Source organism: Maridesulfovibrio salinus (assembly GCF_055394525.1).
Genome location: NZ_AP042461.1, coordinates 1,193,015 through 1,250,685, shown reverse-complemented (window position 1 = coordinate 1,250,685; position 57,671 = coordinate 1,193,015). Strand labels below are relative to the sequence as shown.

At 47.5% G+C, this 57,671-nt stretch carries 49 protein-coding genes and 2 tRNA genes (1 of these 51 cut by a window edge); 27 read left to right on the top strand and 24 right to left on the bottom strand.

Annotation, left to right across the window (positions count from 1 at the left end):
• The first annotated feature begins 2 nt into the window (after positions 1–2).
• The 3 genes from ACZ5PW_RS05520 (at position 3) to ACZ5PW_RS05510 (ending at position 3,357) form a co-directional block, all read left to right on the top strand.
• Positions 3–587 (top strand): hypothetical protein, encoded by a 585-nt coding sequence (locus tag ACZ5PW_RS05520; RefSeq protein WP_464558737.1) that lies wholly within the window; start codon positions 3–5, stop codon positions 585–587.
• Between the two features lie 43 nt (positions 588–630).
• Positions 631–1,119, top strand: a complete 489-nt coding sequence (locus tag ACZ5PW_RS05515) for a hypothetical protein (protein ID WP_464558735.1) — start codon at positions 631–633, stop codon at positions 1,117–1,119.
• An 87-nt stretch (positions 1,120–1,206) separates the two neighbouring features.
• Positions 1,207–3,357 carry a Tex family protein gene (locus ACZ5PW_RS05510; protein WP_464558733.1) on the top strand — a complete coding sequence of 717 codons (2,151 nt, stop codon included), beginning with the start codon at positions 1,207–1,209 and terminating at the stop codon, positions 3,355–3,357.
• A 373-nt stretch (positions 3,358–3,730) separates the two neighbouring features.
• Here the strand turns inward: ACZ5PW_RS05510 and ACZ5PW_RS05505 are convergent, their stop codons facing one another.
• The gene (locus tag ACZ5PW_RS05505; protein WP_464558731.1) at positions 3,731–4,744 is read right to left on the bottom strand and encodes an asparaginase; all 1,014 of its coding nucleotides are present in this window, start codon (positions 4,742–4,744) and stop codon (positions 3,731–3,733) included.
• A 178-nt stretch (positions 4,745–4,922) separates the two neighbouring features.
• Here ACZ5PW_RS05505 and ACZ5PW_RS05500 point away from each other — a divergent pair, with 178 nt between their 5' ends.
• A complete protein-coding gene (locus tag ACZ5PW_RS05500; protein ID WP_464558729.1) occupies positions 4,923–6,908 on the top strand; it encodes a PAS domain-containing sensor histidine kinase in 1,986 nt (661 codons plus the stop codon).
• Between the two features lie 3 nt (positions 6,909–6,911).
• Here the strand turns inward: ACZ5PW_RS05500 and ACZ5PW_RS05495 are convergent, their stop codons facing one another.
• The 3 genes from ACZ5PW_RS05495 to thyX all read right to left on the bottom strand — a co-directional run bounded on the left by ACZ5PW_RS05495 (position 6,912) and on the right by thyX (position 10,885).
• On the bottom strand, positions 6,912–7,610 hold the full coding sequence (locus ACZ5PW_RS05495) for a DnaA N-terminal domain-containing protein (RefSeq protein WP_464558727.1): 699 nt from the start codon (positions 7,608–7,610) through the stop codon (positions 6,912–6,914).
• Between the two features lie 229 nt (positions 7,611–7,839).
• Positions 7,840–9,189, bottom strand: a complete 1,350-nt coding sequence (locus ACZ5PW_RS05490) for a chromosomal replication initiator protein DnaA (RefSeq protein ID WP_464558725.1) — start codon at positions 9,187–9,189, stop codon at positions 7,840–7,842.
• A gap of 952 nt (positions 9,190–10,141) precedes the next feature.
• Complete coding sequence (gene thyX / locus ACZ5PW_RS05485) at positions 10,142–10,885, bottom strand: FAD-dependent thymidylate synthase (RefSeq protein ID WP_464558723.1); 744 nt, start codon at positions 10,883–10,885, stop codon at positions 10,142–10,144.
• A gap of 284 nt (positions 10,886–11,169) precedes the next feature.
• Between thyX and typA the strand changes: the two genes are divergently transcribed.
• Entirely contained in the window at positions 11,170–13,017 is a 1,848-nt protein-coding gene (typA, locus tag ACZ5PW_RS05480; RefSeq protein WP_464558721.1) for a translational GTPase TypA, read from the top strand.
• A 163-nt stretch (positions 13,018–13,180) separates the two neighbouring features.
• Here typA and ACZ5PW_RS05475 read toward each other — a convergent pair whose 3' ends face one another.
• On the bottom strand, positions 13,181–14,101 hold the full coding sequence (locus ACZ5PW_RS05475; protein WP_464558719.1) for a 4Fe-4S binding protein: 921 nt from the start codon (positions 14,099–14,101) through the stop codon (positions 13,181–13,183).
• Positions 14,102–14,247: 146 nt separating this feature from the next.
• Between ACZ5PW_RS05475 and ACZ5PW_RS05470 the strand changes: the two genes are divergently transcribed.
• The 3 genes from ACZ5PW_RS05470 (at position 14,248) to ACZ5PW_RS05460 (ending at position 18,564) form a co-directional block, all read left to right on the top strand.
• Positions 14,248–15,750 carry an STAS domain-containing protein gene (locus tag ACZ5PW_RS05470; protein ID WP_464558717.1) on the top strand — a complete coding sequence of 501 codons (1,503 nt, stop codon included), beginning with the start codon at positions 14,248–14,250 and terminating at the stop codon, positions 15,748–15,750.
• A gap of 109 nt (positions 15,751–15,859) precedes the next feature.
• On the top strand, positions 15,860–16,990 hold the full coding sequence (locus ACZ5PW_RS05465) for an ABC transporter substrate-binding protein (RefSeq protein WP_464558715.1): 1,131 nt from the start codon (positions 15,860–15,862) through the stop codon (positions 16,988–16,990).
• Positions 16,991–17,058: 68 nt separating this feature from the next.
• Positions 17,059–18,564 carry a leucyl aminopeptidase gene (locus tag ACZ5PW_RS05460; RefSeq protein ID WP_464558713.1) on the top strand — a complete coding sequence of 502 codons (1,506 nt, stop codon included), beginning with the start codon at positions 17,059–17,061 and terminating at the stop codon, positions 18,562–18,564.
• 80 nt (positions 18,565–18,644) lie between these two features.
• On the opposite strand, the gene ACZ5PW_RS05455 is transcribed toward ACZ5PW_RS05460, so the two are convergent.
• The 3 genes from ACZ5PW_RS05455 to ACZ5PW_RS05445 are packed head-to-tail and all read right to left on the bottom strand — an operon-like array spanning position 18,645 to position 21,450.
• Positions 18,645–19,982 carry a TRAP transporter large permease gene (locus tag ACZ5PW_RS05455; RefSeq protein ID WP_464558711.1) on the bottom strand — a complete coding sequence of 446 codons (1,338 nt, stop codon included), beginning with the start codon at positions 19,980–19,982 and terminating at the stop codon, positions 18,645–18,647.
• Positions 19,972–20,469 carry a TRAP transporter small permease subunit gene (locus ACZ5PW_RS05450; RefSeq protein WP_464558709.1) on the bottom strand — a complete coding sequence of 166 codons (498 nt, stop codon included), beginning with the start codon at positions 20,467–20,469 and terminating at the stop codon, positions 19,972–19,974. The genes ACZ5PW_RS05455 and ACZ5PW_RS05450 overlap by 11 nt, the downstream gene beginning before the upstream one ends.
• Before the next feature lie 6 nt (positions 20,470–20,475).
• Positions 20,476–21,450: a TRAP transporter substrate-binding protein gene (locus ACZ5PW_RS05445; protein WP_464558707.1), complete on the bottom strand. Its 975-nt coding sequence runs from the start codon at positions 21,448–21,450 to the stop codon at positions 20,476–20,478.
• Between the two features lie 331 nt (positions 21,451–21,781).
• Here ACZ5PW_RS05445 and ACZ5PW_RS05440 point away from each other — a divergent pair, with 331 nt between their 5' ends.
• Positions 21,782–23,752, top strand: a complete 1,971-nt coding sequence (locus ACZ5PW_RS05440; RefSeq protein ID WP_464558705.1) for a hydantoinase/oxoprolinase family protein — start codon at positions 21,782–21,784, stop codon at positions 23,750–23,752.
• A 17-nt stretch (positions 23,753–23,769) separates the two neighbouring features.
• Entirely contained in the window at positions 23,770–25,332 is a 1,563-nt protein-coding gene (locus tag ACZ5PW_RS05435; RefSeq protein WP_464558703.1) for a hydantoinase B/oxoprolinase family protein, read from the top strand.
• 282 nt (positions 25,333–25,614) lie between these two features.
• Here ACZ5PW_RS05435 and ACZ5PW_RS05430 read toward each other — a convergent pair whose 3' ends face one another.
• From ACZ5PW_RS05430 to ACZ5PW_RS05420, 3 genes are all read right to left on the bottom strand, one after another.
• Complete coding sequence (locus ACZ5PW_RS05430; protein ID WP_464558701.1) at positions 25,615–26,169, bottom strand: HDIG domain-containing metalloprotein; 555 nt, start codon at positions 26,167–26,169, stop codon at positions 25,615–25,617.
• A gap of 152 nt (positions 26,170–26,321) precedes the next feature.
• Complete coding sequence (locus ACZ5PW_RS05425) at positions 26,322–26,645, bottom strand: AzlD domain-containing protein (RefSeq protein ID WP_464558699.1); 324 nt, start codon at positions 26,643–26,645, stop codon at positions 26,322–26,324.
• Positions 26,630–27,340 carry an AzlC family ABC transporter permease gene (locus ACZ5PW_RS05420; protein WP_464558697.1) on the bottom strand — a complete coding sequence of 237 codons (711 nt, stop codon included), beginning with the start codon at positions 27,338–27,340 and terminating at the stop codon, positions 26,630–26,632. The genes ACZ5PW_RS05425 and ACZ5PW_RS05420 overlap by 16 nt, the downstream gene beginning before the upstream one ends.
• Positions 27,341–27,473: 133 nt before the next feature.
• On the opposite strand from ACZ5PW_RS05420, the gene ACZ5PW_RS05415 reads away from it, so the two are divergent.
• Positions 27,474–28,904: an aminotransferase-like domain-containing protein gene (locus ACZ5PW_RS05415; protein ID WP_464558695.1), complete on the top strand. Its 1,431-nt coding sequence runs from the start codon at positions 27,474–27,476 to the stop codon at positions 28,902–28,904.
• Positions 28,905–28,918: 14 nt separating this feature from the next.
• On the opposite strand, the gene ACZ5PW_RS05410 is transcribed toward ACZ5PW_RS05415, so the two are convergent.
• From ACZ5PW_RS05410 to ACZ5PW_RS05385, 6 genes are all read right to left on the bottom strand, one after another.
• The gene (locus tag ACZ5PW_RS05410; RefSeq protein ID WP_464558693.1) at positions 28,919–29,731 is read right to left on the bottom strand and encodes a sugar phosphate isomerase/epimerase family protein; all 813 of its coding nucleotides are present in this window, start codon (positions 29,729–29,731) and stop codon (positions 28,919–28,921) included.
• A gap of 46 nt (positions 29,732–29,777) precedes the next feature.
• A complete protein-coding gene (locus ACZ5PW_RS05405) occupies positions 29,778–31,478 on the bottom strand; it encodes a M99 family carboxypeptidase catalytic domain-containing protein (RefSeq protein WP_464558691.1) in 1,701 nt (566 codons plus the stop codon).
• Positions 31,479–31,482: 4 nt separating this feature from the next.
• Positions 31,483–32,190, bottom strand: coding sequence for a hypothetical protein (locus tag ACZ5PW_RS05400; RefSeq protein WP_464558689.1), 708 nt, complete (start codon positions 32,188–32,190; stop codon positions 31,483–31,485).
• Positions 32,190–33,458, bottom strand: coding sequence for a L,D-transpeptidase family protein (locus ACZ5PW_RS05395; protein ID WP_464558687.1), 1,269 nt, complete (start codon positions 33,456–33,458; stop codon positions 32,190–32,192). Before ACZ5PW_RS05395 ends, ACZ5PW_RS05400 begins: the two co-directional genes overlap by 1 nt.
• A gap of 294 nt (positions 33,459–33,752) precedes the next feature.
• On the bottom strand, positions 33,753–35,048 hold the full coding sequence (gene purB / locus ACZ5PW_RS05390) for an adenylosuccinate lyase (RefSeq protein ID WP_464558685.1): 1,296 nt from the start codon (positions 35,046–35,048) through the stop codon (positions 33,753–33,755).
• A 171-nt stretch (positions 35,049–35,219) separates the two neighbouring features.
• The gene (locus ACZ5PW_RS05385) at positions 35,220–35,528 is read right to left on the bottom strand and encodes an FmdB family zinc ribbon protein (protein ID WP_464558683.1); all 309 of its coding nucleotides are present in this window, start codon (positions 35,526–35,528) and stop codon (positions 35,220–35,222) included.
• A 557-nt stretch (positions 35,529–36,085) separates the two neighbouring features.
• On the opposite strand from ACZ5PW_RS05385, the gene ACZ5PW_RS05380 reads away from it, so the two are divergent.
• Entirely contained in the window at positions 36,086–36,604 is a 519-nt protein-coding gene (locus ACZ5PW_RS05380; RefSeq protein WP_464558681.1) for a hypothetical protein, read from the top strand.
• Between the two features lie 55 nt (positions 36,605–36,659).
• Here the strand turns inward: ACZ5PW_RS05380 and ACZ5PW_RS05375 are convergent, their stop codons facing one another.
• Positions 36,660–37,178, bottom strand: coding sequence for a C40 family peptidase (locus ACZ5PW_RS05375; protein WP_464558680.1), 519 nt, complete (start codon positions 37,176–37,178; stop codon positions 36,660–36,662).
• A gap of 297 nt (positions 37,179–37,475) precedes the next feature.
• Here ACZ5PW_RS05375 and ACZ5PW_RS05370 point away from each other — a divergent pair, with 297 nt between their 5' ends.
• From ACZ5PW_RS05370 to ACZ5PW_RS05345, 6 genes are read left to right on the top strand one after another with little or no spacing between them, the layout of a single operon-like run.
• Positions 37,476–39,380, top strand: a complete 1,905-nt coding sequence (locus tag ACZ5PW_RS05370; protein WP_464558678.1) for an NADH-quinone oxidoreductase subunit 5 family protein — start codon at positions 37,476–37,478, stop codon at positions 39,378–39,380.
• Positions 39,380–40,228, top strand: a complete 849-nt coding sequence (locus ACZ5PW_RS05365) for a respiratory chain complex I subunit 1 family protein (protein WP_464558676.1) — start codon at positions 39,380–39,382, stop codon at positions 40,226–40,228. The genes ACZ5PW_RS05370 and ACZ5PW_RS05365 overlap by 1 nt, the downstream gene beginning before the upstream one ends.
• 4 nt (positions 40,229–40,232) lie before the next feature.
• A complete protein-coding gene (locus ACZ5PW_RS05360; protein WP_464558674.1) occupies positions 40,233–40,670 on the top strand; it encodes an NADH-quinone oxidoreductase subunit B family protein in 438 nt (145 codons plus the stop codon).
• 15 nt (positions 40,671–40,685) lie between these two features.
• Positions 40,686–41,057, top strand: a complete 372-nt coding sequence (locus ACZ5PW_RS05355) for an NADH-quinone oxidoreductase subunit C (protein WP_464558672.1) — start codon at positions 40,686–40,688, stop codon at positions 41,055–41,057.
• 49 nt (positions 41,058–41,106) lie between these two features.
• Positions 41,107–42,183, top strand: a complete 1,077-nt coding sequence (locus ACZ5PW_RS05350) for a hydrogenase large subunit (protein WP_464558670.1) — start codon at positions 41,107–41,109, stop codon at positions 42,181–42,183.
• A gap of 11 nt (positions 42,184–42,194) precedes the next feature.
• Positions 42,195–42,569 carry a 4Fe-4S dicluster domain-containing protein gene (locus tag ACZ5PW_RS05345; protein WP_464558668.1) on the top strand — a complete coding sequence of 125 codons (375 nt, stop codon included), beginning with the start codon at positions 42,195–42,197 and terminating at the stop codon, positions 42,567–42,569.
• Between the two features lie 119 nt (positions 42,570–42,688).
• Here the strand turns inward: ACZ5PW_RS05345 and ACZ5PW_RS05340 are convergent, their stop codons facing one another.
• The 5 genes from ACZ5PW_RS05340 to ACZ5PW_RS05320 all read right to left on the bottom strand — a co-directional run bounded on the left by ACZ5PW_RS05340 (position 42,689) and on the right by ACZ5PW_RS05320 (position 48,403).
• Positions 42,689–43,558, bottom strand: a complete 870-nt coding sequence (locus ACZ5PW_RS05340) for an RluA family pseudouridine synthase (RefSeq protein ID WP_464558666.1) — start codon at positions 43,556–43,558, stop codon at positions 42,689–42,691.
• Between the two features lie 157 nt (positions 43,559–43,715).
• Positions 43,716–45,017 carry a TRAP transporter large permease gene (locus ACZ5PW_RS05335; protein WP_464558664.1) on the bottom strand — a complete coding sequence of 434 codons (1,302 nt, stop codon included), beginning with the start codon at positions 45,015–45,017 and terminating at the stop codon, positions 43,716–43,718.
• Between the two features lie 18 nt (positions 45,018–45,035).
• Positions 45,036–45,533 carry a TRAP transporter small permease gene (locus ACZ5PW_RS05330; RefSeq protein ID WP_464558662.1) on the bottom strand — a complete coding sequence of 166 codons (498 nt, stop codon included), beginning with the start codon at positions 45,531–45,533 and terminating at the stop codon, positions 45,036–45,038.
• A gap of 69 nt (positions 45,534–45,602) precedes the next feature.
• Positions 45,603–46,628, bottom strand: coding sequence for a TRAP transporter substrate-binding protein (locus ACZ5PW_RS05325; protein ID WP_464558660.1), 1,026 nt, complete (start codon positions 46,626–46,628; stop codon positions 45,603–45,605).
• A gap of 125 nt (positions 46,629–46,753) precedes the next feature.
• On the bottom strand, positions 46,754–48,403 hold the full coding sequence (locus tag ACZ5PW_RS05320) for an FG-GAP-like repeat-containing protein (RefSeq protein ID WP_464558658.1): 1,650 nt from the start codon (positions 48,401–48,403) through the stop codon (positions 46,754–46,756).
• Positions 48,404–48,784: 381 nt separating this feature from the next.
• Here ACZ5PW_RS05320 and ACZ5PW_RS05315 point away from each other — a divergent pair, with 381 nt between their 5' ends.
• From ACZ5PW_RS05315 to ACZ5PW_RS05280, 8 genes are all read left to right on the top strand, one after another.
• Positions 48,785–50,041: an RsmB/NOP family class I SAM-dependent RNA methyltransferase gene (locus tag ACZ5PW_RS05315; protein WP_464558656.1), complete on the top strand. Its 1,257-nt coding sequence runs from the start codon at positions 48,785–48,787 to the stop codon at positions 50,039–50,041.
• Positions 50,042–50,056: 15 nt separating this feature from the next.
• A complete protein-coding gene (locus ACZ5PW_RS05310; protein WP_464558654.1) occupies positions 50,057–50,833 on the top strand; it encodes a class I fructose-bisphosphate aldolase in 777 nt (258 codons plus the stop codon).
• A gap of 139 nt (positions 50,834–50,972) precedes the next feature.
• Positions 50,973–51,048 (top strand) — tRNA-Val (locus ACZ5PW_RS05305).
• A gap of 43 nt (positions 51,049–51,091) precedes the next feature.
• Positions 51,092–51,168: transfer RNA gene (locus ACZ5PW_RS05300), tRNA-Asp, on the top strand.
• A 407-nt stretch (positions 51,169–51,575) separates the two neighbouring features.
• Entirely contained in the window at positions 51,576–52,751 is a 1,176-nt protein-coding gene (locus ACZ5PW_RS05295; RefSeq protein WP_464558652.1) for a CDP-glycerol glycerophosphotransferase family protein, read from the top strand.
• A gap of 388 nt (positions 52,752–53,139) precedes the next feature.
• Entirely contained in the window at positions 53,140–53,445 is a 306-nt protein-coding gene (locus tag ACZ5PW_RS05290) for a hypothetical protein (RefSeq protein ID WP_464558650.1), read from the top strand.
• Positions 53,446–53,683: 238 nt separating this feature from the next.
• A complete protein-coding gene (locus ACZ5PW_RS05285) occupies positions 53,684–54,019 on the top strand; it encodes a zinc ribbon domain-containing protein YjdM (RefSeq protein ID WP_464558648.1) in 336 nt (111 codons plus the stop codon).
• A gap of 403 nt (positions 54,020–54,422) precedes the next feature.
• The gene (locus tag ACZ5PW_RS05280) at positions 54,423–55,373 is read left to right on the top strand and encodes an L-lactate dehydrogenase (RefSeq protein WP_464558646.1); all 951 of its coding nucleotides are present in this window, start codon (positions 54,423–54,425) and stop codon (positions 55,371–55,373) included.
• Positions 55,374–55,539: 166 nt separating this feature from the next.
• On the opposite strand, the gene ACZ5PW_RS05275 is transcribed toward ACZ5PW_RS05280, so the two are convergent.
• Positions 55,540–55,998: a chemotaxis protein CheX gene (locus tag ACZ5PW_RS05275; protein WP_464558644.1), complete on the bottom strand. Its 459-nt coding sequence runs from the start codon at positions 55,996–55,998 to the stop codon at positions 55,540–55,542.
• A 454-nt stretch (positions 55,999–56,452) separates the two neighbouring features.
• Here ACZ5PW_RS05275 and ACZ5PW_RS05270 point away from each other — a divergent pair, with 454 nt between their 5' ends.
• Positions 56,453–57,671: the 5' portion of a glutamine--tRNA ligase/YqeY domain fusion protein gene (locus tag ACZ5PW_RS05270; protein WP_464558642.1), read on the top strand. 482 nt of this gene lie beyond the right edge of the window; the window shows 1,219 of its 1,701 coding nt (coding positions 1–1,219); it begins with the start codon at positions 56,453–56,455; its stop codon lies beyond the right edge, outside the window.

Here is a 57,671-nt window from a genome sequence, read left to right as displayed (position 1 = left end):
CCATGAAAAAAGCCATCCTGATCCTCATAATCCTCTCGGTAGCTGCAGGCTGTACCAGAGCAACCGGTTACCGGACACCCTTTGAAACCGGCGGCGAAACATACCGACTTGCCCTCCTCCCATGGAAATCTTCTTCAATGTCATTTGACTTCAAATACAGGTGGACAATGACTCAGGCCCTTGCGGATGCCTGTAGGCAGTCAGGCGCTTTCAAATTCGACTGGTCCGCCTACCCCGTTAACGGTGGTGATGTTGAACTGCTTGAGGCCAAAGGAGACGACGGAATATGGAAGCGTGGGGAATATGGCAAATACTATCCTGATGTGGAAGCAGTCCGTTCGGCAACCAGCAACATAGAAGCCGACCTTGCTGCGCTTTACGTTGTCTCAGCGGACAATTCTGCTGCAACAGCAGACGACTCCATGAACTACAAAGATGACTATGTAAGACTTTTTCTGGTGGATCTGAACACCGGGAATATAACAACTGAATTCATAAGAACCGACTTTTTGCGCAAACGGGCCTTTGGAGATATAAAAAGAGTAACTTTGAGGGCTTTTAATAAGTGGCTCATGGAAAATAAGTGACTATTATCCTTAAGAACCAAACCTTAATCCAAGGAGATTATAAGTGTCTAAAAGATTCTGTTTGAAATCAGTCATCATGCTCTGCCTTGTCCTCATCCTTTCAAGCTTTTCATTTGCAGCACAGATCAACACCAAAGGATGGGAAAAAGACAGTAAATATGACCGCCTTTATGACAACACGGACCGTGATGTTTTCAAGGGAACACTGATTGACATAGAAACAATTACTCCCCTGGACGGCATGGCTGAAGGCATCGGAATTATAGTCAAGGATAAGGAAGACGGAGAAAAAGTCATGGTCCACCTCGGGCCTAAGGATTTTGTTGCCCCCAGAATCAAGGATCTGCGCTCAGGAATCAGCGTAAAAGTATACGGAGTTCTGGTTGAAATTGACGGAGAATATGAATACATTTGCGCAAAGCTTAAAGCAGGCGAAGAACGAAAATACAAATTCCGTCTGACAAAGGATGGGACCCCCTTCTGGTCGCTTTCGCCTGAGGAACTGAAAAAAGAAGAAGCGGATATTGAATAAACAGATACGCAACTTAGCATATAAATCCGGCCTCTCCGAATCTGCAGGAAGGCCGGATTTTCCTTTCAACACCAAAAAAGAAACAGAATGAACCCAGATAATATTTCCCGCATATCCAATGAACTCAGTGTCCCGGTAAAAAGCGTCCGCGCTGTTGTCTCCCTTCTTGATGAAGGAGCGACCATTCCTTTTATCTCCCGCTACCGGAAAGAAGCGACAGGCAGTCTTGACGAAGTAAAAGTTGCAGCGGTCAGCGATCTTTTCGATAAACTCAAAGAACTTGATAAACGCCGCGACACCGTTCTCAAGTCCATTGACGAACAGGGGCTGATGGATGCGGCCCTCAAAAGCAAAATACTTTCTGCTGACACAATGCGGGAACTTGAAGATCTATATCTTCCATACAAACCCAAAAGAACAACCCGTGGACAGAAAGCTATTGAAAAAGGGCTTCAGCCTTTGGCCCTGAAAATTTTCGCCCAGAAATGCGATCCTGAAAATGAGGCCCGCCAATTCATCAATAGCGAAAAAGGCATTGAAAACACCGAAGAGGCTCTTGCCGGAGCCAGAGATATTATTGCGGAAAAAATAGCTGAAAACACCAACACCCGTCAGACAGTCAGATCGTTATTTGAACGCAGGGCGGTGATCCAGTCAAAACCGACAAAATCGGCTCTTACTGATGAAAACAGGGAAAAAGCATCCAAGTACAGAGATTGGTTTGAATGGCAGGAACCGGCCAAACGCGCTGCCGGCCACCGTATTCTGGCACTTTTCAGAGGCGAGAGAGACAAATTTCTCAAAGTATCCATACGTCCGGATGAAAAAGAAGGGCTCGACTTACTGCACCGTAAACTGGTCCGCTCGAACTCCCCTGCTTCCATGGAAGTGGAAAAGGCCGCGACAGACAGCTATAAAAGAATGCTGGCTCCGCAGATGGAAACGGAACTGCGTTCGCAACTTCTTGAGAAAGCCGAAACAGAGGCAATAAATGTATTCGCTTCCAATTTACGGGAAATACTTCTGGCTCCGCCTCTGGGAGGAAAGAGTATCCTTGCGCTCGACCCGGGCTTTCGGACCGGGGCCAAACTGGTCTGCCTCGACAGGCAGGGAACTCTGCTTTTCAACGATACAATTTACCCGGTGACCTCTGAAGGCAAAAAGGAACAGGCGGCGAAAACCGTTCGCAGACTTATTGCAGAGTATGAAATCGAGGCTGTCGCCATTGGAAACGGAACCGCCGGACGCGAGACCGAACAATTCATTAAGGAACTGGGCCTTGATAAATCTGTCCTTGTTATCATGGTCAATGAATCTGGAGCTTCGGTCTATTCCGCCTCTGATATAGCAAGGGAAGAATTTCCAGAACATGATATTACTGTGCGCGGCGCAGTCTCCATAGGTCGCAGGTTGATGGACCCACTGGCTGAACTGGTAAAAATTGATCCCAAATCAATCGGGGTAGGCCAGTACCAGCACGATGTAGACCAGAAAGCACTGGCAGACAGACTGAACAGAGTGGTGGAATCATGCGTAAACATGGTTGGTGTAGAGCTTAATACCGCCAGCGCCCGCCTGCTGCAGTCCGTCTCAGGTCTGGGGCCGGTTCTGGCTAAAAACATTATCAAATACAGAGAGGAAAACGGACCTTTCAAAGCCCGTAAAGATCTTCTCAAAGTCCCACGTCTTGGCCCCAAGGCCTTTGAACAATGTGCCGGATTCCTGCGTATCAGAAATGCGCTGAACCCTCTTGATTCAACGGCGGTCCACCCGGAGCGTTACAAAACCGTATCCCGTATGGCCGCAGATCTGAACTCAAGCATAGCAGAACTGATTGAATCCAAAGAACTCCGTGATCAAATTGAACTGAACAATTACATAACCGAGGACATGGGCCTCCCGACTCTCATGGATATAATGAAAGAACTTGAAAAGCCCGGACGTGATCCGCGAGACAAGTTTGAAGCCGTGAGTTTTGATGATTCAGTAAAAGAGATGACCGACCTCCGTCAGGATATGATCCTCAACGGGATAGTGACCAACGTCACGGCTTTTGGAGCCTTTGTGGATGTAGGAGTACATCAGGACGGGCTTGTGCACATCAGCCGTATGGCGGATAACTTTGTCAGTGACCCGGCGGAGGTTGCCCATCCCGGTCAAAAAGTAAGGGTAAAAGTTCTGGAAGTGGACCTTGAGCGGAAAAGAATATCCCTGTCCATGAAACCGTCAGAAATATAGGCAGGCCTGAAGCTTTCGGCTAATGGCTTGATATTCTATATTTGCTGCAACTCCCCTGAGTACCGCAAAAAGAAATGATCTTAAAAACTGAACCCAGTTGTAATCAAACATCCACAGGTGAGTTTGATGGCAACTGGGTTCAGTATTTTTTATACATCAGCCCTTATTTATAAAACCTGAGCTGTAAAAGTTCAGATTCGATCTGACATTTCATCTTTAAGCAGAAAAGGCCCTATTAGGCTGTACTCAAACCATCAGACTGGCCTCATCCCAAAAAGAAGCACATGTCAGATTCCCACAAAGTATCATACCCATAAGGCAAGTCCACGTAATCAGGCTGATAACTCCGGTAACATCCTAGAGCAGTGCATACTTATACGCTTTCTTCGGCAAATATTTTTTTCATCTCATCCTGTGAACAACCGCTTCCGATTAAAATCTGCAGTAGAAGAGTCGCCTTGAGAGCAGACAAAGCACCTGCGATAATGACACCCTTCTGCTTGAGGTTGGCAGCCCCGCCCGGATATGCGTAAATGGGCCAGACTCCCCCTTCGACACAACGGGTACAAAGCACAACCGGAATCCCGGCCGCCAGACATCTTTCAACTCCCTCAACAACACCCGGAGGAGTATTTCCCGCGCCGAATCCCTCCAGAACAATCCCCTTCGCGCCGGACTCAAGCAGCTTATCAAGCATGGTGGAGTCCATTCCCGGATGACATCCGACCAAATGAACATTTCCAGCCGGCTCATTAACCCGGAACGGAAGCCTTGGGCGCCTTCCCGGTTTTGCGCGGGTAAGTATCACAGACTCCCCGGCAATGAAGCCGATACGCCCGGTGTTCTGGCCGATAAAAGGATCTACATTCAGGGAACTGGACTTGATGGCATTTCTGGCCGCGAAAAGCTTATCAGCCATCTGGATTATTACATCCGTTCCCTCTGGTGGCGGAAGCAGGCAGACACGGACCGCGTCAACAAGATTCCGTATCCCGTCATACCCGGATTCATTGAAATAACGCATTGCACCGGTCAGTATCACAGGTTTAGGGGAATTAACCGTCAGATCAAGCACATAAGCAGTTTCAGCCATAAGGTCGGTACCATGCAGGATAACTGCGCCCAGTACCTGCTCTTCGGCCAGCATGTCATCAACATCGCGGGCCAGATCAAGCATGCGCTCAGGAGACATATGCGGGCTGGGAATATCCGACCATAACACAGGACGGATACTTATATTCTCACCATCGGGAGTAACTTCCTTGATGAGGCTGGAAAAATTATCATCAGGAACAACTCCCCCGGCATCATGGTTTTCACTCATGCCGATAGTGCCCCCGGTAAAAATGAGGATTACCTCACCTGAAAGATTATCCTTAATGCCCATTTGATTCTCCTGATTAATTTAAGTCTGGAAAAAATCTGGTAACGCAGGGAGCGTTGATTGGCAATAACTCCTGGACTTTTATCCAAAGTTGCCACGGATATTTTTTCCATGTTAATCTGGTCCGGATGTGCTAATGTCTAGGCAAGTATTTATTCAACATTCGGCAAGGATTCAGGATGTGCCAGTATTAGACAGAGAAGTTCTACAGACAGTCGAGTTTTTATCCCATGATTATCAAGGGGTAGTTCTGGTTATTAATGAAGAGCGGAGAATAGTATTTGTAGGCGGTAATGAAGTCCGGGCACTTTCCGGACTGGTCAACACGGGTGAATATATAAATTCCTCAGAACTGGGAAGCAGAACCAGACTTAACAGATTTGTGGAAGAGTTATCATGCTCAGAATTTTCCTCCAATGAGTATTATGAAACCAGAACCAGAGAAAATGGCGATATTCTCTGGCATGGGGACTGTCTGGAGTCAGGGATGGTCCTACTCAAAGGCAGAGTTGTGAACCAAAGCGGGGCCACCTTCTGTGAGCCGGATAACGAACTTGAGTCGTTGCGCGCAAAGGAAAGAATACTTTCCACACTGCTCGGGAATCTGCCCGGGATGGCATACCGGTGCAGAAATGATGTGGACTGGACAATGGAATTCGTGAGTGAAGGATGCTTCGAGCTTACCGGATACAAATCAGCTTCCCTGCTCGGCAATCGCGATATTTCATACGCCGACCTGATCCTGCCTGAATACAGAGCCCATGTATGGGAATGTGTTCAGGAGGCAATACAGGAGCATCAGCCTTTCGAGATAATTTATAAGATACGTACTGCCGATAATAAGACAAAATGGGTTTGGGAAAAAGGGACGGACGTGATTGAAGAAGGAGAACTGGTAGCTCTTGAAGGATTTATCAACGACGTCACCCCGCTGATGGAAGCAGAACAGGCACTGCAGAACAGCGAAGAACGATTCCGGCTCATGGCGGAAAAAACCGGCCAGATGGTTTACGACCTCAACCTCATCACCGGTGGAATAACGTGGTCCGGAGCAATACTTGAAATAACAGGGGCCTCAAGTGATTATTTTCATGAGATTGACCTGAAAGGCTGGGAATCCAGAATCCATCCTGAAGACCGCAGCAAGGTCATTACAGATTTCGAACAGTGTGTTAACAAAGTTCAGCCTTTTTTTTCAGTATATCGCTTCAGACAGCAGGACGGTAATTATCTCTATGTGGAGGACGAAGGAAACTTCATACTTGATGTGGAAGGGAATCCTGTCAGGATGGTCGGAACAATCAAAAATTACTCCGACAGAATGAAAATGCAGGAACTCATGATTCAATCTGAGAAGATGACTACCGTGGCAAGTCTGTCCGCCGGAATGGCCCATGAGATCAACAATCCCCTTGGAATCATCTCCCAGTCAGCACAGAACATTGAACGAAGGCTGTCTCCCGGTCTTGCAAAAAACAATGAAGTAGCTGAATCATTGGGTATTTCACTTGGCCTGATTAATAAATATCTTGAGGAACGAAAGATAACTTCGATGCTCTCAGCTATAAAAACCGCCAGTTCAAGAGCAGCCCGGATAATAATCAATATGCTTAACTTCAGCCGCAAGTCTGTGGAAAGCAAAGAGTTCTGTAATCTTTGCGAGATAGTTGACCAGGTTCTCGAAATGGCGGAAACAGAGTTCAATCCTGATTCAGAATACGATTTCAAAAAAATAAGGATCAATAAAATTATCGAAAAGGATCTTCCGGAAGTAACGTGCTACCCCGGCGAAATGGAGCAGGTGCTTTTTAACCTGCTGCGCAATGCAGCCCAGGCAATGTACCTTGCGGAAGAGACTCCGGTTCAACCTGAAATAACCATAAAATTAAGTTTTAACAGTGCTTATATATTTCTGGTTGTAGAAGACAATGGCCCGGGAATGGACGAGCACACCCGCAAAAAAATATTCGAGCCTTTTTTTACTACAAGGAACAAGAACGGGGGAAGCGGTCTGGGACTTTCAATTGTATATTTTATCGTTACCCGCAACCATGGGGGGACCATCAACGTTGAATCTGAAGATGGCAAAGGAGTAAGATTCACGGTCAGCCTGCCCAGAGGATCTGCAGCGGACATTTTTACCGGCAATTACAAAAATTCGATTTAACTGCTATTTCTGAAAAATCCTGAGCAACAGTTCATCGAGATCTTCACCGTTATCAATGGCACTTGAAATTTCATCCTCAAGTTCAGATGCTCCCTGACGGACTTCGGAAACTGTGCAATCCATGTTGAGAGCGACCTCTTCGGCGGGAATTCCATAGCGGAAACAGAGGTAATACAGCGCACGTCTCGCCAGAAGGGAATGTTCGTTAGGCAGAGTCATAAGCTCCCGGAAGGAGACGGCAAAAGCCTCTAAAACAGCATCAAGTATTGTATCGAAGCTCTGAGGCTCCAACTCGGGTTCCAAAGGACCATCCCCGCTGATACTCTTCTCATTCTCCTCGTAGAGATGAGCACTGGACTCTTTTACTATTTCGGTCAGATTATTGATACTTCTGAGAATATCCTCTGCGGCATAGTATGCATGAACATCGGTCATATACTCACGAAATCCGAGAGGAGAAGCACTTTCCCTGAGATCAATGGTCACTCCCACTTCTTTATCCAAAACTTCTCTTGCAGCGTCGCGGATACGGTCAAGCAGATGCTCACGCACCCAGTTCATGACAAATTCATTGGGAGCGGTAAGCTGCACAACTCCGTTTTCAAGCCTTGCGGAAAGAGGGTCAACCCAGACCTTGACCAGAACCGGATTAATGCTGATACGCAATTTCTTTTTAATCGAGTGCCATACAGTGGAATTCATCTTATACCCCTTAAGCGGTAATTCCTTTAAAACAAGGGGGTGATCTACGACATTTCCAAACAGGTTGCAACGGATTACTGTCAAGCACCGAAAAGGGCAGTCAAGGGCCCCGCTGTCAGACAGCGGAACCCAATGAAAACACTTTGAAGCCGGACGGAATCCAGCCAACAATCCTACCGGAATGGCACATGCCATCCGGTTAAAGCAAAATATCCAGCCGTATAAGCGGCTATGGAGTCAAACGCTCAATTGTATCCTGCAGCTGTCTTCCCAAAGGAGTCTGCAGAGAAATTTCACGTTCTATATTTGTAATGCCTTTAATTACTGTGGAGTGTCTGCGCCCCAGTCTGGAGCCTATATCTTTAAGGGAGAGGTCGGTATGTTTGCGGGCAAGAAAGAATGCGGTATTCCGGGCCAGAACGATCTGGCGTTTCCGGCTTTTGGAACGAAGCTGATCAGGGGTAAGTTCGTAGGAACGGCAGATATGTTCTACAATGGACTCATAGCTGGGGGCAACTTTGGCCATAGAGTAATTTTCCAGAACCTGCCATGCAAGTTCCTGCGAGACATCACGGTTAAGAAGCCTTGCCTTGAGAACGAGGTTCTGCAGACAACTTTCCAGCTGACGGACATCAGTAGTGATACGATCTGCCAGAAGCTCGGAAATAGTATCCGGGACCTGTGTTCCGAGACGGCAGGCCTTGCTTTGCACAATACGTTTTCTGGTCTCAAAATCGGGAGTGGAAATCACCGCCAGCAGTCCCGAACAGAAACGCGACACCAGCTGCTGATCAATCTTTTCAAGATCGCGCGGCAGAAAAGAGCTGGTCATCACCACTTTTGAACCGCGAAGCTGCAGGCTTTTCAGGGTTTCAAGAATTTCGTCCTGCATTTTCTGCTTGCCCTGAAAAAAGTGCACATCTTCCAGCAGCAGACAATCCACGTTGTCCCTGAACTCTGACTTGAAGCGTGAGACCTCGCCGGACTTAATCGACATGACAAGTCTGTTGGCAAACTCTTCAGCTGTCAGACAGGCAATTGAAATATGCTTCTTGTTGCTGGTTGCACAAAGGTTTTTGCCGATAGAATGAAGCAGATGCGTTTTACCCAGCCCCGGAGTTGAACTCAGAAAGAGCTGGTCGCCGGGGAGGCTGTTATCGCAGAGACTTCTGGAAGCGGCACAGGCAAGCTGATTGGATTCACCAACGACAAAATCATCGAAGGAGAACCGCCAGCGGGGTATACGTGTATTAACAACGGAAGGGGCCGATAACGGCAGGCTCATGGATGTGGGCTGCGGCCTTGCTACGGTCTTTTGTTTTACCGCGGGCTTTTCAGCAACTCTCTTAACCCCGATCTCAACCTTGGGGCTGACACCCAGCACCTGCTCTCCGGCTTCCTTGATGTTGTCCATGAGACGGTCTCTAACCCAAGCGGCAACAAAATCATTAGGCGCGTATAGCTTAATGGCATTGCTGCTCACGTCTGCTTTAAGGGGTTTGATCCAAACCTTAAATAGACCGGGGTTGAGTCCCTTCTCAAGAAAATTAGAAATTTTATTCCAGCTGTCTCTCATCATGTTGGGTTACCTAATCCAAATATGATGTGCCCATCAACTCGGGATAAGGGCATGACCGCCTAATGACCCCCGCAGCTTTTTCTACAGGTCAACCACCTGTTTTTAAACGATTTTTACGCAATGCCTTAAGTTAGGCTTTTCGGTTACGATCACAGTTTAAGGCCGTAGTTACGGGCCTCGGAGGTGTCTCTATTCTTTTTTTCAACACCTGTGGAAAACTTTATCAACAATCACAATTTCAATTTACTTCAAAATACATAAAAAAACTCATAATTTCTCATTGTCACCTTTTTATAAGCTAATTATTTTTATTATGTACATTTTCTATATTCAAGTTACATACACATATAACATACTGTAAAACATAGACAATTCAAAAATAACAACAAGCAATAACAATGTTTATAAAAATTTAAATATATCTAAGTCACCACTTAAGCCTGTAAAATAGAGGCCTGAACGCCTTCTCACTTTGGAACATTTTATAAAACTCTATTTTAACACACTTTTATTTAGCTTGACATAAATCATCCCACGTAAACAAAGGGAATGGCAAAAAATATGATAAGCAACATACAAGACTTCAGGCCGCAAAAAAAATATACTCATAAGCCTTGTGAACGCTGCGCACTGTTTTGTATCCTTTTGCTTAACACATAAAATATAAACGTATTTTTTACGAAATAAGCAAATCATGACAAATGATGTCTTCAACATTCATTTGAGCCTGTATGGATATTTACGTTATTAGACCAGAAATCTTTCTGTCTTTCTGAGAACAGTGAGATGGACGTTATATAAATCCTAATTTCGTGATTTCAGACAATAAGGGGCGGTTTTGGACAGCAGGACAAAAAAAAATGCCTGTCACAAATACTGGACAGGCATTCTGGGGATATAAAAATGTCACAGATCAGTCAGATCTGCAGCGCTCTATATTTAATGGTTGGAACTACTCTTCACCGGTCAGTTGCTTAAGAGTAGGGTAACGTCCGCAGGCGAAGCGGTCTGCCTCTGGACAGTATCCCAACTGCTCGCAGCGGGCTCCGCCATGCCGGAAGATCGCCGGGAATTTATCTTTGCAGATCTCAAGCATCAGGTCAGCCATGGCCCGCACTTCCCATTGAGCCCTCCGGCAACAGCGGAGATTGAAAAAATGCATCAGAGAACGGCAGTTCATAGTTATCATTATTTTGGTTTCAGCAGCCTGAGGAAGAACGAAGCGCGCATCCTCATTGGCTTTGCTTTCACGGCCGGCCTCCACCAGAATCTCGCGCAGATCCTTATAAGCACTGCCGACTTCATCCATAAACTTTTCAAAACGTTCACGGGCTTCGGGGATTTTCCTTATTGCCGGAGGAATAATGTAATCCATATCACTCTCGGTAACATACCGCTGGCTCTGCTGGGAGTAAGAGGCTATCCTGTGTCTTACTATCTGATGGGAACAGGCTCGGGATATCCCCTCCACAGCAAATGTGAAACTTACATGCTCAATAGGACTGTCATGGCCGGACTCTAGGACCTTGGAAACAAACTCTGCCTGTTTGTCCTTTTCTATGTCTCCATCAAGGAGCTTCGGCCACATGTCAGCCACGAACCCCGCATGATAACATTGCCTGAACGCCGCATAGGTCAGCTCCAGGGCGTCCGGGGTCATGGATAATAATTCTACTCTCATTTTTTTTACTGGCATAATCGCTCCTCCAAATATGGACTTTTCATAAAGCAAAGACCCTTACTGTGCAATGTACAAACCATCACTTTTTGCTAAAGAGACAATGTCCCCTTCACAGACAATTTTTCCCATTCGTAACCTTAAAGGTCATATTTTCCCTTGCCAGTTGTACCAATATACCCTAACCAATGTCTCCTTATCTCTAATTTAACCAACCGCTGAGATTCCGCCCCCACCTGCTTATACTGCATCGAGCATGCAGCGTATTTTTTATTGGCAAATCTCAGACACCGGAGGAATCCGTGACCAAACTCACAACCAATGACAAGATCAGAAATATAGCTATCATCGCACACGTTGACCACGGCAAAACAACCCTGGTTGACGGAATGTTCAAGCAAAGCGGTGTGTTCCGCGAAGGGCAGGAAGTAGACGACCGTCTCATGGACAGCATGGACCTTGAGCGGGAAAGAGGGATCACCATCGCGGCAAAAAACTGCGCTGTTGACTGGAAAGGCGTGAAAATCAACATCATCGACACCCCCGGTCACGCCGACTTCGGAGGAGAGGTCGAACGCTCCCTGAGTATGGCCGATGGTGCTATCCTTCTGGTTGACGCTTCCGAAGGCCCCCTCCCCCAGACACGTTTCGTTCTGAAAAAAGCCCTCGAAGCAGGTCTCAAGATCATTGTCGTAATCAACAAAATCGACCGCGGAGACGCCCGTCCCGATGAAGTTCTAGATGAAGTTTATGACCTTTTCATCGATCTTGACGCCAACGAAGAACAGCTTGAATTTCCCCTGCTCTATGCCATCGGTCGTGACGGCATCGCCCAGGAAACCCTTGAAGAAAAAGGAGAGAACCTGCATCCACTCATGGATCTGGTTCTGGAACATATCCCCGGACCTTCTTATAATGAAGAAGAACCTTTTCAGATGCTGGTATCCGACCTCGGCTACTCCGACTATCTCGGCCGGCTTGCTATCGGTAAAGTAATCCACGGTTCCGCCAAACAGAACGAACCTCTGGTCTGCATCAACGAAGCAGGAGAGAACGTCTCCCTGCGCCTGACCAAGGTCCAGACATACGCAGGTCTGAGCTTCGCTGAAACCCCGGTAGCCAACCCCGGTGATATTGTTGTTGTTTCCGGAATTGAAGACATCACCATCGGCGACACCATCTGCACCAAGGAAGCCCCCAAAGCCCTGCCCCGTATCACTGTTGATGAGCCCACGGTTTCAATGCGCTTCACCATCAACACCTCCCCCATGGCCGGCCTTGAAGGCAAACAGGTCCAGTCTTCCAAAATCAGGGAACGCCTGCAGAAAGAAACTCTGCTCAACGTTGCCGTGAAGGTCGAGGAAAGTGATGAAAAGGACAGTTTCATTGTTAAAGGCCGTGGAGAATTCCAGCTGGCCATTCTCATTGAAACAATGCGCCGTGAAGGGTTTGAACTTTCCGTTGGCCGCCCTGAAGTTATTTTCAAAGAAGAAAACGGGCGTACTCTTGAACCCATGGAACAGGTTTTCATCGACTGCGAAGAAGCTTTCCTTGGCGTGGTCACAGAAAAACTCTCCACCCGCAAAGGCAAGATGACCAACCTCGTCAACAACGGCAAAGGCCGGGTACGCATGGAATTTTCAGCACCCTCCCGCGCGCTCATCGGGTATCGCGATGAATTCCTGACCGACACCAAGGGAACAGGTATCATGAACTCCCTCTTCGCCGGTTATGATGAATACCGGGGAGACTTTCCCTCCCGCTACACAGGTTCTCTGGTTGCCGACCGCCCCGGAAAGGCTGTCGCCTACGCAATCTTCAACCTGGAACCGCGCGGCGAACTTTTCGTTGAACCCGGAGATCCCGTATACGAAGGTATGATCGTTGGTGAACACAACAGGGACAATGATATCAACATCAACCCCACCAAAGAGAAAAAACTCACCAACATGAGGGCATCCGGTAAGGACGAAGCGGTCATTCTAACTCCGATCAGACCCATGACCCTTGAGAGGGCGATGCACTTCATCCGTGATGACGAACTCATCGAGGTTACTCCCGAATCCATCAGGCTTCGCAAAATTGAGCTCTCTGCGACCAAGCGTCATATGGCGCGCGGCAAACAGCTCAAGGCCAAGGGAAGCAAATAATTTTTCTGGCTGCTGCCGGACGAATTACGGCATTAAATACAGCTTGAAAGATGGTCTCTGACAGCCAAAAGACCTCCAGATTGTAAAATATACAAAAGGCGTTTTACAGTGCTTGCAACATGCACCGTAAGACGCCTTTTCTTATTCATATCCCGGATGAAATCTATTTTTCCAGTTCATCCACCAGAAACGGAGCTGGATGCTTCCTGTTTCTAGCGAGGCGCAGGGCATCCTTGCGGCACTTGTTTGTACAGACCCCGCACCCCATGCACTTTTTGGGATCAATACGCATCCGCTTATCACGCACCTTCATTGCCCCGAACGGGCAATACTCCATGCACTGCCCACAGCCGATACATTTATGGAGATCAACAACTGCTATATACCCGGAAGGTATAAGCATGGGGATATCGTTGCGCATTGCCTCCATAGCTCCGCAGCAGCACGAACAGCAGTTGCATATCGCGTAAAATCTCCCCAGCATCACATCCTTGAAGAATGCGTGATGCACATGCCCCCGGGCATTTTCTGCCTCCAGAATACGCACCGCTTCATCCTGGGTTATCCGCCGGGCTTTATCCCCGTGATTCTTCTCGACAAATGAAGCAAAGGGGTCTCCCACAATCAGACATACATCCAAAGGTTTGCACGGATTCTCTCTGGAAGCCCTGCATGGACACTCTAGGGCAACAATATGATCAGGATGCTTCAACACTATATCCCTTGCTTTCGGGAAAGGGATTACAGCTTCCGGCAAAGTGGTGGAAATCTTTTTATTAAGCTTTACCAGTTTAATGGCTTCTTCAGTGGGGATTACCTTTCCATGATATGTTTCAGCAAAGTCTTCCTTTAATTTACGCCGCTTTTCCGGGTCGGAAGGAGAGCCCATGAGACTGGCAATGAACTCGGCAATGGGAGCAAGATTGTTCTCCCCGAGCGCTGCGCCTATATAGGCCTTGGGCCATCGGATATACATATACCCATGCAGGACATCCTTCATGGTCATGTTCCGGTCCTCAAGAGCCTGCTTGAGAAACTTTCCGGTGGCAGTGTCGGGTATGAACTTTTGCAAAACTTTCTTCATGGTAATTCCTCTTATTTACACAATTACCAGAGCCCTGAAAAATAGTACAGTTTTTCCCAAAGCAACTTCACAAGCGGAGCATATTATGCCTATGCTGCAACAGCATCCGGAAGTTCTTTTTTCGTGTAAGTAACAGGAGTTGGAGCATGGAGATAAAGGTTCGCAGACATGGCGACACAATAGTATTGGAGTTGGGTGAGAGAATAGACGCCTACGGTTCCGGAGAACTGGACAGCAGATTGGATGCCCTTTTTCTTGACGAAAATCTTGCCTGCATCGCTTTTGATATGAGCAACGTCCGCTATATTTCCAGTGCCGGGATAAGAACCATTGTCCGGACTCTGAAAAAACTCAGAAAACGCAATGGAGCACTAGCTCTTTGCGGGGTTCAGCCATATTGCCGTAATGTTCTTGAAACAGCCGGGATGCTGCGCTCTCTTGACATCTTCCCGACCAGAAGTGAAGCAATGGATTTTCTGCAGTCCGTCCATTGGGAACGTCAGGCCCTTGAAAACTGGGACAGAATGGAGCAGATGGAATCCCCCATCGGCCACTTTCGTTTTGTTCCGGGAGAAAACACCCCCACGGAAATCAAGGTAATCGGGTCCATTGCAGATATTTTTCATTCAAGAGTTGACCAACCCAGAATATTCTCTAGACGATTTTCCCAGACCGAATACTCCATAGGGGTAGGAGGACTGGGAGAGACTCCCGAGGATTACATGAAAGTAATGGGCTCCATGATCACCATTGGCGGAACCATGGCCTGGCTTCCGACAGACGGACATGATCTGGCCGACTTTCTTCTGCCCCGCAACGATACAGGGTCAGTGCTGATCCGCACTCCTTTCAACCTCACCCTATCCGGTGGATTTAATGAATATATCATGTTCGAATCCTCGGAAGAGGAAGGAACAACTATCGACAGACTATACAAAGGCCTGTTCCTGCTGGCACGCAGACGCAGGCGCGATTTTAAGGGAGTTCTGGGAATTGCCGCCTGGATGCAGGCCAGTGAGGTCTACGCCGCAACTCTCATGAAATCCCCGATCAGGGAAATGGCCCCGGAGAACAAAAGAGTGATAACCGACCCATCCAACAGTGATCTGTGGATGCGGAGGGACAACCTTCCACGCCACCGCAATGTGACATGCCTTACCTGCGGCGTGGGCGTTGATCTTTCCTGCGACCTCTCTGTATATGACCAGTCGGGACTTTATGCGGCCTTTTATATCGACCCTGAGACTGCCGGAGACAAGGGACAAATACTCAATAATCATGCTGCAATATTTGATCACACCCCTATGCCGGAAAAAATGGTATGTCTGGACAAGAAGGTCCGAGGCATAAGTGCGCGTAATGAATTTCTGGACATGAGGCGCCTGCGGGATAAGACCAGAATAACAAAAGCCTTCATAGGAATAAGCTATCCCGGAAAGCTGGTCCGTGACACCTCCGGATGGCAGGGTCCCGTTGCAGAAGGAGTAGTCAGCCGGAACATCGCTGACAGACGCTACCGCACCGAATCTGATTTCCCCAGAATCCCTGAAAAGAGAGAAGCTGAACTGAACAAATTTCAAAGATTTCTGGAAGCCCAGCAGGCCAAACTGTCCATGGCAGAGAAAAAGGACTCAACCGGAAATCTGTAGCCGCTACACTGTCCTAGTAAGAATAAATGTGCTAAACAGAAAACAGATTTCGTATTATCAACCAGACTGAAACCGATAATTATTCACGCTGCCATCCGAGGGAGGAACCATGCAGCTTCGTTTCCTAATATTCTCTATTTTGTTAATGACTTTTTCTTCTCCTGCTTTTGCAGACTCCAACACAATAAAAGTAGGGGTTCTTTACAATCTTACCGGCGATATGGCCGCTATCGACCAGCCCGGACTGCACGGCATGGAACTCGCCAAGGAAATCATCAATGAGCGTGGTGGAATTCTGGGCAAAAAACTGAGCCTTGTCGTTTCGGACTGCAGATCCAATATAGATTCAACCCTCATGGCTTCCCAGATTCTTGCCGGGCAAAAAGACATGACCGCTGTAGTAGGGTTGAATGACACGGACTATGTGATGACCGCTGCCCCGGCAGTTACCGCAAAGGATATTGTTTTCATCACTGCGGGCGCCACCATGCAGAACCTTCCGTACATGTACGGTAAATATTTTTTCATGGCTGCATTCGGTGATAACATGCAGGCCCGTGCAGTAGCCAAGTTTGCCAAACGCAGATTAAATAGCGAAAACTGTTTTGTCGCCACTGATATATCCACAGAATTCACCAAGACTCTTTCAAAATATTTCAAGCGCAGATACAGGAAATACGGTGGTAAGATAATTGATGAAGTTTGGTACAATACAGGGGCGGAGGAGTACCCGATGCCAGACTCCAATGAACCCAATCCTGATGTACTTTTCATTTCCTCGATTCCGCCGGATGTACCGGGTTATGTAACCCAGCTTCGCAAAGCCGGTAATAATCAGCCGATTGTTTCTGGAGACGGTTTTGATACTCCGGGTCTGAAAAAGGTTCCCGAAGAGTATGCCCATGACATTTACTTTGCCACTCATGTTGCTCTGGACAATCCCGACCCCATGGTTCAGGAATTCGTTGAAAATTTTGAACGCATGTTCGGAGAACAACCGGCATCAGGATTTGCCGCCCTTGGCTATGACACCATAATGCTGCTGGCTCAGGCCATAGAAAAAGCCGCCAGCGCGGACCCCGAGGCTGTCCGGAAAGCTTTGACATCGACATCGGATTTCAAAGGCATTACAGGAAAAATATCCTACCCGGAAGGAATCCGTGTCCCCATGAAAACTGTTGATATAGTCCGTTACTCAGATGGTAAATTATCTTTCGTGGAACAGATCTCCCCAAACTGATCTCAATTATGAATTGTTAACGACTTGAAATAATAACCCGCAATATAAAAACTCATACGGAGTCTCATATGGAAATCAATATAGTAGTTGAACCGGCATCAGCATGGTCTGCTGATGCGGTTATTTTCTTTGTTTTCAAAGACGCGGAAGACTATCTTCCAGGATTTTCAGCCTGGATGGCTTCGGATGCAGACTGGGTGGCAGGCTCTCCCGCACTGGCCGATTTCTCAGGAGAACTGGGAGGAACCGCCGTTGTCTACGGTTCCGGCTCCTCGGTACAGAGGGTTCTTCTTGTAGGACTCGGCCCCGAAAAAGAATTTGGCGTTGAACATTTCAGTCAGGCTGTAAAAGCGGCCTTTCAGAAATGCAGGGAACTCAAGTTCCGTACGGTCGGCGCTCCCCTGCCCGCTTTTGACGGAATTATACTTGAAGACAAGCACGAACATTTTGTTTCCGCCGCTATCAGTGGATTATACTCATTTGATCAGTTCAAAAGCAAAAAAGAAGACAAAAACAATCTTCCGGAAACACTGCGTTTCCTGACCGAATCGGAACCTGCCGGGCATTTCAATGAAGCTATTGCCAAAGGTGAAGCCATCGGTCACGGCACTTCATACGCTCAGGATCTGGTCAACCTGCCACCGAACATTGCCACCCCTATGTATCTCGCAGACGAAGCCCGCAAAATGGCCAAGAAATACGGTTTCAAATTCAAGCAGATGAAACGCAAGGAGATAATAGATAAAGGCATGGGGGCTTATGCTTCTGTGTTCCGTGGTTCTACTGACGAACCCAGAATGATTATCCTCGAATACTGCCCCAAGGACAGAGAAGGCCAAAAGCCCCTTGTTCTGGTAGGCAAAGGAGTAACTTTCGACACGGGCGGCATATCACTCAAACCGACCGGGTTTATTGAAGATATGAAATGCGACATGGCCGGGGCAGCGGCAATCCTTGGTTTTTTTCAGGCTGTAGGTGAAATTCAGCCGGATCTGCCCATAACCGCGATACTGCCCTGCGCCGATAATATGCCGGACTCAAACTCAACCCGCCCCGGTGAAGTTGTAACTTCTTTTTCAGGAAAGACTATTGAAATTCTTAACACCGATGCGGAAGGAAGGCTGCTGCTCTGCGACGCTCTGGCTTACTCAAAGCAGTATGAACCAGCCGCAATCATCGACCTTGCCACGCTTACCGGAGGCTGTATTGTTGCATTCGGATGGGATGTTGCTGCTGTAATGGATAACTCCGCTAGAATGCGTGATCTGGTGATTGAATCCGGTATGAGTGTTGGAGAACGCTTCTGGCCCATGCCTCTCTGGGACCTGTATAAGGAAGAGCTTAAGAGCGAAGTGGCCGACCTCAAAAATATAGGCTCCAGAGAAGGAATGACTATCCATGCGGGAATGTTCCTGAAAGAATTTGTTCCCGAGGATGTCCCCTGGGCCCACCTTGATATTGCCGGACCTGCCTGGAGAAAGAAGAAAAGCCCTGCCGGTCCTGCCGGAGGAACCGGATTCGGAGTTAGAACTCTGGTTGAAATAGCTACAACAATCGACCTTGAAGATATGTAAACTTTAATCGAATAGACAATAATAAAGCCCCGCAAGAGAAATCTCTTACGGGGCTCTTATATTACTGTAAGACTTTATTGTCAGGAACCGATCATTTTTTCAGGCAGATAAAAGACTATTTCAGGAAAGACAGTCACCAGTACAACCATCAGGACCATGATCAGAAAGAACGGGAAGGTTGCTTTCAGTATGTCCTTAACATCATCATTAGTAATATACTGAATGACAAAAATAGAGAATCCCACTGGCGGGGTAACCTGAGACAGTTCAACCATAAAAACCACAAAGATACCGAACCACAACGGATCAAATCCTGCAGCGATTATTATGGGCAACACGATCGGCAATGTCATGACGACAATTGAAATACCGTCCAGAATCATACCGAGCATTACATACATAATACCAAGCACGAATATAAGCATGTATGGCGATAGATTCAAAGTGCCGATAAACTTGCTGAGTGCGGTGGCGATTCCAAGAAAGCCGACAACCTGCGCAAGAAAGGCTGCTCCACAGATAATGAAACAGATCATTCCGCTGGTTTTAACCGCCGAAAGCAATGCTTCCTTGAAATTGGACAAAGTCAGGTTCTTGAAAAAATGAGCAATGCCCAGAGCACCGAGCACGCCGATAACAGCCGCCTCGGTAGGAGTGGTCAGTCCTGCATATATGCCGCCCAGCACAATGGTAATCAGCAGCAGGACCGGAAAAAGATCCTTTAGAGACTCCATACGCTGGGCCATGGTGAATTCTTCCTTCTCCTGCGGAACAAGTGAAGGGTCCATCAGACAGCGTACAATTATATATAATGAATAGACTGCCGCAAGGGTCAATCCCGGGATCACTCCGGCAATAAAAAGCTGACCGATGGAAGTATCGGACAAAATGCCGTAGATAATCATGATAAGACTTGGCGGTATCAGGAATCCGAGAGTTCCGGAACCAGCCAAAGAACCGATTGAAAGGCTCTTGTGGTATCCACGGTTGGAGAGCTCATTGTAAGTTATCTTTCCCACGGTTGCAGTGGTAGCGGCACTCGATCCGGAGACAGCGGCGAAGAGGGAGCAAGCAACCACGTTAATGTGATAAAGCCTTCCCGGAATATTTGAAAGCCATGGAACAAGTCCATTTAAAAGTCTGGTGGAAATTGAAGTCCGGTAGAGAATCTCTCCCATCAGAATAAAGAGAGGCAGAGCCGAAAGCGGCCATGAATTCAGCGTATTCCAGATAGAGTTGGCCATCAGATCGCCGATCTTGTCCCAGATCGAAATGGTCGGCGGCAGATTCATCTTGCAAAACAGCATTCCGCATATGGCTGCAGCATAAAGAGAAAAACCGATCCACAGACCGGACAGAAGAAAAAGAACCATTGCCCCTACAAGGAAAACGGCGAGAATCAAAGGATCACTGATCATCAGTAACCTCCTCAGTCATTTTACCCGCAATAAAGGCAATGAGCTGGATCAGCAGAAGTGCGAGACCAACAGGGATGGCAAGCTGCGGAATCCACAAGGGAGTCTCCGCAATTGTATCAGCGGTCATTTCAAGTTCCCAGGTCTCAAAAACCATGGATACACTGTACTTAAGAGCAAAACCGGTAATCGCCACCCCGATTACACCGGAAATGATATCCGCAATCCGTTTACCATTGGCAGAAAAATGAGTTGTGAGCAGACTGATTCTGATCAGCCCCTCTTCTTTCATGGTATAAGCCAATCCGGTGAGGATCAGAAACACAAGGGCATACCCGCCATACTCGCTTGAAACGAGCGTGGAAGTATTCAATACGGCCCGTAGAAATATTTCAATCACCACCAGAATGACAATAAACATCATCCCGGCAGCTGAAAGAAAGGCCCCTCCAGTGGAGAGGCCTTCGATTAACCTTATAAATGCACGCATTTCATTCTACTTTTCGTAAGCGTTAATGGCAGCTTTAAAGCCTTTCTTAGCACCTCTCATGGTACCCTTGAGCATCAGCTTGGCATCTCTGGCGAGCATATCTGCAACTTCCTTGGTGGGTTCGGAAATCACTATGCCATTTTCTGCAAGGATCTTGAGGGATTCGTCGTTGCTTTTTGCGGACTGCTCCCACTGGTAAGCTTCAATCTCAGCAGCGGCCTTGAGGACTGCTTCCTGCTGTTTTGCATCCATGGCATCCCAGTAATCCTTATTGATCACCATCATGTTAAGGGGGAAAGCGTAGTTGATCTTGGTGAAATGCTTAAGGGTTTCCCAGAACTTACCGTCTTTGCCAGAAACTGCGGAAGTAAGAACGGAATCAGCAAGGCCTGTCTGCAGGGCGGAGTAAAGTTCTCCCCAAGGAAGAGACATGGGGCTTGCGCCAGCCGCACGAAGAAGCTCAGCACCGTTTTTGTCATAAGTTCTGGTCTTCAGACCTTCAAAATCGGCAACGGTCTTAAGAGGCTTCTGGGTGAAAAGTCCGCTGGGAGGCCAGGGGGCAGCATAAAGCATTTTCTGGTTCCAACGGCGGCAGGCTTTTTCATAATAAGGTCTGGCAGCATCATACAGTTTCTTGGCTTCTGCATAATCCTTGGCAAGGAGGGGCATGGAGCTCAAACCAAAGACCTGGTCTGATCCAGAGACAACTCCCATAAGGATATCGGACATGGGGAGGGTTCCGTCTTTAACGGTCTTGAGCAGCTCAGGTCCTTTAAACCCGAGGCTTCCACCGGGATGTACGGTGATCTGCACTGAACCGGAGGTGTATTCAGCGACTTTGTCCGCAAAGAGCTGGGCTCCCTGTGAGTGAAAATTGTTAGATCCGTAGATTGCATTACAGTCCATTTTCAGATCCGCGGCCTGGGCTGAGAAGCCTAAAGCCAGAACCATGAGAAGAGCAGCGACGATCCTTTTTAACATGAGGAGCCTCCGTTTTAGCTTGTTACTGTTGATTTTAAAAATATTTCTATTTTTTGTGCCTGTTATTTGTTTTTTAATTTTGAAAAACCATTTCCTAAAAACGAAATAACTAATCATTTCTCAACTGATTATTTACAAAAACATTATTCGTTTTTGGACAACTAACCACCGAATTAACGGCACTTATACACATAATTTAACAAAAATAAAATCTTTTAATTGTAGACAAATTTGATTAATGTCTGCGCGAATGGATAATTATAATCTGGACAAAACTGTTTTTATTTTAAATATAGCAGTCTTTTAAATACCTTGATGCGGAGGACGTACAGTGCTGATTATTGGAGTAGATACAGGCGGAACATTTACAGATTTTATTTATAAGGATGGAGATGAATGGGGTGTACACAAGCGTCTTTCAACTCCTCACGATCCGTCAGAGGCCGTAATAGAAGGGATAAAGCACATTGCAGGAGACAGGGATGTCCAGGTTGTTCATGGATCAACCGTTGCGACAAACGCCATCCTTGAGCGCAAGGGAGTCAAGACAGCTCTCATAACAAATGACGGTTTTGAAGATATTATCCAGATAGGACGACAGAACCGCTCAGAACTTTACAATCTGTCTTTTTGTAAAAAACCGCACATCGTTCCACCGGAATTACGATTCGGAATAACCGGAAGAATTGATCATAATGGAGATGAAATTGAGCCTTTTTCTGAGGAAAAAGTTAAAAATATTCTCCATAAAATCAAAGAATCCGGAGTAGAATCTGTCGCTCTTTGCCTCCTTTTTTCATATTTAAACCCCGAGCATGAAAACAGAATGCGCAATCTTTTGTCTGAAAGCGGCATTCCTGTTTCTGTTTCGCATGAGATTCTGGCTGAATTTCGCGAGTTCGAAAGGACATCCACTACAGTCATCAATGCTTATGTCTCCCCGAAAATGACCAGATACCTGACTAAACTGCAGGACACTCTGGGACATAATCCGCTACGCATAATGCAGAGTAACGGAGGGTCCATATCAGCTGAAACCGCCATGAATGAATCCGTACGCACCATCCTTTCCGGTCCTGCTGGCGGGGCGGTGGGTGCACATACCATCGGTAAAATGGCTGGATTTGAACGCCTTATCACTTTTGATATGGGCGGAACTTCTTCCGATGTTGCATTAATTAATGAAGAGCTCCCCCTGACTCTTGAATCCGCGATTGAAGATTATCCGGTCAAAGTTCCCATGATCGACATCCACACCGTGGGAGCAGGCGGTGGCTCCATTGCCCGTCTGGATGCCGGAGGATCTCTTACCGTAGGACCGGAAAGTGCCGGAGCCGACCCCGGACCGATCTGCTACGGCATAGGTTCGGAAATAACAGTTACCGATGCCAACCTTTACCTCGGTCGCCTCATACCGGAACATTTCCTTGGTGGAGAAATGTCCCTTGAGACCGATAAATTAAACAAAACCATGGAAGAAATGGCTGCAAAAGCGGGACTTTCTCCGGTTGAACTGGCTGAAGGGATTCTCGACATTGCCAATACAAACATGGAACGGGCTATCCGGGTAATCTCCGTTGAACGGGGATTCGATCCCCGCGAATTCAGCATGTTCTCTTTTGGCGGAGCAGGTGGAATGCACTGCGCTTTCCTTGCAAAACTACTCTCCATTCCCAAGCTTTTTATCCCCAGCAATCCGGGTATTCTCTCCGCGGTGGGCATGGTCATGGCTGATGTCATCAAAGACTATTCCCTCACTGTCATGCGCAATCAGCATAACACTACCGGAGATGATCTTGAAGAACTGTTCGCCCCGCTTGAAGCGCAGGGCCGCGCAGATCTGAAGGAAGAGGGTTTTGCAGATGAAGACATTCAGGTCGAACGCTTTCTGGATATGCGCTATCAGGGACAGTCTTTTGAAATAATTGTTCCTTTCGGCGGGGACTGGATTGAAGAATTTTCACGTTTGCACAAGCAGAATTACGGCTACCGCAATGATGATAAAACAGTGGAAATCGTCAACATCCGCCTGCGCACCAAGGGTATGCCCGTAAAACCGGAAGTGCCTGAAGCCGGAGATCTCATTGCTGAAATGGACCCCGCAGCAATAATAGGAACCACCGAAACCGTTTTTGATTCCAGAAAGATGGAAACCAGCATAATAAGCCGCGACAAACTCAAACCCGGCAACAAGGTGAATGGTCCGGCTATCATCATTGAGTACAGCTCAACTCTGGTAATTCCGCCCTTTGCAAAGGGTGAAGTTGACGCTTACGGCAACCTTATTTTCGACATCGAGTAGTCAGGAGGTATATAATAATGAATGTGAATCCGATCCTCCTTGAGGTTTTCAAGAACAGATTTGCCGCGATTTCCGAAGAAATGGGTGTCACCCTGACCCGAACCGCATTCTCCCCCAACATAAAGGAAAGAAGGGATCTCTCCTGCGCTGTTTTCGACAGCAACGGGGACATGGTGGCTCAGGCCGCACATATCCCAGTACACCTTGGCTCAATGCCTCTTTCCGTGAAGGCCGCCATTGAAATGAGTGACTTCAATGAAGGTGATATGGTTATGCTGAACGATCCGTTCAAAGGCGGAACCCACCTTCCGGACATCACTCTCGTAGCTCCGGTATTTTGCGGAGATTCCGCTAAGCCCGCCTTTTACGTAGCCAACCGTGCCCACCACTCTGATGTTGGCGGTATGGCTTCCGGATCCATGCCTTTGTCCACTACTTTGTATCAGGAAGGGATCATCATTCCTCCTGTTAAAATTGTCGAAGGCGGCGAGATAGTACCCGGGGTGATGACACTGATCCTCAACAACGTACGTACTCCCGTTGAACGTGAAGGTGATTTTGCGGCACAGATTATGGCTAACATGACAGGTGTAACCAGACTGAAAGAACTTATCGATAAATACGGGCAGGAAAAAGTTGATTTCTATGCCGCAAGCCTCAATGACTATGCGGAATCGATAACCCGCAAGACCATAGCTTCAATCCCTGATGGAACCTATGTTTTCACCGACTACATGGATGGAGACGGCGTTGATTGTGAAAACGTACCCATATCCGTAACCATGAAAATTACCGGAGACAGTGCGGAACTCGATTTCACAGAATCCGGTAATCAGGTTTCCGGAAGTGTCAATGCTGTACGCTCCATCACCCTGTCCGCAGTGCTTTATGTCTTCAGGTCACTGATTGAAGGAGACGTGCCCACCAACGCCGGTATCCTGCGTCCCATAGAAGTGCTGACCCGCAAAGGCTCCATTCTAGATGCGAACTTTCCGGCGGCGGTTGCGGGGGGAAATGTTGAAACTTCCCAGCGTGTGGTTGACGTTGTGCTCGGAGCACTGGCCGAAGCCATACCGCAGCGCATTCCGGCCGCAAGTCAGGGAACCATGAACAACATGACCATTGGCGGCATGGATGAACGAACAGGTAAACCCTTTGCCTACTACGAAACCCTTGCCGGCGGGATGGGAGCTTCTGCAACATGCCGGGGCGAACACGCCACCCATTCTCATATGACAAACACGCTGAACACTCCGGTAGAAGCACTTGAATACAGCTATCCGTTCCGGGTAAAAACATACTGCATCCGCAAAAACACCGGTGGAGCGGGCAGGATTCCCGGCGGAGACGGTCTGGTTCGTGAGATTGAGCTGCTGTCAGCCTGTGAAATCACTGTTCTTTCTGAACGCAGGGGCAATGCCCCCTACGGACTGCAGGGTGGAAGCCCCGGAACTCCCGGCAGGAATATCCTGATTCGCGATGGAGTAGAGCTTGAGCAGCCCGGTAAGTTTCACTCGCCGCTCAAGAAAGGTGATATTGTCCGCATGGAAACTCCCGGCGGCGGTGGTTGGGGCAAATAACGAAGCGGTAGCGCTACCGCGGGTCCCTCCGGGGGCTTAAACCCTTTTGAAAAAGGGTTTAAGAATCCCAAAACTTTTCAATAAGGCTCCGCCGCTTTGATTGGCTGGACTTACCATAATTAAAAACAAAACGGGCTGACACTTCTGGAAGGTGTCAGCCCGTTTTTTTGGGTATGTTCCAGCAGGGAACAAATTTATTAATCAAAAAGTTTTGAGGGGATGGGGTCTGGGGAAGGGGAACTTTTCCAAAAGTTCCCCTTCCCCAGCCGCCGGAGGCAAAAATCAATCCAATCCCACTTCGGGTGCCACTTTGGTAACAGCTTCAATAGAAAGCGCGAAAAAATCACCAAGTTCAAGACCGATTTTATCACATTCTTTTATGATCTCTCGATCCACACTGGCAGCGAACGCTTTGGCCTTCATCTTCTTCTTGAGACTTTTCGGCTTCATGCCGTTCATCTTTTCAGGGCGCATGAGCGCGTTAGCATGAATAAGTCCAGTCACAGTTTCACCACAACGCAGGGCAAAATCGAAATCAGTCCGGGGAGCGACTCCTGTCATATCTCCATTATGAGCGCGAATGGCCTGAATTGCTTCGTCAGGCAGCTTGCCTGCTAGCATTTCTGCCGCGATAAGACCGTGCTTCTCCGGTTGCTCGGCAGTCTGGCTGTAATCCAGATCATGAAGCAATCCAGTGATAGACCACAGTTCCACATCCTGCCCCAGTTTCTCAGCAAGAGCCCCCATCACTGCCTCGGATTCAAGGGAATGCTGGATCAGATTTTCTTCGATGACATTTTCTTTGAGAAGCTCAAGTGCTTCGTCTCTGGAAATCATTTCATAACTCCTTACTGCATTATTTCTATTCAGATTTTATGGACTCCGTTAGAATAAGACATGGTCCGCTAAAGTCCAACGGTCTGACTGTTCACCACGGGATGTTCTTTTTATATTGCTGCTCAGACTAAAGAGATAATTGCAGCTAAATTTTAGAGAAAATATCTGGCAGCGGCCACCAGTCCCATGCCGACAGCAACAGTACCGAAGAAATTACGGGTATACATCGCAACAGCGAAAGTAGGCACTGCCACCCAGAAATAGAGATTTTCGAAACTGAAATCTACAACACCATCCGGTGCTATTAATGAAGGAGCAAGTAGAGCCGAGAGTACTGCTGTGGGCACATAAGACAGCCACTTCACAACAATCGGCGGCAGATCACGGGAACTCAAAGCCATAGCTGGCAACATTCTGGGGATATAAGTAACCGCCATCATGCCGATCACGGTAAGAAGAATCAGTTTCTGGTCCATTTTACTGCAGCTCCCAGGCTTGCACCGACAAGGGTGGCGATAATTACGTTCCACTGCCCTGCTCCGCCGAGAGCCAGTGCGGTAGAAAGAAGTCCGGTAACAACTCCGACTATGATGTGACTTTTATCCTTGATCTGAAAAATGAGCAGGGCAATAAACATGGCCGGAAGTGCGTAGTCCAGTCCCATCGGCTTTACATCATTTATGAGTGTACTGGAGAAAATCCCCAGTACAGTTCCGCCGACCCAGGCTGCCTGCGCAATTGAATTGATAAGAAATGTTTCGCCCTTGGCGGTTTCACCTGCGGCAAATCTGGTTGAATGCACGGCAAAGCTTTCATCGGTAAGCTGAAAAGTGAAAGCGGCGATCTGCAGCTTACTCCATTTTTTAAGATATGGGGAAAGCGCTGCAGACATCAGCATATGCCGCAGGTTCACGATAAAAGTAGTGATTATGATGGAAAGCGAAGACACACCCGAGGCGATCAGCCCGACCGCGATAAACTGTGCTGATCCGGCAAAAACAATTAATGACATCAAAACGGTGTTGTCGACTGAGATTCCTGACTTTCGCGCCAGAACCCCATAGGCAAACCCAACAGGAAGATACCCCAGCACAATCGGCAAGGCCTGCTTGAGTGCGGTCATAAGCACACTGTTCTGTTCTATTTTTTTGGAACTCACAACGGATTCCACGGTTACCTCCGGTACATCTGGCAGTTAAATTCTCTATTCCTGATACGCTTGCCAGCTTACATTAAATCTGACATCAGTACAGATACAGTTTACACAAATTCGAATCATAACAGATTACATTTGCGGGGGAGAAATGAATTTGCGCAGTTCTGACAATCAATACCGTTATAAAAAGGTTGAGCAGGAACTTTCAAAACACATTGAAGCCGGAGATCTGGTTCCCGGCGACAAACTCCCTTCCCTGCGCCAGATGAGCAGTTCATTACAGGTTTCAATCTCCACAGTCAGCCATGCATATGAAGAGCTTGAAAAAAGAGGCCTGATAGAATCGCGCCCGCGTTCCGGCTATTATGTGCGCAATGAGTTCAGGGCAATCCCCACCCCCGAAATAAATATTCCGCGCAGAATAGAGCCACATACAGTAACCAAAAACAAGCTGATACAGACAGCGCTTGAAACAGTGGGTAACAAAGACCTGCTGCCGTTAGGCGTTGTATGTCCGAGTAACGATCTGCTGCCGACCCGCCAGTTGGCCAAAATAATGAACAGCGTAATCCGGGAGAATCCTCTCGAGACTGCGGGCTATGAAATAATTCCGGGAAATCTAGACCTGCGCAGGCAGATCGCTTTCCGCTCCGTGGACTGCGGTTCGAACATTACTGCGGATGAACTGCTGGTCACCACCGGAGCCATGGAAGCCCTTTACATCTCACTGCGCACGTTGACCAGACCCGGAGATCTGGTTCTTATCCAGTCCCCTTCATACTACTGCTTCCTTCAGCTTGTAGAGAATCTGGGACTCAGGGCAATTGAAATTCCCTCATGCCCGAAAAGGGGTATTAATCCTGACCGTGTGGAGGAAATTACCCGTACGTTTGACATAAAAGCCTGTATCTTCTCTCCTAATTTCAACAATCCTGATGGAAGTCTTACTTCCGATGACCGTAAACGAGAAATCGTTGAAATTCTGGCAAAAAGAAAGATACCTTTGGTAGAAGACGATGTTTACGGTGAAATCTACTTTGGCGATACAAGACCAAGAACACTCAAATCATTTGACCGAACCGGTAGAGTGCTGCTGTGCTCTTCTTTTTCCAAAACAATTGCTCCCGGATACCGGGTCGGCTGGCTTGCACCGGGGCGTTATCTTGAAAAAGCACTTGAGATAAAAGCCACCACCAATGTGTCCTGCGTTGCACCAACCCAGATGGCTATTGCCCGCTATCTTCGTGAAACCCTGTACGACCGTCATCTTAAAAAATTGAGAGCTGCAATGAAAGAGCAGATGGGTAAAATGCGCACAGAAATCGGTCTTTCGTTCCCGGAAGGAACCAAGGTCACAAACCCGAAAGGTGGCTCGGTTCTATGGGTGGAGCTTCCTGAAGGGACAGATGGCGTTGAACTTTTTTTCAAGGCACGGGAAGAGGGAATAGGCATTGTTCCCGGTATTGTATTCTCCCCTCAGGATGTATTTTCCAACTATATCCGTCTTTCAAGTGGAGCCCTCTGGAGTCCGGAGATTCAGGCTGGAGTCCGCCGACTAGGGGAACTGGCTGCAACGTAATTAAAGTATTCCGGCTAGACAAACAACTTAGGCGCTGCTTTTGTCCTGAAAAAGTTATAACTCAGCTCAAAATCATCTCTGTTGTGAGGCTCAAGAGTGAATGAGGGAAGCGGGTCCAGTTCACCTATGCGTGATATTATGTGTTCCCAGTTCATAGACCCCTGCCCGAGGGCAAGGTGTTCATCTTTCCGGCCGTTGTTGTCATGGAGATGCATATGCCTGATATAAGGGGCAAAGGAATCGAACCAGAGATCAAAATCATCGTGTTCAAACCCTTTGGAAAAAGCGAACCAGTGCCCTAGATCAAAACATATGCCCACATTGTCCCGCTCCAGATCATCCACAAGCCTAACCAGTGGTGCGGGGTCATATTCATATGTATTTTCGAGGCACAACGGAGGGTGATCCGGCCATGAATTGCTGAGTCTGCGCAATCCGTCCAGACAATGGGCGTAAGCCCGTTCAAAAAGGGGTTCTTCCAGCCATGAAGTGAGTGAAGGATGCATGACCATTCTTTTGGGAGAAAAGAGCTTTGCGAGCTCAAAAGCGCTGCAAAGAGAATCAATGGAGGCTTTGCGGATGGCCGGATTGAGGCTAGCCGGCTTCAAATCAAGAAACGGAAGATGGGCGGTGCGTCCTAATCCGGCTTCATCAAGACGGTCCCTTACCGAAATGAGCCAGTCCATACTCAGGCATTCATCGCCCATGCAATCCAAACCGAGTTCTGGCTGGATTCTATTCTCAATAAAAAAATCAAGATACTCAGGATTAGTATAAATATATCTTAAAGGCAGATTTACAAAACAGGTCTCAAATTCCGGCTTCATGCTTCAACTCCCTGGATTTTAAATCAGCATATGATGTCCACCGTGATCATTCAAGAGAAGTCCGCAAAAAATCCCTGCCGCGCAATCTCATCTGACCGATAGTTTCAAATGTAGTTGAATGTCTGAGCGTAAGAGTTGTTTCATTCCCGGATTCCACCTGAAAAGATTCTCCCCATTCAACGGGAATATCATTGATAAATGGCTGAATCTTACCCAGTTCTCCATTACTCCAGGCATCCATCAACACATAGTTGCCAGAAGCCAGATCGACTCCGTCCCCATCCTTCCAATTGATAAAACGCTTCTCCCCCTGTTCCGGGGCAAGCTCAACTGCCTTTATTTTGCGCGGAACAATTGAAAGATAAAAATCTGCGCGCCTTTTGCCGGGAGTTTCCCTCACAATGCGGTATGTAGAAACTCCGGACCGGCCTTTCAACATATACTTGGACATAAAATTGGAGGGATCGGCAATAATCTCATATCCCACATCCTGTCCGCGGTTCACAGCAACAGATGCCACGAATCCCTTGAGGTTCAGCACTTCATCAGCGGAGCTCCCAAGTATACCTTCAAGTATGAACTGGTCCCCCTCAATGGCTAATAAAGTCTCTTCCTCACCGACAAAACGGGGCTGTCCATTCAACCAGCACAGAAATACCGGGCCATTGGATTCCGGGAAATCAGGTCGAGAGCCTTTCCATCTGACTTCAGCGGTAGCCATCCTGCTGCCATCAAGGCGAACCTCAAGAGCAGGAAATGTTGAAAGGGCCATCCGGGGTGCAGTCAGAAGGTTCAGGTTTGGCCTGTCACTCGCGAATACCGCAACAGCGGGCTCAAGCCCGGAATCAGTCACCGCTTTGCCTGATCCGGAGGTGGAGACAGGTGCTCCCCGCACCAGTTCGACACTACTTCCTTTGAGCGGCCGTCCGTTCACCATGATTTCAAGGCCATCCGGGGTCCCGGACTTGGGAAAAGAAAATTCAGGAACATCAAGCTCAAGACCGAACTCTTCCAGAAGAAACAAAGTCGCCCGCAGTTGCTGGCGCACCTTCCACTCGAGGTCCATTATATCCTTGCTTACTTCAACAGCCATAGCCGGAATCCCTCTTTCAACCAGCGCGTAACAGGTCAGGGATTTGAGCATCTCCGGATAGTGTGTGGCCTTATCGAATGTATCGGTATTGAAAAGATTGAACCAGTATGATTTATTGGGGATTTTGCTGTTGACCCGGTCAATGGTCCGCTGGCACATATCTGCCAAATGCAGATCCTTGTACACCGCCGCATCAATTATCAACGACTGCCCGTAGCGTTTGGGATTTCTAAGGCTGCTGATATATTTTGGATTATAGAATCCACTCCCTTCGTGAAGATGAATAAAACCGTCAGCTCCTCCGATAAGGAAACGAATTGCGCGGGCAAGTCTATCTTCATAGAAGCTGTTGTATTCCTTGTCGAATCGTCTATTGAGATCCACATTGATCTGCCGGGTACGTCGGAGGATTGATGGCTCATTGGCCCTGGGAACAATAATGAGGTTTCCTTTACGCAGGTTGCAGCGGGTAAGCAACTGGGCGGTAAAAAAACCTGACAGTTCATCACCCTGAATCCCCCCCTGAACCATAATGGTAGGCCCGGGCTTATCACCGAAAGCCCAGGTAACCCTTAAGGGGTATTGTGTGCCTTGAAAAAAAGTAAAACTTCTGACCTGCTGCGCTACCGCATTGCCGGACAGTCCTAAGATCAAGACACTAATTAAGAACGCGCGATAAAGGATATACTTCACTGAATATCAACTCATCCTGATTGGTTGTAATCATAAGACGCATGCCGTAAACATCACCAAGATCAAATCCGGAAGGTATCCGGAATCGGGTTCTGACAACCTTGAACCTTTGAATATGAAAAGACATATCATCACGGCTGTTGGTCACATTAAGTTCTTTACCGTTGTTGGCAATGAGTGCAACTTTGGCCAGCCCGCTTAAAGCCGAAGATGTCTGCAGGTTGTTAAGATCGAAGCTGAGGGCCAGACTTCTTCCAGACTCGCGCATCTTTACATTTTCTACCCCGGCCCGCATCAGATTCTTATAAAACAGAAGATTTTTCAGATTGACCGGCGGCTTCTCAGACCCTGCTTTCTTTTCCTCAACAGGAACCGAAGCCAGAAGCGCCTGCAGGTCATTAGGATCATATGAATCCAGAATCTTGTTCACATTTTCCAAACGCTCCAGTTGAACTGAAGCGTCTGTCAATTTCTTCTGGAGCTCGACCTTTTCCTGTTTGAGCTGAGCATTCTGACTCCAGAAGGTGTACCCGGCCCAGGCCCCTGTTCCGGCACACATAGCAAGCAATATTACAAACCAGAAAAGCATTCTGAGCCAGAAAGGACTGAGACGGTATCTTTTAACCGTGTCATCATCGCGCATAAACAGGACGTTGTACTTGGTGCTGCCCATCAGAGCTTTCTCCATTGTTCGTCAACGATCAGCCAACTGTCCCCTGCAGGACGGATGACCAGTTTCTTAAACCCCTTGTCACTATACCCTGAAATGTCGGAATAATCCTGCCTGAATGCGACTTCCAAACCCTCAGGATGCTCGCGCAGTCTTATTTTTCCGATATTGATAACAGAAGGTCTGCGTTTTTCCCAAATACGCTCCTTCTGATCACGTATCGCGGAACTTCCGCGTTTCCTTCCCTGCCTTGCAGAGGAAGTGTAGTTATTTATATAGTTATCCAGATCCGCAGCCAGCCAGTCGCTGCTCCACTTATCCAGAAATTCCTTAACACTTTGCAGTTTGCTGTCGAGATATTTTTTCTTCAGCGACCTGATGGAAGGTCCGTATTCCCTGCCGACAATTTTCCACTCGCCATCAATATTCTGCCAGTAAAGCCTTTTGGAAGTCGAGGAGGAGAGCCGACCGCTTCTGTAATACTGATCAAACCAGGTCACCCAGTAGTCCGGTCCGGGAAGGGCATGCAGATTGTAGATCTCCACATCAATCCAGTCCGTGGATGAAAAAATACGTTTTTTACGATTCTTGAAATATTCAAAGGAACGGCGCTCAGATTTGGAAAAAAGATCAGGTGCATAAGCGGCAAAAAAGCCCTCGCTTCTGTCCTCCCAATCCTCAGCCCATTTATAAACGAGTTTTTTAAGTTCCGCAGATTCTCCGGACTGCTTGCCCTGTGATGCAGCCCAGCCCATTGTTTCCCCTATGACTACAGGAGCACCGGGAGCTATTCTGTTGTCCAGTATTCCGATATCCTCATTAACAAGTGCTACACAGCCCTGAGTATCCATAGGCACGAGTTTTTTACCCCGACCGTGAATCCATATTCCATATCCGGTTTTACCTTTTATCCGGTCTACCGGGTTGGGAAAATCCAGGGGAAAGGCCATCGTACCGTAAAGAGCGAAGTCTTTTAGACCTGTCCGCTTTCCGGTTGTAAAATAAACTCCCTCGGGAGTTTTAAGATCCCCTTCAAACGTTTTGTCTCCAGAAGCCTGCCCTGTCGCACATGTAAATGTAGATTCCGCATGTAAAGGACTTTTATGTACAAGCAAATGCAGTCTCTGGGCCTTCTTATCAACAGCGATGACATAGTCCGGAACAAGTTCCGTAGGCTCGATCACGGGCTGCCAGCCGTCAGCAATACAAAAGGAAGACATACCAGCCAGCAGAAATATAGCTGCAAGGGACATTCTAAATAAATGCATCATACCGAGACCGACACTCCATCCTTCGAATATAGGAAACGACGATACTAAATACATCAGTAATAATCGTGGCTAAAGTGTGACTTATATATAATTTTGCACCAGAGCGCTTAACAAAGTCCACACAATAATTCATAAAAGAACTGACAATATCCCTGTTCAAGGGATACATCCGTCAGTGAACATTAATCTCGGGGACAATATCATGAAAGTCCAAGACCTGCAAAAAAGGAAACCCGGCACGGCTGATACAGCCGAACCGGGTGGAACTGATACTGAAATACAGGATAAAAAGACCTACCCGCTGAAAACACGCTTGAAAATCATATCTTCATATCTGGTATAGTAGCCCATATCAAAGGCCTCATCCAGAGCAGAAGAATCAAGGCGGGAAGTGATCTCCGAATCTTTACGCACTTCTTCAGGAAAAGAAACTTTATTCTCCCAACAGTGCATTGCCACCTTCTGGACCATTTCATAGGCTTTCTGACGCTCAAGTCCGGTATCAACCAGAGCCAGTAAAACCCGCTGTGAATAAAACAGACCGTAGGACCCCATAAGATTGCGATCCATATTGTCGCCATTCACCTTCAAACGCTTGAGCACACCGTTCATGCGGCTAAGGATATAATCAGCCAGAATAGTGGAATCAGGCATAATGACCCGCTCAACAGAAGAGTGACTGATATCGCGCTCATGCCACAAAGGCATATTCTCCATGGAGACAAGACCGTTTGTGCGCAACAGGCGGGAAAGTCCGGAAAGGTTTTCCGCAGAGATGGGGTTTTTCTTGTGAGGCATAGCAGAAGACCCCTTCTGGCCTTTACTGAACCCTTCCTCAACTTCAAGCACCTCAGTACGCTGAAGATGGCGAAGCTCTACACCAAGACGCTCGATTCCGCCGCCGAGAAGGCCAAGAGCGGTAAAGAAAGCGGCGTGGCGGTCACGCTGAACAATCTGGGTGGAGATAGGATCGACATTAAGCTCAAGAAGCTCACAGGTGATTCGCTCCACTTCCGGATCAAGCATGGCGTAAGTTCCGACAGCACCGGAAATCTTGCCGACACTCACGCCCTCAACCGCGTGAGCGAGGCGCTCACGATGACGGGAGAATTCAGCATAAAAACCGGCCATCTTCAAACCGAAGCTTGTGGGCTCTGCATGAATACCGTGGGTACGTCCCATGCACATGCGCCCCTTGTGGGCGTAGGCCATCTCTTTGATGGTAGCCAGAAATTCATCAAGATCATTGAGGATCATTTTACCCGCACGGCTCAAAAGAACACCGTTAGCGGTGTCTACGATATCGGAAGAGGTGCAGCCGAGATGGATGAAACGGGAAGAAGGACCTACTTTTTCCTCAACGGCAGTCAGAAATGCGATTACATCGTGCTTGGTTTTCTCCTCAATCTCAAGAATGCGATCGAGTTCAAAATCAGCTTTTTCACGAATTGTATCCATATCTTCGGTAGGAATGCGGCCTAACTTATGCCAGGCTTCGCACACAGCAATTTCAACCTCAAGCCAAACCCTGAAACGGTTTTCCAGAGTCCACAGTTCACCCATTTCGGGACGGGTATATCTTTCAATCATTTTACCAATTCCGGTTAATTGTTCATATAAATGAAAAACTTTTTGAAAGGAAACGCTACGGGGCAAGATTATATCAAAACAGGCCCCGCTACAAGGCACAGGTGTTCAGGGCGGGAAGTATGCCAAAAAAGCAGACGGCCCGGTAAACCGGGCCGTCTGGCCATTTATCAGCTAGCTTGTAGCACTGTCGGAACTCTTGGCGGAAGAATCCGAAGAGGCGGCGGAACTGGTGCCGCTTTCTGCCGGACCGGTTCCACTTCCTGCGGGGCTGGAGCTTCCGGTTTTACCGGCCGCAGAGTCCGTCTTACAGTATCCTGAAGAATACCAGCCTCCTCCCTTCAGAACAAAAGTGGAATTGGAAAGGACCTTGGTGGATTTACCACCGCAAACAGGACATTCCAGTTCTTTGTCTTCGAAAGTTGTCTGCCATTCTTCAAATATCTGCTGACATTCATGACATTGGTATTCGTAAATAGGCATAGTACCCTCCAATAAAAAAGGCACGCCACACCTCTTTACGCAAAAGAGGCTGGCGACACCTGTCCCTGAAATATGAGGGGCTGTTCTGAAACAGTTTCCAGTGAACGCAGTTTTTTCTGCGGAAAGGTGGCTGAGACAGGACAGTAAAAATACTTAGCTGGCTGCTGCAGCCTTGGCTTCTGCGATACGAGCCTTGATTCTTTTGGCTCTGCGATGACGTTTACGCTGAAGTTCTTTCTTTCTTTCGATCTTTTTGTGCCTACCCATTTGGAGGACCTCCTGATATGATTTTTCGTACTTGCTGCACGATTGTATGCTGCAAAGGAGGATTCATTACCCTAAAAGATGCATGATTGTAAAGAGCAACCCGCACTCTTTTTCAACCCACTAAAATCAAAGTTAAATATTTTTTTCACAAAACAAACATCTGAAACAAAAGGCTTTTTTCAACAGAGATATTTTTTACCTCTTGACGACCAACCGGAACATGAACATATAGAGACTTCCTGCTGACGGCAGTTCAGCCGCAACCGGCAAAAAGTCTGTGAGGAGAAACAATGAAAAAGCCAAAGATCAATAAAGCGTTTACAAAAGCTGTCGAAGATATAACTGAAGTATTCATGTTCGACCACTGGATGAGATTTTACTTCATCTTCGAAGAGGACAAAAAACTCCAGGTCAAAGTACCTGAAGAAACCCTTGAGAAGATTGAAAAAGACTACCCGATGTTCAAAAGTCTGGTAGACATGCAGAACAACGAGGAAATTGACCAGCAGAAATCCATGAACAACGTCTGCTCTTTCATCGGAGCACGTTTTGACGGAACAAAATATAACAGTAAAATAGTTCCCAAGGTTTTCGACTCCAAAGACTTCAAGCTGGAAATGTACCTTTTCAACCTCTGGATCAAAGGACACGAATCCTACCTTGAATCCGAAGTCATGGATTTCAATGACTGGAAAGATCTCTACACCGGATGGAGAGGACAGGACGAAGTCAAAGACTACATTGAAAGACTCAGCAATGCCCAGGGCGGCTCCCACATTCAGCCCCCGACATGTACCACTGTGCAGTAGACATCAGAATACACCATAAAGGGATCTCAACGAGGTCCCTTTTTTTCAAACTCATCTACAATACCCTTCGCGCACCAATAAAGTACTTACGCCAGTAAGCCTTGTTCATTGACTCTTCCCTGACCACATGCCCACTCTTTGGGCTGTGAATAAAAAAGCCCCCGCGCCCGGAATAAATTCCGGTGTGGAGACTTTTCCCCTGCCCGGGAATCCTGAAAAGCACGATATCCCCAGCCGCAAGACGGTTAATGCTCACAGCCCTGCCAACTCGGGCCTGCTGCCAGGAAACTCTCGGCACTCTTATTCCGTGCCTGCTGTATACCCACCAGACCAGCCCTGAACAGTCGAATCCATGAGCAGGGTCAGCCCCACCCCACTGATAGGGCCTGCCGATCTGGGATCTTGCTGTACTAACTACCGAGAGTCCAGCTCTAGACCCGGCAGGACTTCCACTGTTATATCTATACTCAGGAACGCTGATCTTACTCTTGCCGCACCCAGTAAGCGCCGGAAGCACGAATAAACACAGCAAAACGACAAAAAAACTATCCCGCCCATTAGTCTTATTGATCATAGTAATAGTTTTTTATCCTGAAAAATCGCATTTAACAATAGCTTTCCTCACTAGCACAAGATCAATGAGTGATATTTTTCACAAAATAACAACAAATTATCAGTTTTTCCTATAGGTCTATCAACACACATAATCTCAATTAGGTATTGACTTTTCCCCGGTTTTTGAAGACAAATTTCTACGCTTTAGTTGAAATTTGTGAAACATTTTCGCTCGTTACACGATTTCAAAAAAGTTAACACGGCTGAGGTATGTTTTTCTAAATCTGGCACAACATCGCGTTACAGTGAGGTCCGTATGTTGCCCATGATGCTAGTTTTGGCCATCTTGTTGCCCTTGGTGGCCGCCATTGGCTGCTACTTTCTGCGTGTAAGCGCGATCAGAACCCTGATCGTACTTGCTACAGGAGTATGTCTTGCCGCGGTTTCCCTTACCCTTCTGGGTCAAGGATCATTTACCTATTCTCCGGGTACTATCGTTGGAATCAGCTGGGATTCCCTCGTTACCCTGGCGGATTTTGCCCTGCTTTTCGTAATGCTTTATTACGCATTCAAACTCAAAAACCAGTTGATCAAAGTCTTTGTACTTCTCCAGATCATTCCACTGGCAGCGTTTGAATTCTTCATTGTCGACCATGCTGTCGAGACTCCCGCATTCTTTGCGGACAGCCTCTCCCTAATCATGGTTGCCGTAATCTCAATCATCGGTTCGCTGATCTGTTTCTTCGCGATCCCTTACATGAAAGAGCACGAAGAGCACCTGCACCTGGTCAAGTCCCGCCAGCCCCAATTCTTTTTCTTTCTCGTTCTGTTCCTCGGAGCTATGAACGGGCTGGTTCTTTCCAACAACATTCTCTGGCTCTACTTCTTCTTCGAAGTAACCACATTCTGTTCATTCATGCTCATCGGGCATGACCAGACAGCCATTGCGGTAAAGAATGCCACCCGAGCCTTGTGGATGAACGCACTCGGCGGCATGGTATTCGTCTTCGGAATTATCTGGGCCTACGCTGAAACTGGCTCCCTTGACCTTCAGGTCATCATCCAGTCCGGCCCCATGGGCGGAGCAATGCTCGCTCCTCTGGGTCTGATTGTTCTTGCCGGTTTCACCAAAGCCGCTCAGGTTCCTTTCCAGAGCTGGCTGCTGGGTGCAATGGTCGCACCTACTCCGGTATCGGCTCTGCTTCACTCCGCAACGATGGTTAAGGCAGGCGTATACATCGTGCTGAGACTTGCTCCCGCTTACGCAGGAACCTTTCTCAGTCAGGGAATTGCACTCTGTGGAGCCTTCACTTTCCTCGCCTGTGCGGCAATCGCCGTAAGCCAGAGCAATGGAAAGAAAATTCTTGCTTACTCTACTATCAGTAACCTCGGGCTGATCATCTGTTGTGCCGGTCTCAATACTCCTTGGTCCATTACCGCAGCGATAATCCTGATTATATTCCACGCAGCTTCCAAGGCACTGCTCTTCCTCTGCGTAGGAACAATCGAGCACGGCATCGGCAGCCGCGATATCGGAGACATGCACGGCCTCTACCTGAAGATGCCCCGCACCGCCATCATCACCATCATCGGTGTTCTGACCATGCTGCTGCCCCCATTCGGTGTGCTGCTCGGTAAGTGGATGGCTATCGAATCCGCATCCGGCGACATGTTCGTAATCACCATGCTCGCTCTGGGTAGTGCTGTTTCACTGGTATTCTGGGCCCGCTGGGCAGGTGTTCTGCTCACCGCCCCCCTGCGCGACAGAGTTCCCGCAGAATCCCAGTCCGTGCTGACAAGGCTCACCCTTACCTCTCTCTGCGGTATTGCTGTAGTCCTGTCCTTCTTCTCACCGCTCATCTACACCCAGCTCATTGAGCCGATGGTCGGAAAGACCTATGAAATCACCGCCGGTGTATTCAGTTCACCCATGGGTGTGTTCGCGGTCTATCCGCTCTTCATCGTTCTGGCTGCTGCCTTCATCTACTCCTGGATCGAAACCAAGAAAGCCGCTAATGACAAGTCTTCCCAGACTTACATGTGCGGAGCGAACGTTCCCGAGACCGGAGTTCAGTCCTTTATCGGGCCAATGAACGGCCCTGTTGAACTCAAGGCCAGCAACTACTACATGGAAGAATTCTTCGGTGAAGAAAAACTCACTCTGTGGGTCAACTTCGCTGCTCTGGCTCTCATCGTTCTCATGCTGGGAGGGGCCCTGTAATGAAAACAATAATTCTCATGATTCTCGGCATCGTCATTGCGCCTGTACTTGGCGGCCTTATTGCCGGTCTGGACAGACGTCTTACTGCTCGCCTGCAGTCCCGTTTCGGCCCGCCGATTCTGCAGCCTTTCTATGATGTTGCCAAACTGTTCGGGAAAGAAAAAATTATCAGCAACTTCTGGCAGGTTTTCTGCGCCTGGATTTATCTTATTGCCGCAGCCCTGTCCGTAGCCCTGCTCTTCGCCGGGTCCGACCTGCTCCTGATCTTCTTTGTTCAGGCCATCGGTGCTGTATTTCTGGTCATGGGTGGTCTTTCCACTCCTTCCCCATACAGCCAGGTTGGCGCTCAGCGCGAACTGATTCAGGTACTGACTTACGAACCTCTCATCATCCTTGTTTTCGCTTCCATTTTCATGGTTACCGGAACATTCAGAGTTGATGAGATTCTGGCTTACGATCAGCCTCTGCTGATCCAGCTGCCGCTTATGTTCGTAGTTCTGGGTTACGCTCTGACCATCAAACTGAGAAAATCCCCCTTTGACTTCTCCACCTCCCATCACGGGCATCAGGAAATCGTCAAAGGGGTTCTGACCGAGTTCTCCGGTCCCTACCTCGGGCTTGTTGAAATCGCCCACTGGTACGAGACCATTTTCATTCTCGGCGTATGTGCCCTCTTCTGGCACACCAGCCTGGTAGGTTGCGTACTCCTGCTCGCTTCCACCTACTTTGCAGAGCTGATCATCGACAACACTATGGCGCGCATGACCTGGCGCTGGATGCTGAAATATGTATGGAGCATCGGTCTGGCCATGTCTTTCGTCAACCTTATCTGGCTGTACGCAGGTTAAGCTTATGTTCAAGAAATTCATTGAAAATTCACGCGCCAAATCTCCGTGGATCATGCATTTTGACTGCGGAAGTTGTAACGGCTGCGATATCGAAGTTCTGGCATGCCTGACACCGCTGTACGACGTTGAACGTTTCGGCATTGTCAACGTGGGTAACCCCAAGCATGCCGATGTGCTGCTGGTCACCGGAACCGTCAACCACCGCAACGCTAAAGTCCTGCGCAACATCTACGATCAGATGCCTGATCCCAAAGGTGTTATCGCCATCGGCGCATGCGGTCTTTCCGGCGGTGTATTCCGCGAGTGCTATAACGTGCTCGGCGGAGTGGACAAGGTGATCCCCGTGGACGTCTACGTTCCCGGTTGCCCGGCAAAACCCGAAGCTATCATCGACGGCGTGGTCACTGCCCTTGGCAAATTTGAAGGCCTGAAACAGGGCTAAAGAGAGGGTATAAACGTGATTGAGAATCAGATAGATATAACTCTGGAAAGCCTGGTAGGCGAAGTATCCAAAATGAAGAATGACGGGCAGCGCCTTGTCACCTTCTCCTGCACCGACATAGGTGGAGGCAATGTGGATATAATCTACCACTTTGATAAAGACGAGGTGCTCACCAACCTCCGTCTGACCGCTCCGATGGATAAGCCCATCCCCAGCGTCAGCGGAGTGTACTTTGCGGCCCTGCTCATTGAAAACGAGCTTCAGGACCAGTTCGGACTCTCTTTCGAAGGTCTGGTACTTGACTTCGGACGCAAACTGTACCTCGACGATGAAGTAACCATCATCCCGATGTGTAACAACACAAAGGCGATGACTCCCAAAAAATAACTCGTCTTCCCGGATGAAAACCAAGACGATAACATCTATAGGGTAAATTATGGCACGTACCATCATACCTTTCGGTCCGCAGCATCCGGTTCTCCCGGAGCCGCTGCATGTGAAGCTTGTCGTGGAAGACGAGATCGTACAGGAGGCCATCCCCGCTCTCGGATACGTTCATAGAGGTCTGGAAAAGCTTGCTGAAATCCGCGATTACCACCAGATGATCCAGATTGTCGAACGAGTCTGCGGTATCTGCTCCAACATTCACTCCATGTGCTACTGTCAGGGTATCGAGGAGATCATGGGCGTTGAAGTACCTGAAAGAGCGGAATATCTCCGCACTATCTGGTCTGAGCTGCACCGTATGCACAGCCACCTGCTCTGGCTGGGCCTCTTTGCCGATGCTTTCGGCTTTGAAGCCCTGTTCATGCAGTTCTGGCGCATCCGTGAGCGCATCATGGACATCAACGAAGCTACCACCGGCAGCCGCGTTATCACCTCCGTCAATATTGTCGGTGGTGTCCGTCAGGATCTGACTCCTGAAATGTGTTCCTGGATCCTCTCCGAAGTTGACGCTGCGGAAAAGGAAATCAAGGAAATCCAGAATACCATCATGAACGACTACACAGTGTGCAAACGCACCAAGGGTGTGGGCGTTCTGACCAAAGAGCAGGCATATGACCTCGGTGCAGCCGGTCCCACCCTTCGTGGTAGCGGTGTGGCATCTGACATGCGTCTGCTTAAATACGCATCATTTGACAAACTCGACTATGAGCCTGTCGTGGAAACCGATGGAGACTGCTGGGCCCGCTCAACAGTCCGCTTCCGTGAGACCCTTCAGTCCGCTGATCTGGTAAGACAGGCTATCGCCGGTCTGCCTCAGGGTGATCTTGCAGCAAAGGTCAAAGGTAACCCCGAAGGCGAAACAATAAGCCGTATCGAACAGCCACGTGGAGAGTGTCTCTACTACATCAAGGGCAGCGGCAAGAAGTTCCTTGACAGGGTCCGCATCAGAACCCCAACGTTCGCGAACATTCCGCCTCTTCTGGCAATGCTTCCGAAGTGCGAACTTGCTGATGTTCCGGTTATCATTCTGTCAATCGACCCGTGCATCAGCTGCACGGAACGCTAGGAGGCCGAGACATGCTTAACATGACTCCCACTGTGCTCAAGAACCTCTTGTCCAAGAGCTCCACACGCATGTACCCCGTGGAAAAGCGTGAGCCCTTTGAAAGATACAGAGGCAATCTGTTCAACAATATTGACGAGTGTATCTTCTGCAAAAAATGCGAGATGAAATGCCCGTCACAGTGTATCACTGTTACCAAAGATAAAGACAGCGGAACCGGCACCTGGACATGCGATCCCTTCGCATGTGTCTACTGCTCAATCTGCGTCGATAACTGCCCGACCAACTGCCTGTATATGGAGCCTGTTCACCGTGCTCCTTCAGCAGAGCGAGAAATGACCGAAATGGTCGGCAAAATCAAACCTCCCAAGAAAAAAGCCAAGAAGTAATTCAAAGCTTTAGTTCGAACTACAAAAAGCCCCGCAGCAGATGCCGCGGGGCTTTTACTTATTTCAGAACAGACATTATTTTTTTGCCCACATAAAAAGACATTAAGAAATAAATTTACTCAGACTGGCCTCTTTTTCATGGCCTTTGAAAGGTCAACATCCCATTGCGGTAAGGACTCCGCAATAAACCATTCAGTTTCGATTCTCCAGCAATGCAGAAGCATTGGTCCGGTTTGAGTGCTGCCATATTTGACATCCCCCCAAATGGGAAATCCCCTTGAGGACAGCTGAACCCTTATCTGATGCATTCTTCCGGTATGGAGCTTAATGAGCAGGATAGATTTATCTTTGCCACACTGAAATGGAAAAGCAGAGGAGAGAGCTTCCTTCCCCTGCCCGGTTACGACCTTTTCCTGACCGGGACGCCCCGACTTCTCAATAAAGTCGTGCAGGTCATGCCATTCGGAGTACAGCCAGCAACCGGAGACAACGGCGAGATAATATTTACCGCCCTTCCCGGCTGAAAACATGTCTGAAAGGTTCTTCTGTCCCTCATGACTCTTGCCTGCCAAGAGTACCCCGGAGGTATCACGATCAAGACGGTGAGCAGGGGCAGGTTTGTACGGTAAATCCGAGTACATTGAAAGCAAACGGGCCGCGACACTGTCCTCATGGCCTGTCCCGCCCTGCGTAGGCAATCCCGCAGGTTTATAAACAGCCAGATAATCAGCATCCTCGTAGATAATTTTCAAGGGTGGCAGCTTAACAGACTTCTTCTCACTGGTTCCGTGGGGAGGGATTCTTACCACCTGCCCCTCCTTAACCAGATCAAAGGGCTTGCAGCGACCTTTATCCACCCGCACATTACCTTTTCGAATCCAACGCATAACAGCCGAACGCGGGATATCGCTGCCCACTCTCCTTTCCAGAAAACGGACCAGTTTCTGCCCTGATTCGGCCCTGGTTACTTTTACAAATTCAGCTGACATATAAAATGATGCGCTTTTGTAATGTTATACAATCCATCTGCCTGACAGACAAAGCATACTGCTCGGGACTTAAGTTTAATAAGAGAGAACAGGCGATCTACTTTGTAGTCCAAGTCGAGTGGCTCAACACAACTCTCAATCAGATTTTACCGGACTATCATAATAGTCCGGGCAGGAAAGTAACTGTTGCCGGAAACATCAGCATAAGGGCAACCAGAGCGGCGTAGGCAACCATAAAATAACTCACACCGAGAAATACCCTGTCAATTGCAACATCTTCAGCCATAGAAGCAACTATAAACGTGGTCACGCCAACCGGCGGGGTAATTGCCCCCATGGTGGTCACAATAGTGATAACAACTCCGAACCATACCGGATCATAGCCCATTGCTGTTACAATGGGGAAGAAAATGGGGATGGTGATCAACAGAAGCGCAAGAGCATCCATAACCATTCCGCCAATAATATAAATCACGCAAATAAGAAGAATGATCACAGTTGGCGGTATGGGAAGAGCCGCAACAAAACTTGCAGCCTCAAAAGGAATACGTGTGACAGCAAGAAAACGCCCGAAAATTACAGCTCCAAGCATAACCATCATGATCATGCAGGAAACCTTGAGAGTATCAACCACCGCAGCAGTGAATTTTTTAAAAGTCATCTTACGAGAAAACAGACTGATCAAAAGAGCAAATGCCGATCCGGCAGCACCTGCTTCAGTAGGAGTGAACCATCCGGCGAACAGTCCTCCCATAACCAGAATGAACAGGATGACCATCTCAATGGAACCGGGCAGCGAGGCCAGCTTTTCCTTGAAGGAGACCTCGGGGCCGGCAGGACCCCAGTCCGGATGCTTCACACACATGAGATAAACGGTCAGCAGAAACAGAGCACAAAGAAGAATACCCGGAACAACTCCGCCCATAAACAGCCTGCCAATGGACTCGCCTGTCTGCAGGCCGATAATTATCAGCACCACACTGGGTGGAATAACTACACCGAGAGTTGCTCCCGCCGCCACCGATCCCGTGCTGAGGATCGGATTGTAATTGAATTTTTTCATCTCGGGCAGGGCCACCGTAGACATCGTCGCAGCTGTGGCTGTGTTGGAACCGCAGATAGCGGCAAATCCGGCACAGGCCATTACTGTAGCCATGGCGATACCGCCCCTGATATGTCCCATCCAGGCATAAGCTGACTTATAAAGCCGCTCGTTTACTCCAGAATAGAAACATATCTGCCCCATAAGGATAAACAGAGGGATGACTGTGAGGCCGTAGGAAGAAAACACGTTCCAGACTTCAGTCCCGAGCATTCCGTAGGCGGCCTTTAAATTGAGGACCTTGGCAAAACCGATAAAGCCGATGATACCCATGGCAAACCCCACAGGAATACGCAAAAGAAGAATAACCAGCAGCAGGCAAAGAATACCTGCAATGCCTATAGTAATTGGTTCCATGATATTTACTAATCCGCCTTAAACGGGCTTGAGCGGCTCCTGACCGCGAAGGGTTCTGACAACATCCAGCAGCAGGACAAAAGACATGGCCGCACAGCCGAAAGCGACTGCAAACACAAAGGGATAAAATTTAATCCCCAATGTTTCGGAGACCTCTCCCAGATCAAACAGAAACAGCCCCCACTTATAGGTTTCATTAGCGCAGAATACGAAGAACACACACGAAGCCACGCCGGATATGATGTCCAGAATTTTCTGAACAGGTGCGGGAAACTTTCTGAACAGAAGCCCCACGGCTATATGGCTGCGGTGCAGTTGCGAGAATCCCAGAGAAAAACCTGCGGTAACAGCTCCGAGAAATCCCATCAGTTCAAACGTACCTTTAACCGGCACATAGACAGCCCGTAAAAACATATTGGCACAAGCCAGAACAATCATAACAGTAAGGGCCGTCCCTGCCACGCCTGCGAGGATACGGCATATCCAGACTGCTGTTTTTTCGAGAATATTTAGCATTTCTTTAATGAAAATCTCCCCGCCGCCTGACGGTGGGGAGATTTGAATTCTTGAGTATTATGGTTTCGCCTACTTAGCTTCATACTTATCACGTGATGCCTGAACATCGGAAAGAACCGCCGCTCCATCAATTCCCTTGGAATCGGCTTTGCTTTTCCAATTTTCAATAAGAGGCTTGGTCTTTTCCTTGACTGCGTCCATATCAGCATCAGACATCTCGATAATTTCAATGCCGTATTTCTTCTTGGACCATTCCAGAGAATCCGCCACATGCTGATCCATGTAGTTTCCGGTCCACTCAGCCTGTTCACGACTTAAGTCGTTGAATACCTTCTTTACATCATCAGGAAGAGCATTCCATGAATTTAGATTCATTATTACCGCAAAGGGGTAAACAGCTGTGTTGGTGACAGTTTCGTAACGGCATATTTCAGCAAAGTTGAGATCTTTAAGTACATCAAAAGACGAGAAAAGTCCTTTTACCACGCCCTTCTGCAGGGCCTCAGGAGTTGCTGACATGGGCATGGAAACCGGAGTTGCACCGAGGGATTCAAGAATCTTGGACAAAATACCCGAAGCACGAAGCTCCATTCCCTTCAGATCTTCAAGAGACCTGACCGGAGTTTTGGTCATCAGGTTTGAAGGAGCGGAAGTGAACATAGTCAGAACCTTGAACCGTTTGAATTCCTTGGGCTGGTATTTTTCATAAAGATCCCAGAGAGCAAGACTGGCTGAAGTCGAGGTCGTGAATCCAAGTGGAAGTTCAAAAACAGAACAAAGAGGGAAAACACCGGGATGATAAGCCAGACTGATACAACCGATATCTGCCTGCCCCTGCATTACACCACGCAGGGTGTTTTTTGCTCCGAGCAGTGTGGACCCGGGATAGGTCTGGACCATAACTTTGCCGCCGGTTCTTTTTTCTACTTCCGTTTTCCAGCGTTCCATCTGGACACAAGGAAAAGTTTTGGCCGGTGGAAAATTTGCATAGCTAAGGCTTACTTCAGCAGACTCGGCTGGAATTGCGGCTAATAACATGGAAGCACAGACTGCCAGCGCGGCAATTATGCCGGTTATTTTTCCGGTTCTGATCATGGTTCCCTCCCTGTAAGGACTTACTTTTGGATGTGCATCTGCAACGGCTCCAGAACAGGAACCGCCTGTGATAAGTATATATAAAAGCAGGGCCTCCCGGGCAAGCCGGGAGGCCCTTGTAAACACTATTTTTGACCGAGATTGAGCTCGTAGGCGATAACAAGAGTCTTTCTGTACTGAACCCCCAGAGAACCCGGGTAGGTATTGAGTATGCAGTACAGTTCATCATCGCCGTCATTATCAATATCGGCGATACCGTAAGAGGTTACACTTCCTTTGATTCGACGGGTTTTCCAGGCCAGACTGAGGCCTACGCCATCCCAGTATTCGGAATGGATTTCTCCGTTGGAGAAGCTCTTATAGTTAGAAAACACACGCCCTGCAACGGTAAGGTCCTTGTTCAGCAGAACCTCTTTTTTGGTGGGGTCGGTTATGGTGGCCACAGTAACCGGCATGGGGAGATAGTAGTAGTTCTCCATCTTTTCACGCTGGTTTTCACTGCCCATTCCCCTGATCTTGGCTGAAACTTCAACCTTAACATCTACAGAGTTGTAGGTATCCTGACTTTCATAGAGAGGGGTAAGGTTTTTATCAAACATGTTTATCCGGCCATATTTGTTGATGACAAGAATCTTGTAATCATCTCCGCCCAGAGGCAGATAAGTCAGGTTATATACGTTGGTAAATGGCGGAACTGTCATTTTCTTTACAGGAACAAGCCTTCCGTCTGAAAAGATGTATTCCATCAGATCCTTGGAATACAAGGTCCGGCTGGAATCATAACGCTGGCCGATGATCGTCTCAGTAAAGTTCGGCGGAATCCTCACAACCGAAAGGAAGTTGCGGTCGCGGTCAAGCAGCACCTTGGGAGACTTTCCTTTGAAGGAAATGATATAAGAATAAGGCATTTTTTCAATCGTTGTAGTGAGAACAACTTCCGAGACACCATCCTTATCCACATCAATAGGGAAAATTCTCAGCCCCTCCGCGCGGTGAGAGTATTTATATGAAAAATCCTCAATCAGTCTCTGCTGATTGATTTTAAATACTTTTACATCCTCATCAGACAGGATAACAATATCATTTTTGCCGTCTCCGGTAACATCAGCAACAAACCCGCCCCGGTTTACCACTTTAACGCTCTGACTGCGCCAGCGTCCGGGAGTTTCGGTTCCACCCTGATATCTGAACTGAGGGTTGATCTTGCTTTCAAGAACCTTGCCGGCACTTGTTGCACTAATGAACTCAGGGTTAACGGGGCTTTCAGGGCGGGAGTCTTCTCTAGCCTTCTCTTCAGCAGTCTTTTTCTTGCTTCCCGGCTTCTCGAAAAGCTTTCCCTTGATTTCCTTGGCCATATCATCAAGGGCAGGAATAAGTCCGGAAATAGTAGTCTTGGTGCTCTGCGGCCAGGACTTACCGTCCTTGTCGATCATGCGCAGGTCAATGGAAGCTTCTTTTCCGAGAATGGTTATAGACCCCAATGCCATGTAGTCTGTACCCAGACGTTGAGCACTTTTGATCTCTTCGACTTTAGTCTTTGGCCTGTCAGCCAGCTTGAGATCCCTTGCTCCGGCTACAGGCTCGAAATGCCCGGTCCAGTTAAGCCGTGAGATAAGCATGGTCTGGATACCGCGACTAAGATACTTATACTGATCAGGTCCGTTGACCTCGAAAGGATAGACCGCGTAAGTACGGGCTTCAGCAGCAAAGGAAGCTGTTGCAGCGAAAACAGAAAGGACAACCATAAAAAAAGCTGTCAAACGTCGAAACGACATAAACGAAATCCTCCGGATAAATATAACTTGGGAACATATATAATCAGTGTTTACAGTGAATTGCTCACAGTAATCGAGATGCGGACCTCTTTGGCCGATCACTCTCAATCAAACATTTCTCAGAAATATGGTAAATCCGCTTGTAGCAGCTTATGTAGCAGGACGTAAAGCCCAACATGGATAGCAGTATACTGTCACTTGTCAAAAGAATCAGCCTGATTTATTCGTCTGACTTGTGGTTTTGAAGACACAAAGCTTCGAGACTTATGATTTAAAACAACTTTATTTTACATTTCAGGATAGTATAATAATAAATCTGCCTTTTACACACCCCCGGGCTTTGACCTACCTCTCGAATAAGCATGTGGGGTGTACAATATTATGAAAAATGACTCACGCACTTTCAGACTCGTCTGCTCTGAAAATAATACCCCCGCAGTGGAAGAGCTTCTGAGGGCACAGGGTTTTGAATTCAGCCCTGAACCATTTTACTCCATGGCCCGCGTTCTTGAGAAAGAACCATTTCCTCTTGGAGAATCCATCGCCGCCAGATTCGGGCGGATCTACATTCAGGACCGTTCATCAATGCTGCCCCCGCTTATGCTTTCCCCACAAAGAGGGAATGTTGTATTGGATATGTGCGCAGCTCCCGGCAGCAAAACCGGCCTCCTTTCGAGAATGGTGGGTAAAGAGGGATTTGTTTTGGCAAGTGAGCCTTCCAGCGACAGACTCTCCCTGCTCCGCCAGACTCTCAGAAAAAACCAGTCCGTGAATACCGCTACGGTCCACTATGAATCCCAGAAACTGCCCCTCCCCCCTGAGAGTTGGGAGATCATCCAACTGGACCCGCCATGCAGCGGCTGGGGGACACTAAATAAAAATCCAAAAGCAATGGATCTTTGGAAGGATGAAAAGACACTCCCTCTGGTTAAACTTCAAAGACAACTGCTACGCAAGGCATATAAGTTGCTTGCTCCCGGAGGAAGACTTGTCTACTCGACCTGCACCACCAATATTCAGGAAAACGAAGAACAGACCCGGTTCGCAAAAGATGAGCTGGGTTTTGAAATATACGACCTGCCTCGACCGGAAGGATTCAAAATAGCCGACCCGCTGCTGCCGGATATGGGCGGAGTTCTCAGGGTTGACGGTTCCGGCGGCGGACAGGGTTTTTATATGTGCGGATTGAGGAAGCCCGGAGAAGCCGAAACATACGTTCCCGGAACCTGCAATCCCCCCGGTAAAAAACTGAACATAAAAAAGACCGAGATACCTGCAGCAGTTGACCTCGGAGCTCTTCCTGACGGCGATATATATGAATTCAGGGATAAGGCCATGTTTATGAACCGCCACGCACTGGAAATATTACCCGCAGAACTCCGCTGGCAGGGGTTCTCAATTGGCAAACTTAACAGAAACCGTTTCCGGCCTGATCCATACGGAAGATGCATGCTCCCCGAAAACCCGGACTCCTCGGCTCTTGTGATCGAAAAGGCTGAAGACCTTGCCAATCTGCTTTCCGGCCAGAGTTTACCGGGCCCAGCAAAAGGGAAAGGGCCAGTGGGACTCTATTATAAAGACATGCTTCTGGGATTTACCGGCAAAAAAGGCAGCCGTTATATCTGGACCGAAAAATAGTTAAGGATAATTAAAATGAATGGAACTACACGCCGCATGAAGCGGCTTTTTGATAAAGAAAGTGGAAATACTTTGATTCTGGCTCTGGATCATGGGGCCAACGATGGAATGATTGACGGACTGGGAGCAATCCCCTCCATCCTGCAGGCCCTGCCTGCATCAGGAGTTCAGGGGGTAATCCTAAATAAAGGTCTGGCCAGGCACTACGGGGAACTTGTTCCGACCGATGTAAATCTTATTATTCAGCTCAATGCGGGGACCAAGCATGGTTCCCCGACCTATAACAAAAACATTGTCTGTTCAATTCAGGAGGCGCTGCGCCTTGGAGCGGACGCCGTCTCCGTGCACGTCAACATCGGCAATGAACTGGAAGACAGGATGCTTGTGGACCTTGGCGAGATAACAGATGAAGCACACCAGTCTGGTATCCCGGTTCTGGCAACTGTCTTTGCCAGAGGCAGCCAGATCATTAATGAACATGATTCCGCGCTGGTCGCTCACTGCATTCGCATCGGGGCAGAGCTCGGACCAGATATCGTTGCTGTACCATACCCAAACAACGGCGATGCCTTCGAAAAAGCGGTTAATGCCAGCCCGATACCGGTCCTTGTAACCGGAGGCCCGCTCGGCCAGAGTATGGAAGGAGCCCTCAACAACACTCTTCAGGGGCTGAACTCAGGCTGCAGAGGCTGCTGCATAGGCCGAAATATCTTCCAGAATGAAAAACCCATAGAAAGCATGAGTAGATTCGCTGAAATTGCACACAAAAAGCATAAAAAGTCAGACACTTAGAATTTATTTTAAAAATATTCAAAAAACCGTTTGACAAAAGAGGTCTACATCGGCAGTATCCCTCCTCGTGGCAGTGAGCAACACCGAATGGTGACAGACATTCAAGGGGCTTACAACAAGTTGCCGCAAGACTATAAGTGGGCGGATAGCTCAGTTGGGAGAGCATCGGCCTTACAAGCCGAGGGTCACAGGTTCGAGCCCTGTTCCGCCTACCACTAAGTCAAAAAGCACTGTATAACGTGCTTATCATATATATGCGGAGCCGTAGTTAAGCTGGTTATAACGCCGGCCTGTCACGCCGGAGGCCGAGGGTTCGAGTCCCTTCGGCTCCGCCACTTTTCCGAAAAGGATCTTAATCGTTTAGATTAAGGTCCTTTTTCTTTTTGGTGCATCGGACACAAGAAAGAGGAATTAAACATTATACTATTAAAAAAATCTGCGATTACGCTCTTGCTGCCAGGATCTTATCTCGTCATATGAATCCAGACCCTGTAATAACACTTCACATCATTCCCTACCGAGTTGCCATTGAATCCACTCAGTCTGGCATTCATAAAGCCGGTAGAACGATGATGGGCACGGGAAAGCCGCCCCCAGAGACCTAACCTTATATTCAAACAAAAAACGACATCGTCAAGCTACAGATCAGAAAACTACCAATTGTATTTAAAGTTTAATTTCAGTATCATCGGAGCAGTAAGCGCTACACAATCTATCAAGCCGCTATCAAGATGGGAAAAATATGCCAAAAGACGAACTACAAAAATTACGCGAATTCTCGGCTTCAACTCCAAAACAAAAGAACCTTTCCCTGTTCTTCGGTAGAGCCGGCGGATACTTTATCGACAATGTAAAATATTTTTATATATATTGTGTTCAAAATCGCCCTGAAATGAATTGTTTTTTTGTCTCATTCGATAAAAAGGAAGTCGACAAACTGAGACAGCAAAACCTCCCGGCGTTATGGCTAAACGACCCTGAAGCTTTATCTCTGCTGGCGAAGGCTTCGCTCGTAATAAGTGATGACTTCAGCTGGAAAACCAATGAGCAGTTGTGGGCTATACTTTCTGAAGCGGTATCGATCCAACTCTGGCACGGGATTCCATTGAAAGCAATCGGGTTTCCTGAAATAAAATCAACAGTTAACATGAATCCTGCTAAAGCCGAACACCTGACTTTCGCCTACTCCGGATACAACACTGTTGTATCAACTTCACCATATTTCACTGAACACGCTTTCGGAAAAGCTTTCAAAGCCAATGAATTTGTTGAATCAGGATACCCGCGTAACGATGTTTTGCTGCGTCGCCCGGGGAAATATGACATGATCAATGCAGACAGCGAACTATATATGGAGATGGTAAAATTCCGCAAAAGCGGGGGCAAGGTAATCTTCTTCATGCCGACTTTCAGAGATACCGGCGGCGGCCCATTTGAAGATGGAGCTATTGACCTTGGTCGGCTTTCACGATTCTGTCAGCAGAATGGAATCCTTTTTGTATGCAAGTTCCACCCTTACCTGAGCATAGGAAGTGTGGAAATGCCTCCCAATATTGTCCTGATGGATCCAAAAAGCGACGCCTATCCCCTGCTTAATCTCTGCGATGCCCTTTTGACGGACTACTCTTCAATATACTTTGACTTCCTGCTTCTGGACCGGCCAATCATCTTTTATGCCTACGACCTTGAAGATTACATCAGCAAAAACCGGGAACTCCTTTTTGACTTTGAAGAAATGACACCGGGAAAGACAGTCACAAACGAAAATGATTTATACTCTGCTTTTGAAACTATTGTGGTCAAAAAAGAAGATACCTACTCTGAAAAACGTAGAAGATTAAAAGAACTTTCATTTACTCACTGCGACGGCAAGTCATCGGAAAGACTGGCCAAACACATTATGGAGAGATATCTTTAGAGGACTTGAGCTGGAGAATATATTAATAAAAGCACTATCATGACAAGCTGCCTGTCCATCTTGATAAATGTCCGAGTGACCATCATTTCCGGGCGGAATTCAACCTATCCAGTCTCAGGCAGACGAAGTCTACATTTTCCGGAACAGTGCCCTTAGATTCACACTTCCACACCCGCTTCAAAATATTACCAAATAGCTGATGTTTCCAAAACCAATGTTTATGAGGTTGACTAATCCTCACTTGGAATTAAAATTACAGAATAAGATTCAATAAATTCTGGCCGGATAGCCTTCAATATATAATTTCAAGCAATGCAGCGCCATGTTAACGTTAATTAAACTATTAAGACAACCTGCCAAAAGCAAGCCCCCCTCTCAGGACAACGGCATGAACTACATAATTAAGATATTAACTTTGATCGCAATTTTAACCATCCCGGCAGGGTTAACCCATGCTGGTGAACTTCAAGTGGGGAATGATCTGGTTATAAACAACAACCCCTCTTCCGGGGAAATAACCACTCAGAGCCGCATCGATATGCTCTCCAAACCCTATGATGATGTTAAGTTGTCAGATGATGTCAGTGCAGGATTCATATCCGGCCGAGAAGACTACTCCATGGATAACAAGCAAAGACTGCCGGCCAAGAAAAAAGGTCGCGAAGTAGGCGTAGGTATCAGTCTAAGCTTCTGATTTTGTTTGGTCATGAATATGTTTTGGTCATGCTTGCCCTCAACTCAAAAAGCGGTCATCCGAACTCAGTAAATTCCTGTTATACCGCAGTTTCAATTATAGAAACAGGTAACAATCATGCCTTTTACTGTCCGGACATAATCTGATACAGAACAGTCCAGTTCGAAGGAAAAATCACACTTTTCAGTGAAAATCCCTGCAAGCAGAGGGAAAAACAAGTATAACAAGTTGGATCATAATGGAAAATTTACCTAACTGCCCGCAATGTAATTCTGAATATGTATACTCTGACGGAAGCTCCCTTATCTGTCCCGAGTGCGGCCATGAATTTCATGCCGAAGACGTGGCGGAAAAAGTTTATAAAGACGCCAATGGCGCCGTTCTCGAGGATGGCGATACCGTCATTGTTACTCAGGATCTTAAAGTGAAGGGAGCCTCTTCTTCCATTAAGAAAGGGACCAAAGTAAAAAACATCAGGCTGATTGAACCCGAAGACGGAGTTCATGACATCTCATGTAAGATTCCCGGATTCGGAGCCATGTATCTCAAGACTTCCATAGTCAAAAAAGCCTAGAATCAAGTAGGAGAGGATGCCGCTAACCATAAGAGGCATCCTTTCTAATCCACACCCTCTCCCTGAAAAAAACTCTGCCGCTTTTTATATTGCTCCCCCTATTTACAGGACATATATCCCAGTTTTATCCATAAGATTCTGAAGTTATTATTACTGAGCATTCAGAATAAGCCCTGTTTTTTGCTTGGTTTCAGTTCAGAACATTCTCAGACTCGTCAAAATACTGATTTAGCCACATCCAGATAAAGGGATTAATCTTTTAAGGTCAACCACTATGGTGGTAAGGTTGATTTCTATTTATTCATTTTTCGACTGCTTTCTTCTTTGATTTACGCTATGGAATATTCATAACTGAAAAAATGATCTTATATTTTTTTCACATAACGACACAGGAGGCTCAACAATGAACACCAGAAGGACAAAACTGGCCCTCATCGGGACAGGAATGGTTGGAGCGGCCTTTGCCTACGCCCTGACAATCAAAAGACTGGTAAATGAACTTGTACTCGTGGACCTTGACAGAGACCGCGCGGAAGGGGAGGCAATGGACCTGCGCCATGGTCTGCCTTTAATTGGGCCCATGGAAATAACCTCGGGCAACTATGAGGACTGCGCAGGTGCAGACATAGTTGTAATCACTGCGGGAGCCAACCAGAAACCGGGACAATCACGCCTGGATCTTCTCAAGATAAACGCTGATATTGTGACCGGTATAGCTGAAAATATCCTGAAGTACGGTGGCGAACCGATAATAATAGTAGCTTCCAATCCTGTAGATGTGCTGACTCTGGACCTGCTGAAAAAAAGCGGTCTTCCCAAAAACAAAATTATTGGTTCAGGGACGGTTCTGGACAGTTCGAGACTTCGACAGATTCTGGCCCAGAAACTGGACGTTGATGTCCGCAGCGTCCATGCCCATGTTATTGGCGAACATGGAGATTCCGAGTTGGCGGTATGGAGTCAGGCAAACATTTCATGCGTGCCCCTGGCTAATTTTTTCGCACAGCGGAAGGTCCCTTTTGATTCAAAAATAAAAGAAGAAATAATGAATCAAGTCCGCCGAGCGGCTTACGAAGTTATCGACCGCAAAGGAGCGACTTCCAATGCAATCGGCGTAGCCCTCTGCAGAATAGTTGAAGCCATAATCAAAGATGAAAAAAGCGTGCTCACAGTATCCACAGCAGTTGAAGGATTGCACGACCTGCCGGACGTATCCCTCGCCATGCCTTGTATTATAGGGGAGAACGGGATTGAAGCAGTGCTGGAGTCGCTTTTGGACAGTGAGGAATACAGGACTCTTCACCAATCTGCGGAAATACTCAAAGGGCATGCCTCAAATCTGGGACTGATATAAACTCTGCATGACGCATTACTCAGAATTGCAGTTCTCAACCGCCATCACACATAAAAGTATGAATATAAGCGGCAGCAACAAGAAAATAAAAAAGTCCTCGTCATAAGGCGAGGACTTCTATCAATCTTAAAGAAAGCATTTTGCTTCCGAAAAATAATTACTTATTTTAATCAAAACCGAATTCAATAGTGAATCCACCATGGTCGGTCTTAAAGGGAATGGCCATTACGGGGCCGGCTGTAACATGTGCTATTGTATGATTATCACCCATAATAACTGTGGGAGTTGATCCCTGAAGCTTATAGCCCATCTCTGTAAGCCCGGCTCTGGCCTGACCGGAAACCATATTGGTAATTTCGCCCACTGCGTCTTTGACATCCTGAACAATATCCTGAATATCGTCCCCGAGCATGTTTTTGACTATCTGGGCAGCACATGCCTTCTCGAATGAAATTGATACACTTCCGTTCACATTTCCAGTGAAACCGACGATTCCTGTAACATCGCCGGTGGCAACGTTCCCCTTTTTAACAAAGGGTTTTCCGGCTGTAGGGGTAATCATCGCCATCATGGTCAGGATATCCGATGTTGCCTTGATGAAAGGTTTAGCCAGTTCTACATTCATATATAGACTCCTTAAAAATGTTAGCGCCTCAGTATCAGAAAATTGTGGCTATCCAGCATATTTCGCAGTTGGACTCTTTGGCTGCTAGTATATAATTACAGGTACTTATCAACTCCCCAACCTGACAGAACAAACTGGTTAGCGAATTGTTAACCGTATCCTTACAACAATTTAGCAGAAAAGGAAATTATGAACAAACCCTTTAACCAGTGCGTCTTGAACTTTAAATGAATAAATTTTCAACAGATTATCTGAGAAAGGTTACATTTTTCAGACATCATTTCTAAAGATCAGAATTAATGGTGAATTGAGGTGGCTTACCCGGGCTCAATGTTTGACCGCGGGACCATTTTTCCGTACTTAAATAGGTCACATGGATCGAATAAAGCTGTAGAATTGAAATCAGGTTAAATTTCAGTCCCTGTAATGAATACAATAGTAAGGATAAAAATAAATGTCAGAAAATAAAAAAGAAACCAGCGTTGGGAAAAATTTTATCACCGCAATTATCGATGAGGATAATGAAACCGGTAAATATGAAGGCCGGGTGGCAACCCGCTTTCCTCCGGAACCAAACGGTTACCTCCATATAGGACACGCAAAATCAATCTGTCTGAACTTCGGAATTGCCAGAGACTACAACGGGACATGCAACCTTCGTTTTGACGATACCAACCCGATCAAAGAAGAAACCGAGTACGTTGAATCCATAAAACGCGATGTGCACTGGCTCGGCTTCGACTGGGAAGACCGGATGCACTACTCTTCCGATTATTTTGAAAAGCTCTACGAATTTGCGGTTCAACTCATCCGGGACGGAAAGGCCTATGTGGACAGTTTGAGTGCCGAGGAAATCCGTGAATACAGGGGCAACCTGAAAGAACCCGGTAAGAACAGCCCTTATCGTGACCGTTCCGTTGAAGAGAATCTGGAACTTTTCGAAAAGATGAAAAACGGGGAATTCGCGGACGGAGAGCATGTACTCCGAGCCAAAATAGACATGGCATCTCCCAACATAATCCTGAGAGATCCTACAATTTACCGTATCAGAAAGACTTCCCACCACCGTACCGGGGATGACTGGTGTATCTATCCCATGTACGATTTCACCCACTGCATTTCCGATTCACTGGAAAAGATCACCCATTCAATCTGCACCCTTGAATTTGAAAACAACAGGGCGCTCTATGACTGGGTACTCGAAAATCTCGGGATATACCGTCCTCAGCAGATCGAATTTGCCAGACTCAACCTCAGCTATACGGTAATGAGCAAACGCAGGTTGATCCAGCTTGTTGAAGAAGGACATGTTGCGGGCTGGGACGACCCCAGAATGCCGACTATTTCCGGCATGAGAAGACGTGGATACTCTCCGGCATCCATCAGAAATTTCTGTGAGCGTATCGGCGTTGCAAAAGCTGCCAATATGGTTGATTTTGCACTTCTTGAATTTTCCGTGCGCGAAGACCTCAATACCCATTCCCCAAGATTCATGGGTGTCATCAACCCCATCAAGATGGTTATCGAAAACTATCCCGAAGGACAGGTTGAAGAATTTGAGTGTCAGAACAACCCCGAGGATCCTGATGCAGGAACCCGTCCTGTTCCGTTTTCAAGAACCCTTTATATCGAACGTGAAGACTTCATGGAAGACGCACCCAAGAAGTTCTTCA

Bases quoted from the DNA above. Each gene is read 5' to 3' on its own strand.
- ACZ5PW_RS05400 (WP_464558689.1), bottom strand. From the start codon at position 32,190: ATGGGCAGCACCAAGTACAACGTCCTGTTTATGCGCGATGATGACACG.
- ACZ5PW_RS05315 (WP_464558656.1), top strand. From the start codon at position 48,785: ATGAAAAATGACTCACGCACTTTCAGACTCGTCTGCTCTGAAAATAAT.
- ACZ5PW_RS05295 (WP_464558652.1), top strand. From the start codon at position 51,576: ATGCCAAAAGACGAACTACAAAAATTACGCGAATTCTCGGCTTCAACT.
- ACZ5PW_RS05385 (WP_464558683.1), bottom strand. From the start codon at position 35,528: ATGCCTATTTACGAATACCAATGTCATGAATGTCAGCAGATATTTGAA.
- ACZ5PW_RS05285 (WP_464558648.1), top strand. From the start codon at position 53,684: ATGGAAAATTTACCTAACTGCCCGCAATGTAATTCTGAATATGTATAC.
- ACZ5PW_RS05340 (WP_464558666.1), bottom strand. From the start codon at position 43,558: ATGTCAGCTGAATTTGTAAAAGTAACCAGGGCCGAATCAGGGCAGAAA.
- ACZ5PW_RS05465 (WP_464558715.1), top strand. From the start codon at position 15,860: ATGCAGCTTCGTTTCCTAATATTCTCTATTTTGTTAATGACTTTTTCT.
- ACZ5PW_RS05435 (WP_464558703.1), top strand. From the start codon at position 23,770: ATGAATGTGAATCCGATCCTCCTTGAGGTTTTCAAGAACAGATTTGCC.
- ACZ5PW_RS05425 (WP_464558699.1), bottom strand. From the start codon at position 26,645: ATGGACCAGAAACTGATTCTTCTTACCGTGATCGGCATGATGGCGGTT.
- ACZ5PW_RS05475 (WP_464558719.1), bottom strand. From the start codon at position 14,101: ATGAAGAAAGTTTTGCAAAAGTTCATACCCGACACTGCCACCGGAAAG.
- ACZ5PW_RS05460 (WP_464558713.1), top strand. From the start codon at position 17,059: ATGGAAATCAATATAGTAGTTGAACCGGCATCAGCATGGTCTGCTGAT.
- ACZ5PW_RS05330 (WP_464558662.1), bottom strand. From the start codon at position 45,533: ATGCTAAATATTCTCGAAAAAACAGCAGTCTGGATATGCCGTATCCTC.
- ACZ5PW_RS05290 (WP_464558650.1), top strand. From the start codon at position 53,140: ATGAACTACATAATTAAGATATTAACTTTGATCGCAATTTTAACCATC.
- ACZ5PW_RS05350 (WP_464558670.1), top strand. From the start codon at position 41,107: ATGGCACGTACCATCATACCTTTCGGTCCGCAGCATCCGGTTCTCCCG.
- ACZ5PW_RS05410 (WP_464558693.1), bottom strand. From the start codon at position 29,731: ATGAAGCCGGAATTTGAGACCTGTTTTGTAAATCTGCCTTTAAGATAT.
- ACZ5PW_RS05445 (WP_464558707.1), bottom strand. From the start codon at position 21,450: ATGTTAAAAAGGATCGTCGCTGCTCTTCTCATGGTTCTGGCTTTAGGC.
- ACZ5PW_RS05335 (WP_464558664.1), bottom strand. From the start codon at position 45,017: ATGGAACCAATTACTATAGGCATTGCAGGTATTCTTTGCCTGCTGCTG.
- ACZ5PW_RS05380 (WP_464558681.1), top strand. From the start codon at position 36,086: ATGAAAAAGCCAAAGATCAATAAAGCGTTTACAAAAGCTGTCGAAGAT.
- ACZ5PW_RS05375 (WP_464558680.1), bottom strand. From the start codon at position 37,178: ATGATCAATAAGACTAATGGGCGGGATAGTTTTTTTGTCGTTTTGCTG.
- ACZ5PW_RS05430 (WP_464558701.1), bottom strand. From the start codon at position 26,169: ATGATTTCCAGAGACGAAGCACTTGAGCTTCTCAAAGAAAATGTCATC.
- ACZ5PW_RS05490 (WP_464558725.1), bottom strand. From the start codon at position 9,189: ATGATGAGAGACAGCTGGAATAAAATTTCTAATTTTCTTGAGAAGGGA.
- ACZ5PW_RS05450 (WP_464558709.1), bottom strand. From the start codon at position 20,469: ATGCGTGCATTTATAAGGTTAATCGAAGGCCTCTCCACTGGAGGGGCC.
- ACZ5PW_RS05310 (WP_464558654.1), top strand. From the start codon at position 50,057: ATGAATGGAACTACACGCCGCATGAAGCGGCTTTTTGATAAAGAAAGT.
- ACZ5PW_RS05360 (WP_464558674.1), top strand. From the start codon at position 40,233: ATGTTCAAGAAATTCATTGAAAATTCACGCGCCAAATCTCCGTGGATC.
- ACZ5PW_RS05510 (WP_464558733.1), top strand. From the start codon at position 1,207: ATGAACCCAGATAATATTTCCCGCATATCCAATGAACTCAGTGTCCCG.
- ACZ5PW_RS05320 (WP_464558658.1), bottom strand. From the start codon at position 48,403: ATGTCGTTTCGACGTTTGACAGCTTTTTTTATGGTTGTCCTTTCTGTT.
- purB (WP_464558685.1), bottom strand. From the start codon at position 35,048: ATGATTGAAAGATATACCCGTCCCGAAATGGGTGAACTGTGGACTCTG.
- ACZ5PW_RS05415 (WP_464558695.1), top strand. From the start codon at position 27,474: ATGAATTTGCGCAGTTCTGACAATCAATACCGTTATAAAAAGGTTGAG.
- ACZ5PW_RS05520 (WP_464558737.1), top strand. From the start codon at position 3: ATGAAAAAAGCCATCCTGATCCTCATAATCCTCTCGGTAGCTGCAGGC.
- ACZ5PW_RS05495 (WP_464558727.1), bottom strand. From the start codon at position 7,610: ATGAATTCCACTGTATGGCACTCGATTAAAAAGAAATTGCGTATCAGC.
- ACZ5PW_RS05395 (WP_464558687.1), bottom strand. From the start codon at position 33,458: ATGATGCATTTATTTAGAATGTCCCTTGCAGCTATATTTCTGCTGGCT.
- ACZ5PW_RS05345 (WP_464558668.1), top strand. From the start codon at position 42,195: ATGCTTAACATGACTCCCACTGTGCTCAAGAACCTCTTGTCCAAGAGC.
- ACZ5PW_RS05370 (WP_464558678.1), top strand. From the start codon at position 37,476: ATGTTGCCCATGATGCTAGTTTTGGCCATCTTGTTGCCCTTGGTGGCC.
- ACZ5PW_RS05365 (WP_464558676.1), top strand. From the start codon at position 39,380: ATGAAAACAATAATTCTCATGATTCTCGGCATCGTCATTGCGCCTGTA.
- ACZ5PW_RS05505 (WP_464558731.1), bottom strand. From the start codon at position 4,744: ATGGGCATTAAGGATAATCTTTCAGGTGAGGTAATCCTCATTTTTACC.
- ACZ5PW_RS05325 (WP_464558660.1), bottom strand. From the start codon at position 46,628: ATGATCAGAACCGGAAAAATAACCGGCATAATTGCCGCGCTGGCAGTC.
- thyX (WP_464558723.1), bottom strand. From the start codon at position 10,885: ATGCCAGTAAAAAAAATGAGAGTAGAATTATTATCCATGACCCCGGAC.
- ACZ5PW_RS05275 (WP_464558644.1), bottom strand. From the start codon at position 55,998: ATGAATGTAGAACTGGCTAAACCTTTCATCAAGGCAACATCGGATATC.
- ACZ5PW_RS05280 (WP_464558646.1), top strand. From the start codon at position 54,423: ATGAACACCAGAAGGACAAAACTGGCCCTCATCGGGACAGGAATGGTT.
- ACZ5PW_RS05455 (WP_464558711.1), bottom strand. From the start codon at position 19,982: ATGATCAGTGATCCTTTGATTCTCGCCGTTTTCCTTGTAGGGGCAATG.
- ACZ5PW_RS05470 (WP_464558717.1), top strand. From the start codon at position 14,248: ATGGAGATAAAGGTTCGCAGACATGGCGACACAATAGTATTGGAGTTG.